This is a genomic window from Streptomyces griseicoloratus (assembly GCF_014534645.1).
GTDB lineage: Bacteria > Actinomycetota > Actinomycetes > Streptomycetales > Streptomycetaceae > Streptomyces > Streptomyces griseicoloratus.
Genome location: NZ_JACVQF010000180.1, coordinates 1 through 54,707, shown reverse-complemented (window position 1 = coordinate 54,707; position 54,707 = coordinate 1). Strand labels below are relative to the sequence as shown.

At 71.4% G+C, this 54,707-nt stretch carries 52 protein-coding genes and 2 pseudogenes; 23 read left to right on the top strand and 31 right to left on the bottom strand.

The genetic code is table 11. From position 1 onward, the window contains the following. On the top strand, window positions 1-469 hold a 469-nt coding region (locus H0H10_RS09790; protein WP_188180469.1), incomplete at its 5' end, for a DUF1152 domain-containing protein. A gap of 646 nt (window positions 470-1,115) precedes the next feature. On the opposite strand, the gene H0H10_RS09785 is transcribed toward H0H10_RS09790, so the two are convergent. The 3 genes from H0H10_RS09785 to H0H10_RS09775 form a co-directional block, all read right to left on the bottom strand. Then, on the bottom strand, window positions 1,116-4,313 hold the full coding sequence (locus H0H10_RS09785) for an NACHT domain-containing protein (protein WP_373566828.1): 3,198 nt from the start codon (window positions 4,311-4,313) through the stop codon (window positions 1,116-1,118). A gap of 649 nt (window positions 4,314-4,962) precedes the next feature. After that, a complete protein-coding gene (locus H0H10_RS09780) occupies window positions 4,963-6,348 on the bottom strand; it encodes a DUF1254 domain-containing protein (RefSeq protein ID WP_309141769.1) in 1,386 nt (461 codons plus the stop codon). Window positions 6,349-6,640: 292 nt separating this feature from the next. Next, window positions 6,641-7,282 (bottom strand): hypothetical protein, encoded by a 642-nt coding sequence (locus H0H10_RS09775; RefSeq protein WP_188180467.1) that lies wholly within the window; start codon window positions 7,280-7,282, stop codon window positions 6,641-6,643. Window positions 7,283-8,144: 862 nt separating this feature from the next. Here H0H10_RS09775 and H0H10_RS09770 point away from each other — a divergent pair. The 4 genes from H0H10_RS09770 (at window position 8,145) to H0H10_RS09755 (ending at window position 10,836) form a co-directional block, all read left to right on the top strand. Continuing rightward, entirely contained in the window at window positions 8,145-8,348 is a 204-nt protein-coding gene (locus H0H10_RS09770; protein ID WP_028799214.1) for a cold-shock protein, read from the top strand. A 180-nt stretch (window positions 8,349-8,528) separates the two neighbouring features. Next, complete coding sequence (locus H0H10_RS09765) at window positions 8,529-10,019, top strand: DEAD/DEAH box helicase (protein ID WP_188180466.1); 1,491 nt, start codon at window positions 8,529-8,531, stop codon at window positions 10,017-10,019. A gap of 129 nt (window positions 10,020-10,148) precedes the next feature. Then, window positions 10,149-10,454, top strand: coding sequence for a CBS domain-containing protein (locus H0H10_RS09760; protein ID WP_188180473.1), 306 nt, complete (start codon window positions 10,149-10,151; stop codon window positions 10,452-10,454). 61 nt (window positions 10,455-10,515) lie between these two features. Further along, window positions 10,516-10,836, top strand: a complete 321-nt coding sequence (locus H0H10_RS09755; protein ID WP_188180465.1) for an SCO5918 family protein — start codon at window positions 10,516-10,518, stop codon at window positions 10,834-10,836. 123 nt (window positions 10,837-10,959) lie between these two features. Here the strand turns inward: H0H10_RS09755 and H0H10_RS41200 are convergent. Beyond that, window positions 10,960-11,190, bottom strand: a pseudogene (locus H0H10_RS41200) (hypothetical protein); the annotation flags it as partial. A gap of 560 nt (window positions 11,191-11,750) precedes the next feature. On the opposite strand from H0H10_RS41200, the gene H0H10_RS09750 reads away from it, so the two are divergent. After that, window positions 11,751-12,101 carry a MerR family transcriptional regulator gene (locus H0H10_RS09750; RefSeq protein WP_153547088.1) on the top strand — a complete coding sequence of 117 codons (351 nt, stop codon included), beginning with the start codon at window positions 11,751-11,753 and terminating at the stop codon, window positions 12,099-12,101. A gap of 327 nt (window positions 12,102-12,428) precedes the next feature. Here the strand turns inward: H0H10_RS09750 and H0H10_RS39775 are convergent. The 6 genes and pseudogenes from H0H10_RS39775 to H0H10_RS09730 all read right to left on the bottom strand — a co-directional run. After that, window positions 12,429-12,678: pseudogene (locus tag H0H10_RS39775) on the bottom strand (tyrosine-type recombinase/integrase); the annotation flags it as partial. Window positions 12,679-13,144: 466 nt separating this feature from the next. Continuing rightward, window positions 13,145-13,906 (bottom strand): SMI1/KNR4 family protein, encoded by a 762-nt coding sequence (locus H0H10_RS09745; protein ID WP_188180464.1) that lies wholly within the window; start codon window positions 13,904-13,906, stop codon window positions 13,145-13,147. 266 nt (window positions 13,907-14,172) lie between these two features. After that, window positions 14,173-14,322: a hypothetical protein gene (locus H0H10_RS09740; protein ID WP_188180463.1), complete on the bottom strand. Its 150-nt coding sequence runs from the start codon at window positions 14,320-14,322 to the stop codon at window positions 14,173-14,175. Window positions 14,323-14,483: 161 nt separating this feature from the next. Further along, a complete protein-coding gene (locus H0H10_RS39770; protein ID WP_223179636.1) occupies window positions 14,484-14,804 on the bottom strand; it encodes a VapC50 family PIN domain-containing toxin in 321 nt (106 codons plus the stop codon). Between the two features lies 1 nt (window position 14,805). Then, window positions 14,806-15,066, bottom strand: a complete 261-nt coding sequence (locus H0H10_RS39765) for a hypothetical protein (RefSeq protein WP_223179635.1) — start codon at window positions 15,064-15,066, stop codon at window positions 14,806-14,808. 1 nt (window position 15,067) lies between these two features. Beyond that, on the bottom strand, window positions 15,068-15,532 hold the full coding sequence (locus tag H0H10_RS09730; protein ID WP_188180472.1) for a helix-turn-helix domain-containing protein: 465 nt from the start codon (window positions 15,530-15,532) through the stop codon (window positions 15,068-15,070). A 342-nt stretch (window positions 15,533-15,874) separates the two neighbouring features. Between H0H10_RS09730 and H0H10_RS09725 the strand changes: the two genes are divergently transcribed. After that, window positions 15,875-16,165, top strand: coding sequence for a hypothetical protein (locus tag H0H10_RS09725; RefSeq protein WP_188180462.1), 291 nt, complete (start codon window positions 15,875-15,877; stop codon window positions 16,163-16,165). Window positions 16,166-16,484: 319 nt separating this feature from the next. On the opposite strand, the gene H0H10_RS09720 is transcribed toward H0H10_RS09725, so the two are convergent. Then, a complete protein-coding gene (locus H0H10_RS09720) occupies window positions 16,485-17,021 on the bottom strand; it encodes a hypothetical protein (protein WP_188180461.1) in 537 nt (178 codons plus the stop codon). A gap of 163 nt (window positions 17,022-17,184) precedes the next feature. Then, a complete protein-coding gene (locus tag H0H10_RS09715) occupies window positions 17,185-17,661 on the bottom strand; it encodes a hypothetical protein (protein WP_188180460.1) in 477 nt (158 codons plus the stop codon). A gap of 103 nt (window positions 17,662-17,764) precedes the next feature. Between H0H10_RS09715 and H0H10_RS09710 the strand changes: the two genes are divergently transcribed. From H0H10_RS09710 to H0H10_RS09700, 3 genes are read left to right on the top strand one after another with little or no spacing between them, the layout of a single operon-like run. Next, window positions 17,765-17,986 carry a hypothetical protein gene (locus H0H10_RS09710; RefSeq protein ID WP_188180459.1) on the top strand — a complete coding sequence of 74 codons (222 nt, stop codon included), beginning with the start codon at window positions 17,765-17,767 and terminating at the stop codon, window positions 17,984-17,986. Beyond that, window positions 17,983-18,720, top strand: a complete 738-nt coding sequence (locus H0H10_RS09705) for an RNA polymerase sigma factor (RefSeq protein WP_188180458.1) — start codon at window positions 17,983-17,985, stop codon at window positions 18,718-18,720. Before H0H10_RS09710 ends, H0H10_RS09705 begins: the two co-directional genes overlap by 4 nt. Further along, window positions 18,717-20,807 carry a M48 family metalloprotease gene (locus tag H0H10_RS09700; protein WP_188180457.1) on the top strand — a complete coding sequence of 697 codons (2,091 nt, stop codon included), beginning with the start codon at window positions 18,717-18,719 and terminating at the stop codon, window positions 20,805-20,807. Before H0H10_RS09705 ends, H0H10_RS09700 begins: the two co-directional genes overlap by 4 nt. A gap of 14 nt (window positions 20,808-20,821) precedes the next feature. On the opposite strand, the gene H0H10_RS09695 is transcribed toward H0H10_RS09700, so the two are convergent. Both H0H10_RS09695 and H0H10_RS09690 read right to left on the bottom strand, forming a co-directional pair. Beyond that, on the bottom strand, window positions 20,822-21,301 hold the full coding sequence (locus H0H10_RS09695) for a J domain-containing protein (protein ID WP_188180456.1): 480 nt from the start codon (window positions 21,299-21,301) through the stop codon (window positions 20,822-20,824). Next, window positions 21,298-22,035 carry a hypothetical protein gene (locus tag H0H10_RS09690; RefSeq protein WP_223179634.1) on the bottom strand — a complete coding sequence of 246 codons (738 nt, stop codon included), beginning with the start codon at window positions 22,033-22,035 and terminating at the stop codon, window positions 21,298-21,300. Before H0H10_RS09690 ends, H0H10_RS09695 begins: the two co-directional genes overlap by 4 nt. A 355-nt stretch (window positions 22,036-22,390) precedes the next feature. Between H0H10_RS09690 and H0H10_RS09685 the strand changes: the two genes are divergently transcribed. Continuing rightward, window positions 22,391-23,077: a hypothetical protein gene (locus tag H0H10_RS09685; protein ID WP_188180455.1), complete on the top strand. Its 687-nt coding sequence runs from the start codon at window positions 22,391-22,393 to the stop codon at window positions 23,075-23,077. A 47-nt stretch (window positions 23,078-23,124) separates the two neighbouring features. Here H0H10_RS09685 and H0H10_RS09680 read toward each other — a convergent pair whose 3' ends face one another. Beyond that, window positions 23,125-27,558: a CHAT domain-containing protein gene (locus H0H10_RS09680; RefSeq protein ID WP_188180454.1), complete on the bottom strand. Its 4,434-nt coding sequence runs from the start codon at window positions 27,556-27,558 to the stop codon at window positions 23,125-23,127. A gap of 68 nt (window positions 27,559-27,626) precedes the next feature. Between H0H10_RS09680 and H0H10_RS09675 the strand changes: the two genes are divergently transcribed. Together H0H10_RS09675 and H0H10_RS09670 are read left to right on the top strand one after the other, a co-directional pair. Then, window positions 27,627-28,013: a hypothetical protein gene (locus H0H10_RS09675; RefSeq protein WP_188180453.1), complete on the top strand. Its 387-nt coding sequence runs from the start codon at window positions 27,627-27,629 to the stop codon at window positions 28,011-28,013. A 5-nt stretch (window positions 28,014-28,018) separates the two neighbouring features. Then, window positions 28,019-28,840 carry a hypothetical protein gene (locus H0H10_RS09670; RefSeq protein WP_188180452.1) on the top strand — a complete coding sequence of 274 codons (822 nt, stop codon included), beginning with the start codon at window positions 28,019-28,021 and terminating at the stop codon, window positions 28,838-28,840. 18 nt (window positions 28,841-28,858) lie between these two features. Here the strand turns inward: H0H10_RS09670 and H0H10_RS09665 are convergent, their stop codons facing one another. Next, window positions 28,859-29,752, bottom strand: coding sequence for an NAD(P)-dependent oxidoreductase (locus H0H10_RS09665; protein WP_188180451.1), 894 nt, complete (start codon window positions 29,750-29,752; stop codon window positions 28,859-28,861). Window positions 29,753-29,876: 124 nt separating this feature from the next. After that, window positions 29,877-31,211: a phosphatase PAP2 family protein gene (locus H0H10_RS09660; RefSeq protein ID WP_188180450.1), complete on the bottom strand. Its 1,335-nt coding sequence runs from the start codon at window positions 31,209-31,211 to the stop codon at window positions 29,877-29,879. A gap of 299 nt (window positions 31,212-31,510) precedes the next feature. On the opposite strand from H0H10_RS09660, the gene H0H10_RS09655 reads away from it, so the two are divergent. Next, entirely contained in the window at window positions 31,511-32,368 is an 858-nt protein-coding gene (locus H0H10_RS09655; RefSeq protein ID WP_188180449.1) for an RICIN domain-containing protein, read from the top strand. Window positions 32,369-32,393: 25 nt separating this feature from the next. Here the strand turns inward: H0H10_RS09655 and H0H10_RS09650 are convergent, their stop codons facing one another. The 3 genes from H0H10_RS09650 to H0H10_RS09640 form a co-directional block, all read right to left on the bottom strand. Continuing rightward, window positions 32,394-32,984: a DM13 domain-containing protein gene (locus tag H0H10_RS09650; protein ID WP_188180448.1), complete on the bottom strand. Its 591-nt coding sequence runs from the start codon at window positions 32,982-32,984 to the stop codon at window positions 32,394-32,396. An 88-nt stretch (window positions 32,985-33,072) separates the two neighbouring features. After that, on the bottom strand, window positions 33,073-34,209 hold the full coding sequence (locus H0H10_RS09645) for a sensor histidine kinase (protein WP_188180447.1): 1,137 nt from the start codon (window positions 34,207-34,209) through the stop codon (window positions 33,073-33,075). Beyond that, on the bottom strand, window positions 34,202-34,957 hold the full coding sequence (locus tag H0H10_RS09640; RefSeq protein WP_188180446.1) for a response regulator transcription factor: 756 nt from the start codon (window positions 34,955-34,957) through the stop codon (window positions 34,202-34,204). Before H0H10_RS09640 ends, H0H10_RS09645 begins: the two co-directional genes overlap by 8 nt. A 132-nt stretch (window positions 34,958-35,089) precedes the next feature. Between H0H10_RS09640 and H0H10_RS09635 the strand changes: the two genes are divergently transcribed. Next, window positions 35,090-35,527, top strand: coding sequence for a hypothetical protein (locus H0H10_RS09635; protein ID WP_188180445.1), 438 nt, complete (start codon window positions 35,090-35,092; stop codon window positions 35,525-35,527). Beyond that, the gene (locus tag H0H10_RS09630) at window positions 35,524-37,938 is read left to right on the top strand and encodes an ATP-binding protein (RefSeq protein WP_188180444.1); all 2,415 of its coding nucleotides are present in this window, start codon (window positions 35,524-35,526) and stop codon (window positions 37,936-37,938) included. Before H0H10_RS09635 ends, H0H10_RS09630 begins: the two co-directional genes overlap by 4 nt. A gap of 180 nt (window positions 37,939-38,118) precedes the next feature. Here H0H10_RS09630 and H0H10_RS09625 read toward each other — a convergent pair whose 3' ends face one another. From H0H10_RS09625 to H0H10_RS09600, 6 genes are all read right to left on the bottom strand, one after another. Next, complete coding sequence (locus tag H0H10_RS09625; RefSeq protein WP_188180443.1) at window positions 38,119-38,523, bottom strand: hypothetical protein; 405 nt, start codon at window positions 38,521-38,523, stop codon at window positions 38,119-38,121. Between the two features lie 152 nt (window positions 38,524-38,675). Further along, a complete protein-coding gene (locus tag H0H10_RS09620) occupies window positions 38,676-38,879 on the bottom strand; it encodes a cold-shock protein (RefSeq protein WP_067029156.1) in 204 nt (67 codons plus the stop codon). Window positions 38,880-39,136: 257 nt separating this feature from the next. Further along, entirely contained in the window at window positions 39,137-39,499 is a 363-nt protein-coding gene (locus H0H10_RS09615; RefSeq protein ID WP_188180442.1) for a MerR family transcriptional regulator, read from the bottom strand. A gap of 138 nt (window positions 39,500-39,637) precedes the next feature. Next, window positions 39,638-40,141: a hypothetical protein gene (locus tag H0H10_RS09610; RefSeq protein WP_188180441.1), complete on the bottom strand. Its 504-nt coding sequence runs from the start codon at window positions 40,139-40,141 to the stop codon at window positions 39,638-39,640. A gap of 150 nt (window positions 40,142-40,291) precedes the next feature. Further along, a complete protein-coding gene (locus H0H10_RS09605; RefSeq protein ID WP_188180440.1) occupies window positions 40,292-41,314 on the bottom strand; it encodes a hemolysin family protein in 1,023 nt (340 codons plus the stop codon). Next, window positions 41,311-42,651, bottom strand: a complete 1,341-nt coding sequence (locus H0H10_RS09600; protein WP_188180439.1) for a hemolysin family protein — start codon at window positions 42,649-42,651, stop codon at window positions 41,311-41,313. The genes H0H10_RS09605 and H0H10_RS09600 overlap by 4 nt, the downstream gene beginning before the upstream one ends. Before the next feature lie 278 nt (window positions 42,652-42,929). On the opposite strand from H0H10_RS09600, the gene H0H10_RS09595 reads away from it, so the two are divergent. Further along, window positions 42,930-43,385, top strand: coding sequence for a tellurite resistance TerB family protein (locus H0H10_RS09595; RefSeq protein ID WP_188180438.1), 456 nt, complete (start codon window positions 42,930-42,932; stop codon window positions 43,383-43,385). Window positions 43,386-43,465: 80 nt separating this feature from the next. Continuing rightward, window positions 43,466-43,708: a twin-arginine translocase TatA/TatE family subunit gene (locus H0H10_RS09590; RefSeq protein ID WP_188180437.1), complete on the top strand. Its 243-nt coding sequence runs from the start codon at window positions 43,466-43,468 to the stop codon at window positions 43,706-43,708. Window positions 43,709-43,718: 10 nt separating this feature from the next. Here H0H10_RS09590 and H0H10_RS09585 read toward each other — a convergent pair whose 3' ends face one another. Next, window positions 43,719-45,356 carry a penicillin-binding transpeptidase domain-containing protein gene (locus H0H10_RS09585; protein WP_188180436.1) on the bottom strand — a complete coding sequence of 546 codons (1,638 nt, stop codon included), beginning with the start codon at window positions 45,354-45,356 and terminating at the stop codon, window positions 43,719-43,721. A gap of 76 nt (window positions 45,357-45,432) precedes the next feature. Then, on the bottom strand, window positions 45,433-46,422 hold the full coding sequence (locus H0H10_RS09580) for a CE1 family esterase (protein ID WP_188180435.1): 990 nt from the start codon (window positions 46,420-46,422) through the stop codon (window positions 45,433-45,435). A 115-nt stretch (window positions 46,423-46,537) separates the two neighbouring features. Here H0H10_RS09580 and H0H10_RS09575 point away from each other — a divergent pair, with 115 nt between their 5' ends. The 3 genes from H0H10_RS09575 (at window position 46,538) to H0H10_RS09565 (ending at window position 48,905) form a co-directional block, all read left to right on the top strand. Then, on the top strand, window positions 46,538-47,476 hold the full coding sequence (locus H0H10_RS09575; RefSeq protein WP_373566827.1) for a LysR family transcriptional regulator: 939 nt from the start codon (window positions 46,538-46,540) through the stop codon (window positions 47,474-47,476). A gap of 151 nt (window positions 47,477-47,627) precedes the next feature. Continuing rightward, on the top strand, window positions 47,628-48,500 hold the full coding sequence (locus H0H10_RS09570; RefSeq protein WP_188180433.1) for a serine hydrolase: 873 nt from the start codon (window positions 47,628-47,630) through the stop codon (window positions 48,498-48,500). Between the two features lie 36 nt (window positions 48,501-48,536). After that, on the top strand, window positions 48,537-48,905 hold the full coding sequence (locus tag H0H10_RS09565) for a hypothetical protein (RefSeq protein ID WP_188180432.1): 369 nt from the start codon (window positions 48,537-48,539) through the stop codon (window positions 48,903-48,905). A gap of 31 nt (window positions 48,906-48,936) precedes the next feature. Here H0H10_RS09565 and H0H10_RS09560 read toward each other — a convergent pair whose 3' ends face one another. Next, on the bottom strand, window positions 48,937-50,550 hold the full coding sequence (locus H0H10_RS09560; RefSeq protein WP_188180431.1) for a right-handed parallel beta-helix repeat-containing protein: 1,614 nt from the start codon (window positions 50,548-50,550) through the stop codon (window positions 48,937-48,939). A gap of 200 nt (window positions 50,551-50,750) precedes the next feature. Here H0H10_RS09560 and H0H10_RS09555 point away from each other — a divergent pair, with 200 nt between their 5' ends. Beyond that, complete coding sequence (locus H0H10_RS09555; RefSeq protein ID WP_188180430.1) at window positions 50,751-51,122, top strand: DUF6479 family protein; 372 nt, start codon at window positions 50,751-50,753, stop codon at window positions 51,120-51,122. Beyond that, window positions 51,119-51,649 (top strand): hypothetical protein, encoded by a 531-nt coding sequence (locus H0H10_RS09550; RefSeq protein ID WP_309141766.1) that lies wholly within the window; start codon window positions 51,119-51,121, stop codon window positions 51,647-51,649. Before H0H10_RS09555 ends, H0H10_RS09550 begins: the two co-directional genes overlap by 4 nt. Before the next feature lie 23 nt (window positions 51,650-51,672). On the opposite strand, the gene H0H10_RS09545 is transcribed toward H0H10_RS09550, so the two are convergent. Further along, on the bottom strand, window positions 51,673-53,343 hold the full coding sequence (locus H0H10_RS09545; RefSeq protein ID WP_188180429.1) for a glycoside hydrolase family 13 protein: 1,671 nt from the start codon (window positions 53,341-53,343) through the stop codon (window positions 51,673-51,675). Between the two features lie 141 nt (window positions 53,344-53,484). Then, window positions 53,485-54,444 carry a nucleoside hydrolase gene (locus tag H0H10_RS09540; protein WP_188180428.1) on the bottom strand — a complete coding sequence of 320 codons (960 nt, stop codon included), beginning with the start codon at window positions 54,442-54,444 and terminating at the stop codon, window positions 53,485-53,487. Window positions 54,445-54,707: the final 263 nt, after the last annotated feature.

Sequence of the window (54,707 nt, the reverse complement as noted above, 5' to 3'; positions counted from 1 at the left end):
CATGCTCGCCGCAACAGCCCGAGGAGCCCGCGGCATCTGCGAGGTGCGCGACGCCGGCCTTCCAGTACCCCTCACCGATGAAGGACCCACGGTCCACGAAGTCGACCTGGACGACGCAGTCAGCCGCAACAGCCTGGCCCGCGCCATCATGACGACCGCCACCCTGGAGGAGGCCGAGGCGTACAGCCGCGAGATCTGTGGCTTCTCGGAGATCGACTACGAGCGCAACAAGGCAGCATGGCTCACTGAGCGGCCACCTACGAAGCTCGACCCCGACGACGTCCTGTCCCGGCTCGACCAGTTCCAGAGCGAGGCCCGAACCCGCGGAGTCACCCACACGACGTTCCGCCACATCACCGAGGCCCTGAACCTCAGCGGTTCTCACAGGGACGCCCTGCGCCAACTGCTCATCAGCAGCCGCCCGGAGCAGTACGCAACTCCCTTGTGGCGCATCCCATCCGACGACTGAGTTACAACCTTCTTCACGGGTTCAAGCACCCGTCGTCGCTTCGCTCCTCCGGGCGGGCGCGGGCGGCCGGCGGCGCCCGCGCTCATGTCTCCGCCCCGCTCGGCGCCGCCGGCCGCCCGCTTCCGCCCAAGAGGCAGGCCATACCGGCATGAGGTCAGAACACGTCGTGGCTGGGGCGGTCGGCTCCGCAACTTTAGCCAGCCACTTTGGCGCGAGCCTCGAAGATCATGGCCCCAACGTCGTGCTTAACCGGGCAGGTCCACAGACTGCCCGACGCGCCGGAAGCTTACGGGGCCATGATCACTCGCGCCAAAGCAGCTCCCGGCCAAAGTCGCTCCGCCGACCGTACAGTTATCAAGCCGAGGTCGCCATTGCCGAATCTGCACGGGCGAAATCGCTAAAGGTTCGCACGTTCCACAAGATGGCCACAGCCTGATCTTCGATGACGTAGATAGCCGTCTTTTCAGAGTCATACGTAGGCACAATGGTCTGAGACCGACGGAGTGCCCGACCGGCGCAAGTAAGGCTTTTCTGGATGTAGGAGCCGGGTGATTGCGATCTGCTTCGTCTCAAGAGGAACCATAGGAAACGCCGCAGATCTACCCGGTTACGGCTCACCGCTCCAGAGTCCCGGATCAGTATCACCTCAACGGCGCACTATGACCCTCCAATTCTTCCTCCCCCCTGCGGATGGGGCCCGCACTCCTTCAGGCAATTTGAGGCTTACCGTAAGGTTAGTGTGCTCATTCAGACGAGAGAAATCCGGGGCGGTAAGAAACTCTCCTTCGCAGTAAACATATAGCGACTTTAGGGGCTTTACTTCACAGAGAGCTTCCCAATCATCAGGGGAGGATTCGAGAAGGTACAACTCTTCCAAGTTGGGGAGTTCGTTCAATTCTACAACAGTTCCCCGGACACACGGCACGTTCAACATCACCGATTTAATCGTTGCCATTTGTCCGATTCCCGTGAGGTTACACGATCTCTCGGGCATTGCACCTACGGAAAGGTTAGTAAGTTGCGGCACCTTGCCACCGATAGCGTCCGCGAAAACATTTTCGCTTGGGTTGACGACATGTAGATCTGCGAGGTGCGGCAAATCGGGTAGCTGCCCCATCGAGAATTCGTCGTCTTCATCGAAATGCAAGGTCAACGACGACAACCTTGGCAGCCTACTGAGCGGTTGCAGCGACGAGGGCCCGCCTACAGCGAAAAGTAGAACAAGCCCTTCTAGAGACTCATGGCTCACTAGATTTTCTACGTCAGACAGACTCACACCGCCTCTGAAAACCAAGCTTTTGATGGGTGCGGCATGGCGCAGCCAGTTAAAGTCTTCAACAAGCATTTCGCATTCAACCGTGCCCAGCTCGGGGAACCGGGACAGCGTCTCCAGCAAATCACGGTTTGCGATGCGCAGCCTCTTTGCTGCGATAGGAGACTTACTCATTACTTTTTCTGCGTAGTCATTGAGATCGAACTGTGTCCAGGCGCGGGTGAGTTCACGATAGACCGAAGTCCTGTGATCGGCTCCGTACCCCGCAAGGATGTCGAGGGCGGAATCACCACCAATCAGGCTGGCCGTCCGGACCGTAGCTGATGCCTTGAGGGCAGTGAGGCGTCGAGATGTTCGCGGCAACAAGTTCAACGCAGCTTCTCCGACCGCCGCGATCTCCTTGGCCTCAGATACCCGGCTTGGAGGTATCAAAGATTCGACCTTTAGTCTGACTTCTTCGTAGACTGCGGGATCGACTTCCTCAGCGCTCTCCAAGCAAGCCGCTGCAAGCAAATGGAGGCGCGCGAGATTGTGAGGCTCGGCATCCCCCCGCTTAATCAACAAATCCAGGATCTCTCCGCGCTCTTGAGGTCTCGCATGCCCAACAGCCATAATGACCACTTCATGCCACTGGTCTTTATGGGCATTTTCAACCATGGACCGGATATCATTGATCGCAATCACATTGGCTGCGGCGAGATATTCTTGGAAGGTGCGGTGTATGAAATCGACCCTGCCGTCGACCGGTTGTCGAAGCAACCCACTTCGCACCATAAGGTATTTGAATACCTGGTGTGCAGAAGCAGTGACGCGCGGCATGGATGTCAATGCATGGCCGATTTGTGTTACAGCCTGGTCATCTCGCGCATCTGTTAGGTTGTTTCTAATTAGCCAGTGAGCAAAGTGTCCGAGAATCCTTTGCTTTTGATGCAATGATAGCTCGGGGGCGTCATCATGAGAAATTCGCCTCTCGACGTCCCGACGAACAAGCAACATCTCAAGCGCGGCTGTATATAGCTCCATCCGGCCACGGGGTAGCTGCATTCGCCTGTCACGACTCAAGGTGCACAGGAGAGCGCAGAGAAGAGGGTTAGAAGCTAGTTTTCGGAGTGGCGCTTGAGATCGGATTGCTTGGGTCAGTTCTTCTTCGTAACGCTCAAGATCCTCCAAATCTGCGTCTTCAGAGTTGGACGGTAGAGATTCACGGACTGCCGCGTGCCAGTGCTGAATAAAATACTCGATGTCGGACGGGCTCATAGGGAGCATGTCCAAGGAGGTGAAGCCTTCTCGAATCAGCCAGGCTTCTTCGGCGGCTGCCGGCCGTGAAGTAACAATATATCTTACCTCCGGATACGAGTTAACTAGTTCCTGCAGCCATTCCTTGGCCTCACCCCTACGGTTTTCTGGTAGTTCATCTACGCCATCAATCAGAACCAGCGCCTGGCCGCTTGCCAACACTCGATTAACCCAACGAGGTGGCATCTCTCCCGAGAGGTGCTTTCCTAGCTCAGAGAGGAAATCGTGCGCTGCCGGCAGTTGAGTGGCAGCAAACCGTCGCAACGGAAGGAAAAAGGGAACAAATCCGTTGATGCCTCCGAGTTCGTCCTCAAGCGATCGACGTGCAGCATTGACTGCAATCCAATGCAGAAGTGTCGTCTTACCTGATCCCGCCTCGCCCCGTAGAAGGATGCGCTTGAAGCTGGCTAGCGCCTGTTCTGATCGGATCCCACCCGCTGCGTCATAAGAAGGAGAGGCCTTGCCTCGTAGCTGGCGGAGCAACTGCGGATCTTCGTGCCGCATGAGTTCCGACACTGTTAAGTTAGTGGCCGCCTCTTTCCTCGGTCGTACCTCTGCCAACGCGAGACTTATGTATGCCGCACTGAGGGGGTAGGATCTCTGCTCAGGATCGGAAAGAGTGACTCCAAAGAGTTCCAACTGGTCGAGCTTGCGGACGGCTACAGAGGCGTATCTTTCCTCAAATCGAACTTCATCTTCGGAAGCATCGTCTACCACGGATCGCTTGATCGCATTTATCTGTTTGGCCAATTCAGTCGTGCGTTGCAACTGTTCCAGGTTGGCCCGAGCGAGAAATGAGGGCCAAGTGGTGATGAAGTTGAGTAGTTGCGCGGATATCTCATGTACCAGCCGGTGATAGAACTGTTCACCGGAGTCGCTAAGCTGTGCTGTCGTAACTGATTCAGCATTTGCCAGAGTTACCTTTTGCGCGTAGGTCGCCGCATTGAAATCATTCTCGAACGGATCTACTTGCACTTTCGAGAAAGAAGACTCTGTGGCCGCAGCGGCAGCTATGGCCTCCTCGTGGGGGAGGTCACGGAATTCAGTTTCCAATAGAGGCGCTAGCACACGTACGACATGTGCAGAGAAAGCCTTTATGTCCTTTTCGTGCACTTGGTTCGCCTGGAAGAACCGGTTTTTGAAGCGGCCTGTAGAGGGGTTTGCGACAGTTGAAGCGCCTGGCTTAGCAGAAAGGATAGAGCGAACTCCTGCAGCTGCTACAGAACGAAGCGCACCTGCCGCTAGCTTTAGCGCGAAAGGTTCCCACCCAGACAACTGTCTCTCCCCCTAGCTGGACTGCCTGTTGGCCAAGCGTAGCCATGTCGCTGGGGGCCTGCGTTGGCTTCCGGCTAAGAAGTCTGGCCAGGGCCTGGTCCCTCGTCCCGACACTCTCCGAGCGCCGAGATCCGTGATCGGGCTCCGGTCGGGACTAGGGATCGCGAAACCTGATCGATGCAATCGCTCGCGAGCCCAACTACCGGCTGTACACCCCGGGTGCTCCAGCCACCGCCACCGTGCGGCCGGCAACAGGTACATCCACAGCGCCGACAGCAGCGCTAGATCAAGGATCCCCCTGCACGCGGCCACTATGCGCTGCAGCTCTGCTGTGCTTGCCCTGTAGGGCCAAGACCGGAGACGAAGCGCCGTGCCAGACTCGTGCCAGGTCGTGCGGGGAACCACGGGGAATGGCGGGAAGCATCTGCCGACCGGTCCAGCTCCGCTAGCAGATCCGCCGCTGGTCAGCCCTCAGATCACCCGTCAAAGACCCGAGCTTCCCAAGCTGAGAGCGCGAGTTCGATTCTCGTCACCCGCTCCAGTGCGAAGGCCCAGGTCAGAGACCTGGGCCTTCTTCGTCGTCCACGTCCCATCGCTCGTGTCCGGCGGCGGGCGCGCGGTTGTGCCGGTCCCCGGGACGGGGTGGAGGCTATGGGGTCCTGGTGAGGGCGGGCGGCATCCAGGTGCCGTTGATCACGCTCTGCTGTGGCCAGTACATGCGCAGGATGACGTTGAACTGGCCGGAAGGGGCGGGGAGCCAGTTGGCCTTCTTGTCCGGGGCGGGGGCGTCGTGTTGGAGGTACAGGTCCACCGAGCCGTCGGGGTTGGCGGTGGGCTTGGCGGTGTGTCCCACCGCATAGCGGTCGATCGGGTTCGGTACGAGGAAGCCGTCGGGGTTGTACATCGTCACGGACCAGAAGGCGTTCGTGGGCGGGGTTTTGCCGGCTGGGAAGTGGAGGGTGTATTTGTCGTCGCCGGTGAGCTTGCGGCCGGTGCTGTCGGTGAAGTTGATCGGGTAGACGGCGTCCTGGGGGAGGTTGGCGCCGAGTCCTTGCCAGTTGGTGGCGGCGCGCAGGGTGTAGTTCGTGCCGTAGGTGCCGAGGTCGGTGGCGACTCGCCAGCCGTTGACGTCCTTGCCGAGGTGCGCGACGGCTGCCTGGATCTGCTTCTGGCCCTGGGGCACGGACTGCCGCAGGGCGTTGGCGGTGTCGGCGGGGACGGAATCGAGGTCGAACGCCTTGCCGGGGTGGATGCCCAGCCGGGCGAGTTTGGCGACCATGGGCGCGTCGGCGGCGTCCGGAGGGTTGTCCGCCATCGCGTCGGCCAGGCGTGAGTAGAACGTCTGCGCGTCCATCTGCTGCACGAGGTTCTTGGGCGGGGTGCCGGGGACGTTCTCGTCGACGTGGCCCTGCGGCGGCTTGTAGGACTTGTCGCCGTAGGCGCTCAGCGGGCGGACGTCGTACTTGCTCACGAGGGAGCGCACCGCGGGCAGGTCCGAGGGGCCGTTGAGCTGGGTGCGGCCGAGGATCCCCGCGGTGTCGGTGGGGGACTTGATCTGCTTCACTCCGGACGGCAGGCTGCCGTGCCAGTTCGGTCCGGTGATGGCGTAGTCGCCCGCCTGTGTGCCGGTCGTGCGCTTGCCCACTGAGTCGATCACGTTGGTCCAGGCGCTGAGGATCGGCATCAGGTAGTACCGGCCCGCGGTGTCCGGCACGTGCAGCACGACCGGCTCCTTCGACAGGTCGAGCCAGGCGGGCGTGTACAGCGTGTCCACGTTGGGGGAGACCACGGACTTCGCATCGGGGCCCGGGACGTCGGCCGCCTTCGCGAACTGGTTGATCGGCGCCCGCATGCTTTGGGCGTCCGGCGCGGTGACGTTGGTCGACGACTGCTCGGTGGCCTTCATCAGCACCAGCGGGTAGCCGTAGACATACGCCTGCGCCGCGTCGTCGGTGAGGTCGCCCCGAGCGGGCGCCGCTCCCGCGGAGGCGGGCGTGAACATGGCCAGCACGAGCGTGGCCGCGGCGGCGAGCACTGCGCCGGATGTCGCTCCGTGGCGTGCGGTCCGGCGTGCGGGGTCTCTCCCGCCGGACCGATGGCGCTCGGGAGCGTTCATGGGGGCGAATGCGCGACGCTCGGCTACGAAGGGCATGGTGCTGTCTCCAGGTGTCTGTCCGTGCGGGACGGCGCCACCGGCGTTCGTCCGGTGGGCGGGCACGAGGACGGACGCCGCCGGCCGTGTGGAGCCGGTGACGGTTCGCTGCTTCGGGGGTGACCCGGCCGGCGCCGCGGACTGTGCGCCTCCTGCCGGGCGAGGCGCCGGGGCGTCAGCCTGCGACGATCCGGGAACGCTGAGGGCGGGCGGGACGCATGGCCGTCTCGTCGAACGCCGGCAGCGGCCTGATGAAGGGATCGAGGATCTGGCGGGCTTCCTGCGGGGTGATGACGTCCGCGGGGTCGAGCTTGATGATCTCGGCTCGATCGGGGTCGACCTCCCAGACGTCCTCGCCGACGAGCCGGCAGCGGTCGTCGTAGGGCCAGACCATCTCCTCGGAGGCCTTGTAGATGTACATCGCGTCGTGGTCGTCGACGTCGATTCCGGCAGCCGCCAGAACGTGGCCCGGCTTGAACTGGTAGCCGGTCATCTTTGAGGCGATCATGTGGTCACTGACGGCGACTTCCTCGTCGTCGGTGTACATCACGCACTCGCCCGTCTCGGACCAGGTCCGGTACAGGTTCTTGATCGCGTCCTGCCCCTCCAGACGGGTGCTGATGCCGAGGGCGTGGAAATGGTAGACGGGATCCTCCACCATCATGCCGGGCGCGAAAATCTCCTCGTAGCGCCCGGCGATCTCCAGGTAACGATGGCGGTAGTACGCCTGGAGCATGAACCGGTGCCGCGGATTTTCCGTGATCTCCAGCAGCTCCACGACCGCGCGGTTGGTGTTTGCGATGTCCAGTTTCGCCATGTTTTCGGCCTTCTCCGTGTTCGCCCGTCCCGCGCGACTTCCCGGGGTGCCTACGGGCTGCTCGGTGATGCCGCCGTGGGACCAGGGGCCTCCTGCGTCCGGCTGCGCACGGCAGAAAGCCGGACGGGGCCGTGGCGCGAGAATTGCCGCCCTCCGGCCCCGGCCGGCGTCGAACACGGGCCAGAAGCCTGCGCGCTTACGCGGCAGCGCCCCTTCCGAAGCACACCGCGGCCCGGAGGCCCATGGTGCTCGACGCGGAACACTCTTACATGGTCGGTGTGCCCCCAGGTCATGGCAACTCGAGTGGCGGGCCGGTGACCTGGAGCTTTGGCGTGAGGAGAAGCTTGCGGTCATCCCGGGCACAGGACGGACGGCTGCGGCTCGACGAGGGCTGGAGCGAGGGCGCGGGCCGGACGACACGTCCGTGCCTGCCTCGCCGACGCCGCGAACACGCGCCTCGCCTCGTCCTCGCACGTCACTCCCGGGAGATGTGACCTTTATTGCGGTAGGGGGGTCTCGGGCGCGTTCGCCGTTGTGCCATCCGCTGACGACGGTGGCAGCGGCACATGTCCCGTCGAGCGAGGTCACAGGACTGCGGGCGGAAGTGCACGGCAGGGAGGCCGCGCCCGCGGAGAGCAATATCTGTTCCCGTGAAACAAGAAATAGGTGCGGGGTACGGCGAGTATTCCTCGACCGCCCGGCGGAACGGAATTATCGACCGTGCAAGGCCGATCGCACCGTGCTACTGTCGCCATCAGTTGCAGGTGTGGTTGCCAGAAGGTTTTTCCGACGGCCGATCATCACGGCGACACGGAATGCGCACAAGGCGTATTCCTGACACCGCCCCCGAAGGAGAAACAACGTGGCTACTGGCACCGTGAAGTGGTTCAACGCGGAAAAGGGCTTCGGCTTCATCGAGCAGGACGGCGGCGGCGCCGACGTCTTCGCCCACTACTCGAACATCGCCACCCAGGGCTTCCGCGAGCTGCTGGAAGGCCAGAAGGTGTCGTTCGACATCGCACAGGGCCAGAAGGGCCCGACGGCCGAGAACATCGTTCCCGCCTGACGCACCGGCACTGACGCATATTTCGCAGCTGGGGCCCGCACCTTGGGGTGCGGGCCCCAGCCGGCTTCACTCCCAGGGTGATTTTCCCCGGCATTTTTCGGCCCGTTCTCGCGATTCTCTGCGCCGCTCATTCTGCTGCGGAAATTCCTTGATACGTGCCCGCATCGAGGAAGGTTCCGCATGAACCGCACACGTACCACTCGCACACGCGCCAAACGCACGTACGACCGCTTCGGAGGAAGCGCCGCCGCGGGCCGCTCAGGCGTTCCGCGCCACTCCGCCGGTCACGGAAACCGACAGCCCGTGGGGGGCGAGTTCGCGCCGCCGAAGACGGTCACGCCGGCGTTGCCCGCTGTCGAGGCATTCGCCGATCTCGCCATGCCGGCGCCGTTGCTGACCACGCTCGGCCACGAAGGCGTGACCGTACCGTTCCCGATCCAGGCGGCCACCCTGCCGAACTCCCTGGCCGGCCGCGACGTGCTCGGCCGCGGTCGCACCGGGTCGGGCAAGACCCTCGCCTTCGGCCTGGCGGTCCTCGCCCGCACGGCAGGCCGGCGCGCCGAGCCGCGCCGGCCACTGGCGCTGATCCTCGTCCCCACCCGTGAGCTGGCCCAGCAGGTCACCGACGCGCTCGCTCCCTACGCCCGCTCCGTGAGCCTGCGGCTCGCCACTGTCGTCGGTGGAGTGTCCATCGGCAGGCAGGCCGGTGCGCTGCGTACCGGCGCGGAGGTGGTCGTCGCGACGCCCGGTCGGCTCAAGGACCTCATCGACCGGGGCGACTGCCGGCTCGTCGACGTCGGCATCACGGTGCTCGACGAGGCCGACCAGATGACAGACATGGGCTTCATGCCCCAGGTCACCGCCCTGCTCGACCAGGTGCGGCCCGAGGGCCAGCGGATGTTGTTCTCGGCCACCCTGGACCGCAACGTCGACCTGCTGGTCCGCCGCTACCTGACCGACCCAGTGGTTCACTCCGTCGACCCGTCGGCCGGTGCCGTCACCACGATGGAGCACCACGTACTCCACGTGCACGACGCGGACAAGCACCGCACGACCACCGAGATCGCGGCCCGTGACGGCCGGGTCATCATGTTCCTGGACACCAAGCACGCCGTGGACCGGCTGACGAAGCACCTGCTGAACAGCGGTGTCCGCGCCGCGGCCCTGCACGGTGGCCGGTCCCAGCCGCAGCGCACCCGGACCCTGGCGCAGTTCAAGGACGGGCACGTCACCGTCCTGGTGGCCACCAACGTCGCGGCCCGCGGCATCCACGTCGACAGCGTCGACCTGGTCGTCAACGTGGATCCGCCCAGCGACCACAAGGACTATCTCCACCGTGGCGGCCGTACGGCCCGCGCCGGGGAGTCCGGCAGCGTCGTCACCCTGGTGACTCCCGCCCAGCGCCGCGGCATGACCCGGCTGATGGCTTCGGCCGGCATCACCCCGCACATCACCCCGGTCCGCTCGGGCGAGGCGGAGCTGAGCCGCATCACAGGCGCCCAGGCGCCCTCCGGGGTCCCTGTGATCATCACCGCGCCCGTCGTGGAACGCACCCGCCGCGCCTCTGCACCGTCCCGGGACCGCAGGAACCGCACCGGCCAGGGCCGACCCGTCGGCGCGGGGGCGCGCCGACGGGCACAGTGCCTGCCCGGGACGGACTCGGCTGCTTAGGCCGGCACAGTCCCCGGCGTCCCTCGGCCTCCCGAAAGCCGCCGCGGTCTCCGGGGCCGCAAGGGCCGCCAAGCCGACCATCCCCTACCGAAGGAGACACCCGTGACGCCAGCGCGGACGCAGTACCGTATGCCGGACCCCGCTCCCGTGACCGCGGTCGAGGAGATCGAAGGGCACGGCCCTCGGGTATGTGACGACATGACCGTCGAGGTGGCTCTGGCCGTCATGGCGGGTGCCCGGGTCGAGTACCTGACCGTGTGCGACGGGGACGACGAGAGCACAGGCTTGGTCACCCGGGTCCGGCTCGCCGTTGTCCGGAACAGTTCCGCGTACACGGACCGGATCCGTCTGCGGGACGTCCGCGACGGACCACTGCCCTCGCCCGGCGTCGGCGAGTACGGCCGGGTTCCGGGCGTACTCGCCCTCTCGCGCTGATCCGTCCCGCCCCGGGCGGCCCGTTCTCCTTCTCCCCACGACTTCTCTCCTGTGAGGCATCATGCGCTGTGTCATCGCCCGGTACCCGTTCGACCTGACCAGGAACGGGGTGCTGGCCTCCATGAAGGGCGTCAGGCCCGAGCTCGTCACGGGTGCGTCCGTGACCATCGGCCGCCGCCGCTACCCGGTCAAGCAGGTGGGCCAGGTCATCACACGACAGGACCCCCGTGACTTCACCGCCGGTGAAGTCGTGCGGGCCATGACGCGTCTCGGCTTCACCTGCCACGACCGCCCCGAGGGCGCGCCCGTGGCCGTGGGTGGACCGACTGCCGTCCAAACCGCGTCCGCACTGCTCGGCGGCACCGGTCCCATGGCCGTGTGAGGACGGGCGGGCGACCTCAGAATCCCGGTGGGGGCCCTGCCGACGCGCGTCGGCAGGGCCCCCACCGCTGTGTCTCCGTCCGCTCGGAAACCGCCGGCCGGGCAACCGGGCGGAGAAAGCGTCTCACCGGTCGAAGTGGATGAGATCTCCTACGGTCCATGCGCTGACGTCCTTGATCGCAACTCGGTACATGCCGCCCGTCTCCGGGATCCCGAGGCTGCCCTGCAGGATCCGGGCGAGATGAAAGTGCAGATGCGTGGGCCCCTCGCCGCGACCGGGCCGGTTCCCTCGCGGAGCGCGGGCGAAGACGTCCGAGAACGGGCCCAGACGGTCCGAGTCCTTCAGGACCTCCGCGCCTTCGCCAACCGCTGAGGGCCGATCGCCGCAGGGTTCTTCCTCCTCCAGAAGAGTGAAATCTCCTCTTGCTGGAGTAGATTTTCGTTACTGGCATGGGTACGCTTCTTCTCGTAGACACCGGTCGAACGAGACCCGCCAGACACGAACTGGCGGGTGGCTGAATAGAAGTACGCAGGTCAGTGTGGCTCTCAAGCCTCGAAGCCAGAGTGTTCCCAGAACGGTGACGGGGCTGAGAGCCGCACTGGGCGGCTCACACGTCGAGGAGCTGCCAACAGCAGTACAGGTTTACTCAGTGGCTGGATCGAGAGGAACGGAGGAGCAGACGCCATCAGGATCGCCCGGCCCGAGAGCCACTCGGCCCGGGTACCGCAAGACCCCGGATTGGATGGTGGTCCCCGGTCACGCAGCTGCGATCCCCCGCTCCGCCCTGCCGGGCCGGGTAGCGGAAAACAGAAGGTCGGCACAGCAGTAGGGCCGACAGATGGTGTTCAATTTCCTTCGGGGCCCTGGTGCCGTACGGCGCCAGGGCCCCTCGACGCGTTACACAGCGAGGTGACATGACATCGGACAACCCTCTGAATGATCGACTGGACGACGACGACTACCCCGCGTACACGATGGGCCGGGCCGCCGAGATGCTCGGCACCACCCCGGCCTTCCTCCGAGCCATCGGTGAGGCTCGTCTGATCACTCCGCTCCGCTCGGAGGGAGGACATCGCCGGTACTCCCGCTACCAGCTGCGGATCGCCGCGCGCGCCCGCGAGCTCGTCGACAAGGGGACCCCGATCGAGGCCGCGTGCCGCATCGTCATCCTCGAGGACCAGCTTGAGGAAGCGCAGCGCATCAACGCCGAGTACCGCCGCGCGGCCAGCCAATCGGCGGGCAGTTCCGGCTCCGGCTCCGCCTGAACACGCGGGCGCGTGCCGTATCCGGAACGCCGTCCTGTGGCCGAAGGAGAGCACGGCCCGGAAAGTGTCGCCGGTCCGCTGCTGCCGAATCGACGCCGCCCTCACCCCGGGTGGCGCCCCCGCCGGAAGGGCTGTGCACTGGCCGGGGGTGGCCAGACCGGTCGACGGAGACAGCGGCGCCGAGCGCGTAGCCCGTTCACGCGAGCGCTTCGGCCGGCGGCCTTCCGCCGTGCCCACCCACAGCGGGCCCACAAGAGCGGACAACCAGGGCCGCCAGCGGTACCAACAGGCCCGTGCAACGGCGCAGGTGTACCGCATCCCGCCGAAGTGCTGATAGATCAGCGCCGCCTTCTCGGAGGACTGGCCGGCGCGCACCATCGTGTCCCGGAGAGTGGCGCCCGAGCGGGTCGACAGCGTGACCAGTGTGGCGGAGGTCGTAGAAGCGGAAGCCGTCCGGGCTCTTCTCGGCGAACCAGTCGAGGTGTCACCTCACCTCCTTCCGGAGGAAGGCCGGGTGGATGACGACGCGAGCACCCGCATCGGGCCGTAGGCCCACGTACGGCGCCGGCGCGCGCCGCCTCTGCGGCGCGCTGCGTGCATGCGGTAGGAAACCCTCTGCGGCTGAGGCCGGTCGGCTCCACGACTTTACTGGCCGCTCTCTGTCCGTTCGTGTGCTCGATTTGCACCATCTGATCTGCGACGGCAGAGGCACCCCCGTTCAAGGCCCTCACCACTGCGGCCAACGTCAACGACGTCACGCAGACTCTGGCCCTGGCCCTGGCCGACGGCATCCCACCTGTTGTGGGAAAGCCGGGCCCTCCGCGCAGGCGCCGCATCTGCCGGTGATCTCCCGCAAGGGCGCCCGCAACATCAAGGGGCTGGGCAAGCTCCGCTATGTCGTCGAGCAGACCTTCTCGCTCCTGCACCACTTCAAACGCCTCGCCGTACGCTGGGAGCGCCGTCTCGATCTACACGACACTCCGGTCTCACTCGCCTGCGGTCTCATCTGCTGGAGACGTCTCAAGAAGGTCCGCAGCAGCAGATCAGAAGGGCGGCAGTTCGGAGCTGAGCGACTCGGTGTATCCGAGGGACCACCGTCCACCAACGATCTCGCAGATCGCATCCAAATCGGCGCGTGTCCGGCCCCGGACGTGAAGCCAGCTGTGGACGCCCACGCCGTCTTGGCGCAGCAGCCTGCCGGGGGCAGAGAACCAACGCACGGGAAACTCTTCCGGACCGGTCCACATCGGGTAGTCCGGCAGTTGTATCCGCTGAAAGTGTTCAGGCACCGCATCAAGCAGGTCTGCCGACAGCTCACACGCGTTGTACAGCCGTCCCCCGCCGGCGAACAGCGCCTCGCTCAGTACGAGCTCGACGCAGGCCAGGGATACCGGGTCCATGAACGGCACCCAGCCGTGCTGCGCCTGAACGAGCACCGGAGGATCGTCTTGGTCAAGGTCGGTAAGGCGTACGCCCCAGAAGGCGCAACCCTGGTTCTCGCTGCGGAATACGAGGACACCGCCGCACTCGTCATGCATGAACATCTCGTTAGGCGGCAGCAGGGGGTCCTGGTTGGCAACCAGGTCGAGCCGGGCTCCGGCGAGCGTATAGAACTCGTGCAGCGCAGTCGGCAGCGAGCAGCCGAGAATCGCCTCCGCCCGTGACAGTTCCACTCCGGGCGTTCCGTCGCCCTCGGTCAACGGATCACCCCAAGCACCAGCAAAGCTGCGGATGAACGCCCAGGCCCGCTCCCGATCGGAAATCCCGCCGCCCAGAGCCTCGGCCGCGTCGAAGCTGCCACTCATGCCACGCAAGGTACCGAAAGCCCGAGCCGTACCACCAAGAGACCATCGGGCCACCCAGGGAAAGCCACGCTTCAGGACCGGTCGGCAGCTCACCGGAGCGGCCAGCATGGAACCGACGATTGCCATCCCTCGATGACGGCTTCCAAGATCTTGTTACGAGCCCTTAGTCCAATTCGGGGGCGGCGTTGCCCCTGTGTGCCCTAAGTGCAGGCCAACGACCCCGGAGGCCCTGCCAAGTCAGCCGGCCGGGCCTCCGCTTGCGCGGCTCACCGAACGATCGACAGGTGGGACCGGTCGGCCATGCCGACGCGATGTCGCCCCTCTCCCGCCTGCGTGGTGACGACCAAGTCGAAGACAAGGTCACTGAGGTCGGCCGACTGGAGATGCAACTCGCGGGTCATGTCCGTGAGATGCATGCCTTCTCTCCGCAGGGCCGTAAGGGCCCAGGTCAAGTCCTGCGAGTCGCTCAAGCGAAAGGATCGCCACCCTCATGGCCTCGTCAATCGCGCCTGTAGCTGAAGGGATTGTTCCTTGGGGCCGCCAGCGTCTCCGCAGGAGGGCATTCCGAGACGATCGGTTAGTAGGCGCTGGGCGAGCTCACAGCTCCCGGTCCATGCCTCAGGGCGGCCACAGACTCAGTCAGTCCCGACCTCTCCAGCTGGCCCAGCACGTCATCGAACGTCTGCGGCGGGCGCCGTCGGGAGGTCGCGATCTCTTGCACCCAGGCGTACACGACACGATCGTCCAGCCCTATGAGATCCATCATGAACTCGTCAGCGGACTTGCGTTCAATGCCCCAGTTGGCGAGATAGTCGGGCGGGAAGTCCTTACGATTGTTCGTAACGATCACTTGGGCGCCCGCCTGGATGGCTGCGGCCAGCACATGCCTGTCATCCATGTCAGGCAGCTTGAGCCCCTCGATGAGGGGGCTCAAAGCCCGTGACCAAACAGTCACGCACCGCCAGGTTCATCAGGGACCTCCGGCGCGCCAGGGTTTCGGGAGCGATGTTGTAGTCCCGTGCGACGTTCCGATCCACCTCATCCAGGATCGCCTCTGTCCATCTAGCGCGGACGAAGCCTCTCTGGCTGACATGGATCAGCAGGTCCCGCAGCGTGTTGGGGTATAACACGCATGCGTCATAGATCACGACAAATGCCATGTCAGAGCAGTCCCAGCTCCTGATCCAGTTCCATCAGTTCGTCGGCTGCCCCCTTGCGCTTCGCGTCGTCCTCACGCAGGTACTGACGCAGATCAGCGAAGCGAATACGGCGGTGACGACCCACGAGCCTGAAGGGGATCTCGCCAGACTCGAGGAGACCGATCAAGTATGGGCGGGACACGTTCAGCATGTCGGCAGCCTGCTGGGTTGTGAGCTCAGCGTCGACCGGCATGATCTGAACGCCTTGGCCATTGGCCAGGGCTGCCAGCATCGAGGCGAACATCTCCGCCACAGGCCGCGGCAGAACAAGCGCTTCGTCGCCGCCTCCGGTCTCCAGGTGTACCTGGATGTCTTCATCACCCTGAGAAGTGCGTGAGAGGTAGTCGTTGATCCGCCGCAGCGCTCGCTGCGCATCACCTGCGTCGACTACGCCTGGTTCGAGCTTCTTGCCTGTTGCAGTCCCCATGACGTCCTCCACTGTTGTATTCGAATTATTCGCAACCAACGAAGCAAGCGCAACCTGACTGCGGTAACGATCCCCGAACGGAGGAACCGTCTGTGCTGGTGGGCGGGCCGGCACAGACCATCGAAGCTGCCTCAAACCGCGATCGGCCGCACTCTCCCGCGACTCAAGCGGACACCCACTGAAGCTCATCGCCCACGTAGCGGCGGTCCCCGGTGGCGAGTCCGTACAGCTAGCTCCTAGCGCAGGGAGCCACTGCGTGGGGCCCAGCGCCGAGAGGCCCTCAGCGAGTACTGGCAGGCGCAGGAGGTTCGCAGTCAGGTCGAGTAGGCGATCGTCGATCTCTTGAACACGGAAGCCGAAGACCCCCTTGAAGAGGGAGGCTGGCTCGATCTCACCTTCATTCGTCGCGAGCTCCGAAGCCGCGGCTACCGCGTCGGGGAGGACGAAGTGGAGGAGGCCCTCGACTTCTTGGATTGGAACCGGATCGGCGTGGTGCAGCGGTCCGATCGCGGCTATCGCTGTACGGCCGGTGTGCACGCCGCCGGCATGCGCATCCGGGCGCTCGGACACCAATGGTCCGCGGCGGCGCATCACCGGGAGGTGCGACCAAGCGATCAGGAGAGCCAGCCGTAAGCCTGACTGTGCTTCCGTATGCCGGCCGCCATCCCTAGCGGCACCGCGGAGACAAGTCCTCGGAGAGCCCCACGCGGGGCCACTGGTTCCAGCGAGCGGTCCGCCTGCCCACCGAACAACTCGAGGTCCAACTGGTCTTTTCCGCAGGCCTCAACCCCGTCACCTGGGCCACCGAAACCCCCATGACCGCGGAGGCCCCTCCAGTGGGCACCCCGCCCGTCCGCAGCGACGAGGCCGGGCTACGGCAATGTACGCCGCGCCCATCATCACCGCCTGCCGTCGCCGGAGAAACCGCTTTGAGCGTCCCGACGCTACCGGACTATGGTCCCTCCTTCTCCAAGACGTATGTGCTGCGCGAGTCCGGGTCGCCGGAGAAGAAGTAGAGCCTCAGCGCTTCCTTGTCGTCGCGCTGCAGCTCGAACGTCCATGTGTAGCTCTTGGGGGCCTGGGGGCGGCCCGCCGACGGGGCGACCGGCTCGTCCGGCTCCGGCGCACGAGCCGCCGCCTCGGTGCGTGAGGTGAGAGTGAGCTGGACGTGCTGTCCGTCGTTCCATCCGGCCCGCTGGTCGGTCAGCTTCCAGGTTCCGCGGCCCGACAGGCGCCACCTGTCGTCGAAGTCCCACTCCTGTCCGTCCAGGAGGCGGATGTCGGCCTTCCCGTCAGGCCGGAAGACGACGTTCGTCCGGTCGTAGCCGATCCATGACCCCAGTATTTCCTCCCGCTTCGCGTCGTGCAGTGCGGGTACGTCGTCGTGCAGGTGCGGACCGCATCCCGCGAGCGCGAGGGCGAGGGTGAGCAGGCAAACGCCGAACGCCGCACGCCGCCGTCTGACAAGGCCGGATGAGTATGGCGACACGGCTTTCCCTCCTCGAGAAGACACAGCGCCAAGGGGTCATGGGCCATGGGCCTTGGGGCCATTGGTTCAGCCGCTTGGCTACTACGGCCGTCATGCCGGCGCGGGATTTGAACACGTTCAACTCGTGGGCCGGCGGCCGTACCCCTACCGGGGGCCTGCTGGCTCAGGGAGCGGTGCCGTCCTCGCCGATGCGCAGGTCTTCTCTCATGCGTGCCCGCAGCAGGGCGAGGGCGTCGTCGTAACGTCGGCGCCCTTCCAGGTACGCGGGCTCAGAGGCCGAGACGCCCTCCATCACGCGGTCACGGAGGTCACGCAGGCGGCGGAAGGCGTCCTCCGAGGCCTCCACGACACGGCTGGGCGCGCTGATGGTCATCTGGTACCTCAGGCCGATGCACGGCCCGAACGCCTCGCGGGCCGTGGTCCGGCGCGTCGAGAGGTCCATGTCCGGGTCCCGGGCCACGTTGCCGCAGGCGTGACGGGCCTCGGACAGGCCGGCCAGGTACTCCCCGTACAGGGCGCGACGCGCCTGCGTTTCGCGGTCGAGGCGCTCTCGTCTCCACCGTTGGCGGTCCAGAAGCATGGCGGATCCCGTGGCGATCGCCGCGCCGACCATGGTGCTGATCAAGGTGATCCATTGCATGCAGCAATCGTGAGGCACGCAATTCCCGTCGTGGGTAAACCCCTTGGGCACCGGTGGCTGTATCAGGGTGTCACTGCTGTGAGCCCGAGGAGGGACGCTGGAGATGGTCGACCCTGTGGTGTTGGTCGTGGTGCTGGTGGGGGCCCGGCTCGTGTATGCGCTGGCGGCGTTGTGGATGCGGCCGGCACGAGAGCGCGCGTGGGCGCATGCGCTGGCCACGGTGGTGCGGGCGGCCGGGCCCGGCGGCGTGGTCGAGGTGACGCGTGCCGACGGCGACATGGTGACCGCGCGTTCGTCGGCGGGCGACGGGGCGGAGCGGCGGTGAGCGCGGAAGCGGCCGTGCGGTCGCGTGACTTCGAGACGTTCTTCTCCGGAGCGTACCCGCGCCTCCTGGCGCAGGCGATCATGGTGTGCGGCAGTCGCGAGGACGCCGAGGACGCGGTCCAGGAGGCGTTCGTCGAGGCCTACCGGGCCTGGGACCGCATCGCCGGGTACGAACTGCCCGAGGCGTGGGTGTACCGGGTCGCGGTGCAGCGGCTGTGGAAGACGCACCGCAGGCGCAGAACGGGCCAGGACCGGCTGCCCGACGTGCCGGTGCCGGTCCAGGCCGGCCCGGAGCAGACCGCCGAGGCACGCGAGGTGCTGCGGCTGCTCGCGGCCTTGCCGCCACGGCAGCGGGCCACCATGGTGTTGTTCTGCCTGCACGGCTGGTCCCAGAAAGAGGTCGCCAAGGCGCTGCGGATGACGCGTGGCGGTGTCGCCGCGAACGTGTCCAAGGCGCGCCAGACGCTGAGGGAGGCGCTGGACATGGCCGCGGACGAGACGTCCGGTCGTGACCCGTTCATGGGCGGAGCGGAACCGGCCGGTGCGGGCCGGACCGACGCGAGCCGGATCGACGCGAGCCGGATCGACGTGGGCCGGCTCGGCCTCGGTGCCGATCCCGTCGTCACCGCCCTGCGCCACGCCGAGGCATGGCTCCGGGCGGCCGTCGTGGCGGACCCGGCGGCGCTCGACCGGGCGCGGGCCGCCGTGGCCCGCCGGCTGGAGGAGAGACGGTGACCGCTGTCCTGGGGTGGTTACGCGGGCTGTTCGCCGTGGGACTGCTCGCCGGGTTCTACGTCGTGGCGTTCGCTCTGCTCGCCGCCGACACGGCACTGGTCGTGGCGATGCTGTGGCTGATGGTCGAAGCACCGACGCGGGCGGGCAACTGGTCGCTCGTGATCGGCGGCAGCATCCCGGCGGCCTTCGCGCTCCTCTACGGCATCGTCACGGTGAGCCGCGCCGAGCAGCATCCGCCCGGCGCGGTTCTCGTCCACCGCGACGAGGCGCCCGGCCTGTGGCGGCTGGTCGAGGACCTGGCCCGGGGGATGCGCACCCGGCCGCCGAGCCGGATCTACCTGACGCCGGAGGCCAACGCGTCGGTGTCGGAGGAGGCGCGGCTGCTCGGCTTCGCCGTCGGGGAACGGACCATGCACCTGGGCGTGCCCCTGCTGCTGTGGCTGAAGCCCATGGAGCTGCGGGCCGTGCTCTGCCACGAGCTCGGCCACTACGCGGGCCGGCACACCCGGTTCGGCGCGATCACCCACCGGGGGGCGGCGTCGCTGCGCTCCACCCTGTTCCGGCTCAGGATGACCGCACGGTCGGACCAGGCCGTGCCCGGATACGCCTGGCTGTTCCAGGCGGTGATCGGCTGCTACGCGTGGCTGTACCTGCGCCTGTCGCTCGCGGTGCGCCGGCACCAGGAACTGGAGGCCGACGCGGAGGCGGTCGCCGCGGTCGGTCCGGCGGTGACCGGCGAGGCACTGCGCGCCGTCCACGCGCTCGGCATCACCTGGGCCGGGTTCGTGGGCCGGTACCTCCGGCCGGTGCAGCGTCTCGGGTTCGTGCCCGAGGACATCTTCGAGGCGTTCGCCGCCATGGTGGACGACCCGCTCGTCCGGGAGCGGATGGCCGAGCTGCGCGAGCACCCGGTGGAGGCCGGCCGGTCCCCGCTGGACTCCCACCCGCCGCTGGCCCGGCGGCTGGCCCTGATCGAGGCCCGGCGCGCCGGGGAACCCGGCGTCGCCGCCGAGGAGGGCCCGCTGCTCCCCGACCGGACGCCGGCGGCGCGGGTGCAGCGCAGGCTGCTCGCCGAGGCCGGGAGCCCGGCGACCGCGCTGCCCCGGGCCACGTGGGCCGATCTGGCCGCCGAGGCGTTCGCGATCGAGCTCGCGAGCCTCCTGCTGGAGGCGGCACGCGGCACCGGCGTGACCGCGCGGCCCACGCTCGGCACCGTCCTCGGCCTGCTGGAACGGGGGGAGCAGGCGGAGCTGGTGCGCCGGCTCACCGATGCGCCCGAGCCCGAGGAGCAGCTCGCCGAAGCCCTGTACGCGGTGACCGGGCAGGCGCTGGCCGGCGCCGGCCGGGCGCGCTGGGTGCTCAGCTGGACCCGGGGCTACCTGCTGGACTGCCCGCAGGACCCGGGCGGACGCCTGGAGGATCTCGTCGCGGATGCCGTGCGCGACCGCGCGGGAGTGGCCGCGCTGCGTGCCGAACTGGCGCGGCTCGGCCTGGACGTCGAGGCGCCGGTCGTGCTGGCCCTGCGTACGGTGGCGGCACCGGCCGGACGGACGACGGCCGCACGGGCCACCGGGCGCGCGCCGGACCTGGTCGTCGAGGAGCTCCGGCGGCAGCGGAAGGTCGCCAAGGTGACCATGGGCGCGCTGGTCGCGACGGCGGTGGTGTGGGGCATCGCCCTGGTGGGGTCGGACTCCTCTCAGCCCTATCCGCCGTCCTACGGGCTGGTGCTTCCCACGCCGACCTTCCCCCGGTACCCACCGGACCCGCAGTACCCGCAGGGCACGCAGTACCCGCCGGAACCGCGTTTCACCGATCCGCTGCCGGTACCCGGCTTCACCGCGCCACTGCCCACTCCGGGCCTCACCCGGCTGATCCCGCTCCCGACACCCGTCATCCCCGTCCACCTCGTCCACGACGTGGCGCCCGGTGACACGCTCTCCGGCATCGCCTGCCGGTACGGCACCACCGTCGAGGAGCTGCAGGAGCTCAACGGCATGGGAGCGGGAACCCGTCTCGTGGCAGGGCAGAAGCTGCTGGTACCGGCGCCCTGGCAGGGCTCCGGGGGCCGTGGAGCGGGCTGCGGATGACCGGGAAGGACGGGTCAGCGGCGCCGGCGCCGGCGGCGCTTCGGGCGCGGCTCGTCGGCGGGCACCCACCAGGCGAACCGGTCGGCCCGCCGCCACGAACAGCCCGGGTCGTGTGCCGGGAACGGAACGGCGTACATCCCGTGGTCGCGGGCGTGGCCCGAGCGGGTGTCCGTGCGCGGACCGGCGCCGGGCGTCCACGCGAAGGGGTCGGCCGGCGCCGGCTGCGGCTCGCCGGGCGGCCTGTGCGCGCCGGGCTGCGACGGCGGTGACGGCGGTGACGCCGTCCGGCGGCGGCGGTCGTACGCGCCGCGTCCCACCGGGTCGGCCAGCGTCTCGTAGGCCCGGTGCAGGGCCCGGAAGTCGTCCGCGTCGCCGCCCCGGTCGGGGTGGAGGGCGAACGCCTGACGGCGGAACGCACGCACGATCTCGGCCCTGGTGGCATCGGCCGGTACGCCGAGCACCGCGTAGAAGTCGGGTTCGTCCGCCGGGATCACCGCGCCGCCACCTCGGCCTGACGGCAGATCAGCCGCCACGATGCGCGGTGCGCGGGCCCGGACAGTCCCGTGCCGTGCCCCGACACGAACGTCACCCACCGGCGCCCGGCCAGGTAGCACCAGACGTCCAGTTCGTCGTCGTCGCCGAAGTAGAAGTGGTCCCCGCGGTCGAACACGTCACCGTTGACGAACGGCCACTGCAGCCGGGACTGCGCCTCCGCGGGCAGGTTGCCGAGGAATCCGCGCAGGCGCGCCGGAAGCGGCAGCTCCTCGGCGTCCCGCTCCGGCAGGTCGCCGGGCGGCAGCGCGGCACGGCCGGGCGAGAACCGCCTCGGCTTCTGCACGACCACCGCATGCCGTAACGAGGACGGCACGAACGGCACGACCGTGAGCAACTGGGCGGGCCCGCCACGGTCGTTGACGGTCGGCTTGGTCACGGCGAGACCCCGCTCGCCGAAGACCACCGCGTAGGGGCGCTCGCTGTCCGTACGGTGGCAGTACGCCCACCACTCGACGACCGGGCCGACCCTGGCGACGATCCGGTCGCGGACCCCTTCACCGAGCAGGCGCCACCAGTGGTCCCGGCCGGGCAGGTCGACGAACCCGAGCGTCGCCGCGTCGTGAACGGGGGCCTGTGCGCCCGCGGCCGGGCGCGGTACGGGCAGCGGGCCGGACCGGCGATCAACCGCCCCGGCCCGGCCGGGCTTCGGCCTGGGCACGGGCTGCGACGTCATACGGGGCCTCCCGGAGCGGTTCCGCCGACACCGGCCCCCATTGTCGCGGCACCACGTCCGCCGAGGAAGAGCGGAGAACTCCCGTCGGGTCGATCGATCACCGGCTCGGGGATCGCCCGCGTATGGCAGACTCGCGGGCCGACAGCACGCAGTTTCGGGGGAGACACGCATGTACCCAGGTCAGCAGCCAGGCGGGCAAAATCCCTACCCTCAGCAGGGACCGTACGCGCCGCAAGGACCGTACCCGCCGCAGGCACCGCACCCTCAGCAGCCGTACCAGCCCCACCAGCCGTACCAGCCCCACCCGCAGCAGTACCAGCAGCCGGTGCCGCCGCAGCAGGTCGGTGATGCGCGCATGGTGGTCGATCCCGGCCTCACCATGGATCAGCGTGCGCTGGTCATCAAGATCCAGTCGAGCAGCAAGATGCTCGCCGTCGGCTTCGTGCTGGGCATCCCGCTCACCTCCGGCGGACTCCACCACGGCATCACCGAGCAGCCCTCCGGTTTCCTCGCCGCCCTCGCGGGCCTCGCCCTGCTGGCCGTCGGCGTCACCGGGTTCCTGAAGTCGGCCGCCCTGCGCCGCCAGTTGCGGCAGATCACGCCGGACGCCTGGCGTTCCCCGGCCGTGCATCTGCCGAGCGCGCGCAAGGCCGCCACGCTGGCCGCCTACGTCAACGGCCTGCTCGTCGTGCTGTCCCTGGGCGCCGCCGGCTGGCTGCTCGTCAAGGGCGTCGGATGGGGCGCCTACGGCAACTCCGCCGGCTTCGGCGCCCTGCTCCTCGGCGCCGCCCTCCCGGCCGCCCTCGGCCTGGCGGCGGCGAGCACCGTCCCGCAGCTGCTCCGGGGGATCCCGGCCGGCGCCAAGGTGGGCCGCGCCCTGTACTCCGTGATCATGGCGGTGGGTGCACTGATCCTGGGCAACGGCATCAAGGACGCCGAGCCCATGGCCCTCGCCGTCGGTGGCACGGTCACCGTGATCTGCCTGGGAGCCATGACCCTGCTGGGGCGGGCCGCCAAGCGGATGCGCGGCGAGACGCGCTGACCGAGCGCCCGGCCGCGCCCGGGTTCGTGGTGCGGGCGGGGCGCCCGCTACGCCCCCGCGTGGACGTACGCCGCCCAGATGTGCGGGCGGTCGGGGATGCGGCGGCGCAGCTGGCGGACCGTGTCGTGCAGGGCGTGGGCGCTGCCGGCGGCGTCGGCGGCCGTCGCACGGCGGTAGAAGTCGCGGGTCATGTGGTCTGCATGGGTGCTGTCGATCGTCCACAGGGTGCCGACGGCGGTGGGGAAGCCGGCCAGCAGGAACGAGCTGGTGATGTGGATGGCCTCGTCCGTGAGCCGTTCGGCGGTGCGCGCGGTGCCGCAGGCCGCGAGGAAGGCGAGCTGCGCCGAGCGCGGGCGGGCCCGGCAGATCTCCAGGACCGACACCTGCTCGCCGCTGGGCAGGTGCAGCAGGGCACCGGACGGCTCCGTCGGGTCGGTGGCCGCGTGGCAGCCGAAGTGGGCCCACGAGGCGACGTGCAGCGCGGCGAGCACGGCCTCCCGGGTGGCCGCCTGGCCGACCAACGGCTCCTGCGCACCGAGGAGTTCGGCGGCATGGGCGGCGGCCGCCGCGACGCCCGGGAGGTCGTCCTCGGGCGCGGCGACCAGCAGGGCGCCGCCGTGGCCGGGCGCGCCGCCATGGCCGGCCACGGAGCGCTGCCGGGCGCGGGCACGGGCGTACGCCAGGGTCTGCAGGCCCGGCACGTACGACGACACCACGGTGTCGAGGGCGGCGCCGCAGCGGCCGAGCGCGCAGTCGGGCGCCGTGCACTGGGCCGCGTGCAGCGGCAGGCTGCTGAAGGCCCCGGTGGGGACCCACCAGACGCGCGGCCACTCGCCGCCGCGGGGGACGGGGTCCGCCGCCCCGGCCGGCTCCAGCACCGGGCGCACGATCTTGTGCCACGTCCACGCCAGCGTCTCGCGGACCGTGTGGCCGGCGGCGACGAGCTGGAGCGGGGACGGCCTCGACGTGCCCTGCGCATTGATGGCGTCGACCGCGTCACGCAGCCGCCGCGCCGTGTCGGCGACCTCGTCGGCCCCGGCGTCCAGGGGCAGCGCGCTGATCGACCGGTGCGTGACGACGAGGGCGTGGCAGAAGCGCCGGCCGTGATTGAGGACCACGACAGGGCCGTCGGCCGCGAGGGCGCGCAGATCCTCAGCGGCGAGGGGGCGCAGGAAGCCTTCGAAGCCGGGCCGCGTGCGGATGCGCCGCACGAGTGCGTCGAGTTCGTTGGACGCGCGCAGACCGGCGAGCCGGGCCCACTCGGCGTCCCCGGCGGCGGACGTCTCGGGCCGCGCTTCGAGCTGTTCGGTCAGCCGCTCGAACTCGGCCGCCAGCGCGGGGTGCGCCGCGCGCAGGTCGCCGGTGTCGGCGCGGGCCTCGATCCGCCGGGCCAGCAGCAGACCGCGGCCGCGCTCCAGCAGTACGGCGGCACGGTCGACGTCGGGGCCTTCGACCGTGCGCTCCAGCGCGCCGAGTTCGGACACCATCTCTTCCAGGGCGCCGGGTTCCGGCGGGCCCTGCCCCGCCGCGGCCGCGCGCAGCGCCTGTCCCAGGGCCGCCAGCCGGGCGGGCAGCCGGGCGGCGAGCTCGCGGCCGATGAGGTGGGCGAGGACCAGCTCGACGATCGACCGGATGTCCCCCTCGAACGTCGACAGCCCGTGCTCGGCGGACGCCTGGTCGCTGCCTCGGTCGGTGATGCCCGCCATGGCCTCGACGCCCGCTTCGAGATGGTCCAGGGCCAGGTCGACCCGGGGCCGCTCCCGGCCCAGCGCACCGGCCGCGGCGCCGATCTCGCCGTGCGCCCGCGCCCACACCGGGACGGCGGGGTCCCGCCACGCACCGGGGTCCGCGACGCCGGTGAGGCGCGCCTGGAGGGACGCGAGGACGGAGGCGAGGAAGCCCTCTTGGGCGTCGGGCGTACCCGGGGGAGGCGGGGCGCCCGGGGCGGTGGTGGCCTCCGGGAGACGACCCCGGCCGATGAGGTCGAGGAACGTGCGCATCATGGCGCCCACGTCGACCGAGGACCCGCCCGGCATCTCCTCCGACAGGACGCGGCTCAGCTCCTCCGCCTCGGCCAGCAGGCCCCCGGCCCGCTCCGGGTCGGTGGCGCGGAGCGCGAGGGCACGCTGCGCGAGCGCCCGGGCGAGCGTCATCACGACCATGGGCCGCATCGGGTGCCCGGCCGCGCACCGGGCGAGGGTCGCCCGGCACTGGTCGACCACCGCGTCGCCGAGGTCGGGGCGGGGGCCGCCGCCCGGTCCCACGGTCTCCACGAGGTCGACGTAGGCGTCGCCCATCAGGTCGTACCAGGGGAGGCCGTCCCCCGGGGGCGCGGCGCGTGCGAGATCCCGCATCCTGCGGGCGATCCGCCGGGCGCGCTCCAGCTGGGCCGGTTCGTGGCCGAAGAGGTAGTTCTGCAGGGCGACGTGGAGTTCCGTACGGGCCGACAGGATGGCGTTCTCCGTCTCGGACAGCGCCGGATCGCCGGGCCGGGGTTCCCCCTCGGCCGCCGGCACGCCGGGTGCGCCCGCCGCCGAGGCGAGCAGGGCCGCCGCCTCGCGCGCGCTCTCCGCGTCGAAGTTGACGGTCGACAGGACGGTGAGCGCGCCGGCGAGCATCCGGTGGATGTCGGCCGGCAGGTCGTCGGCGTGGGAGCGGGCGTAGCGCAGCAGCTCGACGATCTCCGTGAGCGAGGCGAGGTCGGCGCGATCGGCGGAGCGGGCGGACAGGGCGCCGCCGAGCACGGCGGCGAGGTAGGGACGCACGGTGGTGTCGTCCTCGTCCAGGCCGTCGAAGAGCTCCCGGACGGTCTCGATGTCGGCGTCGAGGGTTTCGGGGCCGTCGAGGCGGACGTCGTCCAGGCGGGTCAGCCGCTCCACCATCGCGCGCATCTCCTCGTCGTCCGGACCGCCCGCGCCCTCCCCGCCCCCCGCGGTGACCGCCATGACGGCGACGGGCAGCGCGGCCTCGAACAGGCCCCGCCGCAGCAGGTCCGGCGCCAGGAAGCCGTCCGGGGCGGCGGCCGCCGCCTCCTCGGTCAGTTCGCGGGACTCGGCCGCGAACAGGTCCGCGCGGGCGGGTGCGGTACCGCGCAGGGCCTGCGCCCGCAGCCCGGTGAGCGCGGCCAGTACGGCAACGTAGGCGTGGCGGTGCGGACGGTCGGCGGGGAGGGCGGCGAGGGCGGTGCGGTAGCGGGCGATCCGCTCGTCGGCGGAGTCGTCGGGATCGAACCCGGCGGACAGGCCGATGACTTCGACGTCGATGTCGGCCGGGTCGCCGTCGCGCGCGGAGTGCTCCCGGATCCGTTCGGCGAAGCGCCGGAACAGCGGCTGGAGCCGTTCCAGGTCGGCCGGGTCGTCGCTCTCGCTCAGTTCCTCCAGCTCCCGGTAGACGGCGAGCGTGTCGCGGAGCTCGTCGTCCAACGCCCCGACGGAGTCGAGAAGTTCCATCGCTTCCAGGGCCGCGGCCTCGTCGTCGCGCTCCCTCGCGAAGGCCGCGAGCGCCTGCCCGAGCGCGGCGGTGACCTGGGGGCGTGCGGGATGACCGGCGGGAGTGCCGGCCAGGGCCGCGCGCAGGCGTCGTACGGCGCAGGCGATGCGGCCCGCGTCGTGCTCGGCGATGCCCGCATCGGCGATGACCGCGCCGACGTGCAGGTCGCGCGCGCCGGGCCAGGCGAGGGGCTGGGCGTCCAGCAGCCGCAGGAGGCGCAGCCCCTCGGCGGTCTCCGGGGTGAGCGCGCCCTGTGGTGCGGCCGCGGCCAGCCGCTCGACGAGGGGGAGCCGGGGCGTGCCGAGCAGCCGTGCGGCGTCCACGACCGTGCGCAGGGCGGCCGCGGCGACGGTGCGCGCCGCGTCGGGATCGAACAGGTCCGGTCCGGCGGTCGCCAGGCGCGTGCACACCGCCCTCCCGTACCGGGCGGCGGCGGCCAGCGCGTCCGGGTCGGCCGCCATCCGGAAGCGGGCCAGGTGGAGTTCGTGGGCGTGGACGGCCAGCTCCACGAATCCCACGTGGTCGTCGGGCCGGACGTACTCGAAGGAGGTGTCCGACCAGGCGAGCGCGGCGTCGAGCGCGGCCGCCCTCTCCTGCTGCGGCCCGCCGGCCACGGCGTCGGCGTACGCCGAGCTCATCAGGTGGGCGAACCGTGCCTCGTGGGACGGATCGGCGGGGTCGAATCCCTCCTTGAGGACGTCGGGCAGGCGGGCCTCCTCGGGCACCCGCGGGCACAGGAAGCCGAACGTGCCGAACACGACCATCAGGTTCTGCGCCGCGTCGGGATCCTCGGTGCCCTGGTGACGGAACCAGAAGGTCCAGAAGACGGCGGCGACCGAGTCCAGGTCGACCTGCCCGTCGGGCGAGGGCGCGGCCTCCCGCAGCAGGGCCAGCGCGTCGGCCACCGCGTTCTCGTCGCGCAGGGCCGCGGGATCGCGGGCGTTCTGAGCCGTGACGAGGCGTGCGACCACTCGTTCCCGAAGCTCGGACATTGCTCTCTACATTAGTCTGACTGCCTGTCAGGAATCAGGGGTTCCAGGGGACTTCCAGGGAGGCCGCCGTGGGGGACGGGGCGAAGGCGCGCAGGGTGTACGAGGACGCCGTGGAATACCTGTGCCGCAACATCGAGGAGCTGCGCCCGCTGATCGCTCCGGCAGTCTGGGAGTCGGCCTTCCCGGTCGTACGGGACGCGGACCCGGCGGGCGCCGAGTGGCGGGACGCCGTACGCGCCCTGCACGACGCGGTCGAATCGGCCGGCGTCCCGAACGGGCTCGGCCTGCCCGCCACCATGGGCGTGGGCGACTGGCCGGGCGGGCCCACGCCGCAGTCGGCCGGCTGGGTCTGCCCCACGCGCCGCTGTGCCCGGGTCGAACTGCGGGACGGTGCCTCGGCGCCGACCCCGGTCTGCGCCCTGGGCGGCGGTCCGATGCGCCTCGTGGACGGCTGACGGCCGTGGGCCTGCTCATCGAGCTGCAGAAGCGGATACCCGACGGGTGGTTCCTGCGCCGCCTCCTGCCCGCCGCGCTGTTCGTCGTGGTCGCGGTCGTCGGCGGCGGGGAGCTGGGCCACACACACTGGAACGACGTCGCCCTCGCCCGCCAGAAGATCGCCGACGCGCTGCGCACGGGAGGCGGGCTCACCGCGGACGCCGTCGCCTCGCTCGTGCTGTTCGCGGTGCCGGTCGTGGCGGCGGCGTTCGCGGTGCCGTACGCAGCGGCCGCGATCGGGGCGCTGGCCTCCGGGGCCTGGCCCTGGTGGCTGCTGCCGGTGGGCCGGCGGGTGAAGGCCTGGCGGAACCGGCGCTGGGTGGAGCCGGACGTGCTGGCCCGGGAGTCCGTACGGGCACGTGCCGCGGGCCACGCGCTGCGCGCCGACCGGCTCGACGCGCGGGCGGCCCGCGCCAGGGCTGCCGGGCGGCCGGAGTCACCGACCTGGTCGGGCGACCGGTTCCGCCTCACCGAGGCGAACGTCAGGAGGGAGACGGGCGGCGACGTCGTCAGCGGCTGGACCGCGCTCCTGCTGGGGGCCGCCGATCCGCCCCGCGCCGCCCTGGCCGAGGCCCGCGACGCCTACGACGCGGCCTGCGAGGCCCTCGCCTGGAGCGCGGCGTTCACGGTGCTCGGCGTCTGGTGGTGGCCCGCGGCCCCCGTCGGCGTCCTCCTCGGCCTGGCCTCCTGGCGCTCACTGCGCCACGCGGTGCAGGCGCTGTGCCGTACGACGGAGGCGGCGTTCGTCCTGCGCGAGACGGAGCAGCCGCCGCCCGCCCAGCCCTGAGACCGTGCCCCGGCCGGATCACGCCCGGTGGGACTCCGGCTTCCTGAGCACTTCGGTCAGGGCCGAGATGCTGTGCTCGCCGTGGCCCTCCTGGGCCGCCCGCCGCAGCAGGTCGTACAGCGGGGCCTGCCAGGAGATGTCGACGTTCGCCTCCCCGGCCAGGTCCGCGTCGTGGGCTTCTCCCGCGAGGAAGAGGTTCACCGAGGAGGCGGCCACGGTGTAGTCGCCGCTGTCGATCTCCTTCGCGTAGACCGGCAGCAGCGTCTTGATCATGTCCAGCCACTTGCCGGCGAACCGCACCATGCTGCTCGCCCGCAGCCCGCGCGCCTGGACGGCCGCGGCCCCCTGGAAGAAGCCGACGAGCGCGGGCAGCAGCGTGGCGCCCACGGCCATCTCGTACAGGGCGGCGAGGTCGGCTTCGTCCCCGAGGTGGACGGGGTCACCGCCCAGCGCCTTCAGCGTCGCCTCGTAGTCGTCGAAGACCGTCCTGTCGCCGCCGTAGTACAGCAGCGTGTCCGGCGCGCCCACGGCTGCCGGCACGTTCTTGACCGCTCCGGCCAGGAACCGGGCGGCGCAGCCGGTCACCCAGGCGGCCATGGCGCGGGCGCCGGCGGGCGAACCGCTGTTGAGGGTGACGACGGCACGACCGGACGACTGCGCCGCGGCCGGCTCCAGGACGGAGCGGGTGTCCTCGAAGGTGGTCAGGCATGTGACGATCAGTGGGGCGGCCTCGGCCGCGGCCACCACCGTCTCCGCCCGGACCGCTCCCTTGGCCACGAGCGGCGCGGCCCTGCCCGGCGTGCGGTTCCACACCGTGGTCGGGTGTCCGACGTCGATGAACGCCTCGGCCAGTGCCCGGCCCATCGAGCCCAGCCCGATGACGGTGACGGGTGTGCGGTTGTCCCCGGTCATGTTCCGCTCAGTCCACGGTCTGTCGTCGACCATCCAGGAGCCCCATGCCGGGCGGGCACACGCACACCCTCAAGTACGTAGAATTTTGTGGGGTACTGACATTTTTGTTGGTGAGAGGCGTGGATCACGCGGGTTCGGGCTGTGGTTCCGGACGATGGGCCGGTGTCGCGGGCTTCGGCTGCCACAGTCTGGTGGTCCGTATGTAGCCGTGGACCACCGAGGCCGTCGCCAGAATGAGGAGTGGTCCGAAGAGCCAGGGATTCCGGGCCATCTCCACCGGCAGATATCGTGCGGACAGCAGGAGCGCGGTGAAGACCGCCGTGCCGTGGGCGACCAGGAGGATTCCGGCCCGGTCCCAGCCGCGGTCGAACGAGCGCAGTGCCGCCTCGATCGTGACGGTGAACACCACGCCGGCAAGGAGATCAATGCCGTAGTGGTAGCCGAATCCCAGGGTCGCGGCGAGCGTCGCAATCAGCCAAAACGTTCCTGCGAATTTCAGGATTCTCGGGCCCTTGCGGGAATGGATGAAGATGGCGGTGGCCCACGCCGTGTGCAGGCTGGGCATGCAGTTCCGGGGTGTGACGTCGTCGTACGGCATCGAGTGCGGGACGCCGACCGGCGGTGGCGTGTGGGGCCACAGGTTGGCCAGGGCCAAGTGCTCACCGCCCGTGCCGAAGGCGCCGCCGCCGTAGGCGAAGACCGGTCCGATCACCGGGTAGATCATGTAGATGCCCGGCCCGAGGAGGCCGATCACCAGAAACGTGCGTACCAGGTGGTGGCGCGGGAAACTCCGCTCTGCCGCCACGTTGCGCAGCTGGTACAGCGCGGCCACGACCGCGGCCACCGCGAGCTGGGCGTAGACCCAGTCGAGCACATGGGCGCCGGCCGGACCCGTGGCCTCGACCATCCGGCCCACCAGCCACGACGGACTGCCGAGCGCGTGATCGGCGGTCGCCACGTACGGGTCGAGGACCTCCGGGCGGGTCTTCGAGGTGATCAGCAGCCAGGCGTCGCCCGTCTTGCGCCCGGCCACCAGCAGCAGGCCCAGCCCGACGCCCTTCAGCAGCAGGACGCGTTCCGGGCCGGTGCGGCGCGTGACCGCGAATACCGCGCAGCCCAGGATCACCCACAGCGCGCCGTTGCCGAAGGAGTGGCCGTCGGTCACCCCGGCGCCGGCCGCCCACCGCACCAGCGCGAAGGCGAGGTCGATGCCGATCGCGGCACCGGCCGCGATGAACCGTTGCCGCCAGGTGAGCACCACCATCGTCAACGCCATGCTGGCGTACAACAGCGGCCCCGACCGGGGGGCGAATATCACCTCTCGCGCCTGGTTGGTGATCGGCCCAGGGAGGCCGTAGCGACGTGCGGCGATCTCCAGCGCGATGAGGAATGCGAGGGTCACCACACCCGCCACGGCCCAGAGTCTGCCGCTTATTCGCGAAAACACCCGCGATGACATATGTCTCAATCTTTGGTCGATTTGCCAGATTCAGTTGAACAGTCCCTGATCACGCTTAATGGCATGATTTTCAGTGAAGGACGACGGGGTTATTTTCTCCCTCGCGAAGAGCGGCCTGTCGGCAGGGGAAGACGGAGGGACCGCGGTCCGGGTTCCGGGGACGTCGGGGTGGTCGCGGCCGGGGCGGGCGGTGCGGATCTGACGTAAGTCTTACGGCGCGTCAGAAGGGCTGCCGTGAAGGCGGTTCGGCGGTGTGGACTCCTGAGCGACCGAGTCGTCGATCCCGCGATGGAGTGATCATGAGACGGAGCCGTTCCCTGGTGGCCGCGGCCGCGGGCCTGGCCGCGGCCCTGCTGAGCGTCCCCACCGCCGCCCATGCCGCGGTGCCTGACGTCCCCGAGGCGCTGCGGATCTCCAACGGCCCCTACGCGGGCTTCCAGCAATGTGGTGCGCCGACCCTGCCCACGTTCAGCACCACCAACGGCTTCGCGCCGCTGTTCGCCGCCTCGGTCAGGGGCCTGGACCCCCAGCCCGGGCTGGGCGCGACGATGGAGCTCGTGCGCGTGGGCGAGCAGACCATCCGCACCTTCGAGCTCACCACGGGGGCCGGCCACGAGTGGCTGATCCAGATTCCCGCCGACACCTTCACCCCGGGTGACCACCAGTGGCGGATCCGCGCCGAGAACGCCGACGGCGCGTCCGCCTGGTCGCCCTGGTGCACGTTCACCGTGACGGGCCCGGCGGCCACGCCGGCGGAGTTCACCTACAGCCCCGACGGCGGCAGGCACTGCCTGGACGTCGCCGGCGCGAGCAAGGAGGACGCCGCGAGGGTGCAACTGTGGGACTGCAACGGCTCACTGGGCCAGACCTGGAAGATCACACCCGAGGGCACACTGGTCAACCCGAACTCGGGCAAGTGCCTGGACGTGGCCGACGCGGGCACCGCCAACGGCACCGGCGTCCAGATCCACACCTGCAACGGCACCGGCGCGCAGCAGTGGCGCTACGACCAGCCCACTCCCGCTGCCTTCACCAACCCCCGGTCCGGCAAGTGCCTGGACGTGCCCTACGGGAATTTCGCCAACGGAGTCCGGCTCCAGATCCACGAGTGCAACGGCACCGGCGCCCAGGTCTGGAAGCAGCTCACGCCCGCCTGAGGCGGGCGCGTCGGGGCGGCTGCCGTCAGGCGCGGGCCAGTTCGGCGGCGCCGAAGGACACGTCGAAGCGGTCGCACCAGATGCTCACGCTGGTGAAGCCGGAGGGATCGACGCCGGCGGGCACGGTGTAGTTCTGGCTGCCCTTGTTGCCCTTGAGCTTCCCAAGGCTGACGTGGTCGCCGTCGTCGAAGACGTGCCAGCCCGCCTGCCCCTCCTTCACCGGCGCGTCGGTCAGCCACACGTGCAGGTCCGGGCCGTTGCTGGTGTCGAGGTTCTCCAGCCGAACGACGTGGGAGCCGTCGGTCAGCCGGACGAGCTTCACCGTGCCCGAGGTGGCGTGCTCGTGACTGATCAGTTCACCGCTCGCCAGCGTCGCCGGTCCGGCCGGGGACGGTGCGGGGGATGCGTCGGACGGCGCTCCGGACGGCGTTCCGGACGGCGCTCCCGCGGGTGCCTCAGAGGCGGCCGTGGCTCCGGGCAGTGCCTCCTGCACCGTCTCGTCCTGCCACAGCTTCCACGGCCGGAACCAGTACAGCCCGAAGCCGCCCCCGGCCACCGCCAGCGCCAGCACGCCGACCACCCACGGCCTGACCAGCGCGTTCCGTATCCGTCCCATACCGCCCGCCTCCTGAAAGTCCTTCGCGTCGCTCTCATTCAACGGGCTGAGCGGCCGTCCGGGGGCCGGGTGGCGGATGACGAAATCCTTACGCCTGCGCGGGGAGCGGGTCGGGCTGCGCGGACGCGGGCAGCGTCACCTCGAAGCGGCAGCCTCCGGGGACGTTGCGTACGGTGGCCCGGCCCCGGTGCGCCTCCACGATCCCCCGGACGATGGCGAGGCCCAGGCCCGCGCCCGCCGGGGGCGTCCGGGCGTGGCTGCCGCGCCAGCCGGTGTCGAAGACACGCGGCAGGTCGTCCTCGGGGATGCCTCCGCAGCCGTCGGTGACCGACAGCACCATGCCCTCGGGTGACCGCACCGCGGCGACCGCGACCGTGCCGCCGGCCGGGGTCCGGCGGACGGCGTTGACCAGCAGGTTGTCCAGCACCCGGCTCATCTCCTTGCCGTCCACCTCCACCGGCACCGGCTCGACGCGGTCCCCCGCCAGCCGCACCCCGTGCTCCCGGGCCAGCGGCTCGGCCCCCGCCAGGGCGTCGCCGACCAGGTCGTACAGGGAGACCCGGGCGGGGGCCAGCGGGAGCGTGCCGGCGTGGATGCGGGAGAGTTCGAAGAGGTCGCCGACCATGCCGTCGAGGCGTTCGACCTCGGTGCGGATCTGCTTCAGGTAGCGGACGGGGTCGGCGGCGACGCCGTCCTCCAGCGCCTCCGACATGGCGCGCAGACCGGCCAGCGGGGTGCGCAGGTCGTGCGAGATCCAGGCGACGAGTTCGCGCCGGGAAGCCTCCGACGCGCGTTCCCGCTCACGGGATTCGGCGAGTCTGGCGCTGGTGGCCGCCAGCTCGCGGCTCAGTTCGTCCAGTTCGGCGGTGACCGGACCGTCGGGAGCGGTGAAGTCGCCGCCGTCGCCGAAGGAGCGTGCGGCCACGGTGAGTTCGCGGCTGCGGGCGACGACCCAGCGGCCCAGCAGCAGCGCGGTGGCCAGGGAGACCACCGCCGCCATGGCGACGACGGTCGTGACGACGGTCAGGTCGTGCGGCGACAGGAACATCGCCCGGGCCACGGCGAGCGTGCCCGCGAGCATCGCGACGACCCCGACCGCCGCGACCACGGCGAGCGAGGCCGTGAGCGAGCGGCGCCGGATCAGACGCAGTACGCCCGCCCCGGCCAGGCCGGTGGCGGCGGCACCGGCGAAGGCGTACAGGGCGATGAGGAGGGCGTCAGGCACGGCCGGCCTCCTCCTGCGCGGTCTGCCCGGTGGGGTCGAAGCGGTAGCCCACGCCCCACACGGTCTGGATCAGGCGGGGCCGGGCCGGGTCGTCCTCGACCTTGGCGCGCAGGCGGCGGACATGGACCGTGACGGTGGACAGGTCGCCGAAGTCCCACCCCCACACCTCGCGCATCAGGTCCTCGCGGCTGTAGGCCCGCCCGGGGTGCCGCAGGAAGAAGGAGAGCAGGTCGAACTCGCGGAGGGTGAGCGGCAGTTCGGTGCCGTTCTTGGTGGCCCGGCGGGCCGCCGGGTCGGCGGTCAGGCCGGCCGCCCCCAGCCGGTGCCCCGTGCCGGCGGGCCTGCTGCGGCGCAGCACCGACTCCACGCGCAGCACCAGCTCGCGGGGGCTGAACGGCTTGGTCACGTAGTCGTCGGCGCCGACCTCCAGGCCGAGGATGCGGTCCTCCTCGTCGCCGCGGGCGGTGAGCATGATGACCGGCACGGGGCCGTGAGCGCGGATCCGCCGGCACACCTCCAGGCCGTCCATGCCGGGCAGCATGAGGTCGAGCACGACCAGGTCCGGTCGGTGCTCGGCGGCGCGGGTGAGGGCCGCCGGGCCGTCGCCGGCACGGTCGACGAGATAACCGGCGCGGTCGAGGTATCCGGCGACGACCTCGGCGACGGTCGGATCGTCGTCGACGACCAGGATGCGGGGGGAACCGTCGGCGGCCTGTGCGCCCAGGGGCTCGTACGACTGCTGCTGCATGTCCCCAGCCTGGCACCACACCGCCCCGGCCCGCCGACGGCGGTCCGACGGCTCGCTGCGGCGCCTTCGTGGCCCTCTTCAACGTCCGTGCGGTCGGCCATACTTGGAGCCCCCGCCGATGAAAGGATCACCATGCTCCTGGAAGCGCTCAGCGCGTTGGCCGCCGCCGCGGGCGGCGCACTGGTCCAGGCGATGGCCACGGACGCGTGGCAGGACTGCCGCGAGCGGGCGGCCCGGCTGCTGGGCCGCGGCGACCCGCAGGAGGAGGCCCGGCAGGAGGCCCGCCTGGAGCGCGCCCGTGAGGAGCTGACGGCGGCCGGGGACGACGACACGGAACAGGCCGCGGCCCGCCAGGAGGCGGCCTGGCGGACGCGGTTCGAGGATCTGCTGGAGGACGCCCCGGAGCGGGCGGAGCAGCTCCGCGAACTGGTCGCCTTCGTGCAGGACCGGCTGCCGGCCGGAGGCGTGGCCGCCGCGCAGGTCACCGTGCACGCGACCGCGTCCGGTCAGGCGCAGCAGGCGGTGCAGGGCCAGGGCGAGCAGCACAACACGTTCCAGGCGCCGCGGTGACGGCCGGTCCGGGCCGGCCGCCGGCCGACGCACCGGGCGCCCCACCGGCCGAGGTGCCCGGCACCTCCGTGACCGTCGGCATGGACGCGAGCGCGAGCGGGCAGGCGCAGCAGGCGGTGATCGGGCAGGGCGTCCAGCACAACCACTTCTACGGCGCCCCCGCCGCCGAGAGGCCGGGCATCGAGCTGAACACGCTGGTGCCGCCCCCGTCGGTCCTGGTCGGCCACGCCGGGCTGCTCGCGGATCTGGCCGCCGCCTGCGAGGCGGCCCTGGCCGGGCGGCGCTCCCCCGCCGTCGCGCTGCTGCACGGCACCGGAGGCGTCGGCAAGTCCGCGCTGGCCCGCGCCCTCGCGGACCGGCTGGCGGGGACGTTCCCCGACGCCCGGTTCGAGGTGGACCTGTTCGGGTTCACCCCCGGCGGCACGCCCCGCGAGCCGGGTGAGGTCCTGGCGGAACTGCTGCGGCTGGCCGGCTTCGACGGCTCCGACATCCCCGTCGGCACGGCGGGCAAGGCGCAACTGTGGCGGGCCTGGCTGGCGGACCGAAGGGTCCTGCTGCTGCTCGACAACGCCCGCGAGGCCGAACAGGTCGCTCCCCTGCTGCCGGGCCCGGCGAGCGCCGGCCGCTGTCTGGTGCTGGTCACGAGCCGGCACCGGCTCACCGGGCTGGACGCGGTGGTCCGCGAGGAGGTCTCCCTGCTGCCGCCGGACGAGGCGGTCGAGCTGCTGCTGCGGATCGCGGGCCGTTCCGGGGCTGAAGGGGCCGGCGGGGCGGACGAGCGGGAGGTGCTGCACGAACTCGCCCGGCTGTGCGGCCGGCTGCCGCTGGCGCTGCGCCCCGTCGGCGCCCTGCTGGCCGACATGGACCCGGCCGGCCTGCTCGCGGTCATGCGGTCCGCGACCCGGCCCCTGGAGCAGCTCGACGACGCCGACCGGGAGGCGGCCGCCGCCTTCACGGTCTCGTACGACGCGCTGAGCGCGGACCTCCAGGCCATGCTGCGCACCTGCGTCTGGCACCCGGGACCGAACTTCGACGCCGCCTCGATAGCGGCGCTGGCCGGGATGCCCGCGGAACTCGCCACCGTACGCCTGGTCCGGTTGCTGCAGCGCAGCATGCTGACCTCGCTGCCGCAGCGCCGGTACGTCTTCCACGACCTGTTCGTGGCCTACGCGCGCCGGCTCGTCGCCGTCCAGGACTCCCGCGAGGCCGTCGAGCAGGGCCGGCACAGCCTCTACCGGCACCTGGACGGCGTCACCGGTACGGCGCACGCCCTGCTGCACGGGGCGGCGGCCCCGGACTCCAACACCGGCCCGTTCGACAACCCCGACCACGCGCTGGTATGGAGCCACGCCGCCTTCGAGGAACTGTGCGGCGCGGCCCGGGCGGCGCTGGGCGAGGGCTGGGAGACCGGCGGGAGTCTGGCCCGGCGGACAGCCCGGCTGCTGTACGTGGACGGCCGCGAGGAGCGGGCCGCCGCGCTGTACGCGGACATCCTGGCGGCCGCCGAACGGGCCGGGGACGAAGCGGGGCAGGGCAGGGCCCGTACGGCCCTAGCCGACATCGCGCGGGACCGGCGCCGCTACGACGAGGCGGTCGCCGGGTTCGAGGAGGCCGCGCTGCTGCTTCGCCGGGCCGGGGACCCGGCCGGGGAGGCCGACGCGCTGCGGGGGCTGGGTGAGGTCGCCCGTGCGCGCGGCGACTACGCGCTGGCCACGGAACACTTCGGGCAGGCCCTGCGGTGCGCACGTGCGGCGGACGACCCGGCGGGGCAGGGCTATGCGCTGACCGGGCTGGCCCATGTCGCGCGCGCCCGCGGCGAACACGACCGGGCACGCGAGGGGTTCCGGGAGGCGGTGGAGCTCCAGCGGCGGGCCGACGACGGCATCGGCCTCGCCTACGCGCTGCGCGGGCTCGGTCACGTCACCCGGGCCGCGGGTGAACTCGACGAGGCGACCCGGTACTTCCGGGAGGCGGTCACCCTGCATCGGCGTGCCGGGAACCGCTTCGGGCAGGCGTTCGCGCTGAACGCGCTCGGCGCCATCGCGTGCGAGCAGGGGCGTACCGGGGACGCCGCCGCGTACTTCGGGGACGCTCTGGTCCTGCACCGGGCCGTCAACACCCCCGCCGGGGAGGCGGAGGCCCTGGCCGGTCTGGGCCGGGTCGCTCTCGCCGAGGGGGACCAGGAGCGGGCCGCGGCCGGGCTGCGTGAGGCGCTGGCCGTGCTCGTCCGGATCGGCGACCAACCCCGCCAGGCGGCGGTGCACGGTGAACTGGCGGCCCTGGAGACCGGCGCCGGTCGCCTCGCCGCGGCCCGCGAGCACTACACGGCCGCACACCGCCTGCAGATCGCGCTCGGGCTGACCGGCGCGGCGGCCGTGACCGAACAGGCCCTGCGGGAACTGCCCGCCTGACCTCTCACGACAGGGCCCCGGCGGTGCCCATTCCCGGAATTCAGGAGTGCCGTTCACCACGACGAGCGAGCCGGCCGTTTCCCGCGGCACACCGCTTCATTAAATCCTGTACTACGAGAAACACCTCGGAGTATTCGACGAAGAACATCTGGGGCGTGACGACGGGCCCGCGGGACGGCGTCACGCCCCGGCCCGTCGTGCGGCCCGTGTCACCGAGGCGATCGCGGTGGAAGCCACGGCCGTCGCGGCCAGGCTCCCCAGCATGACCAGCGTGACGCCGACGCCGAAGAGGCCGCTGGCGTCGTCCGACCAGTCGTAGGCGGAGGCGACGGTCAGGCCGAGCGTGATGCCGAGCACGGCATCCGCGACAGGGCGCCGGGACGCCGCCCAGTACACCGGTGCCAGCAGGGTCAGGACGAGCCCGATCACCTGCCACGTCTCGTAGGGGCCGGTCGTCGAGCCGTCGGGATGCACGTCCCGCTGCTGGTCCCAGCCCAGCCAGGCGGCCCACGCGGCCACCGTCACGGCGGCCAGCGCGAGAACCGTCACCAGTCGGCCGGCGGGTTCGCGTATGTCTTGGCGCATGCCCCGAGCCTCCCGGCCCGTCCCGTGACCGGCCAGAGCGCGGGTACTCAGCTCCATCCGAGTACCCGCACACAGACGAACGGCCGTGGCCGCACAACGGACGAGGGGCCCGCACCTTCCGGTGCGGGCCCCTCGTCAGCGGTTCGCGCGTGTCACGCGGGAACGATGTTCTCCGCCTGCGGGCCCTTCTGGCCCTGCGTGACGTCGAAGCTCACCCGCTGGCCTTCCTGCAGCTCGCGGAAGCCCTGGGTGGCGATGTTCGAGTAGTGGGCGAAGACGTCGGCGCCGCCGCCGTCCTGCGCGATGAAACCGAAGCCCTTTTCGGCGTTGAACCACTTCACGGTACCGGTGGCCATGTCATTTACTCCTAGGCAGTGCTGAGGGCCCGCACCTCGCGGGCCCGCTCATCGCTGCGATGATCACCTGCCCGGAACAACCGGTAACACAAATGGCAACCACAACTGCAACTGCCGTCGACACTAGCACGGAATACTTCGGCGGCACGACAGAAAAAATCCCCGCGAAAATCACTGAGGATTCGGGAATGCACAGACCCTTTTCCCGCGTCCCGCGCATATCTGTTTCGGCGGCATGAGATTTTCTCGCGCCGCCCTCACGGCTCCTGCCGGGGACCGGTCCGCCCGGCCTCCCGCAGCTCCTCGTTGGCGCGCAGGGCCGCCGCCAGCTCGTCCTCCAGCCGGACGATGCGGCAGGCGGCCCCGATCGGTGTCCCCTGGTCGACCAGGTCGCGGGCGCGGGCGGCGCGGCGCAGTTGCCGGCGCGAGTACCTGCGGTGACCGCCTTCCGACCGCGTCGGGCTGATCAGCCCCGCCTCACCGAGGGCGCGCAGGAAGCCGGGCGTGGCACCGATCAGTTCGGCCGCCCTGCCCATGGTGTACGCCGGGTAGTGGTCGTCGTCGAGACGGTCGGCGGCCCGCGTCCGGCCTTCGGCGTCGGGCCCGCTCTCCGAGGGCATGCATACCTTCCCGCGAACCGCATGGGACACGGTCCGCCGCGGGGAATCCGGTTCCCCCGTACCTGAACTCTAGTCGCGACCGTCGGACATCTGCCCCGGCGATCACAGATTCGTCGTCCCGGGCGTGGGCGGCGCGGATCATCCGGCGTCCGCCCACTTCCGCAGCAGCGCCAGCCGCTCCTCGCGGCCCGGCGCGCCGGCCTCGCCCTGGTCACGGCGCCGGGCGAGCAGGTCCTCGACGCCGACGCGGCCGTCGGCGAGCCGGGCGAGGACGGTGCGGGACAGCTCGTACTCCTCCGGCGGGTAGATCCCGCCGGGGACGGCCGCGAGCGCGACCGCCTCGACCGTGCCGCCGGCGGTCTCCAGCCGCACGGTGAAGGCCGGCGGCAGCTCTCCGTCGCCGGTCACGAACGCGGTGAGCGAGTCGAACGCCATGGACGCCAGACGCCGCACACCGGCCCGCACGGCCACGTCCCGTACGTCGATCCCGTGGATCTCGTCCCAGCCCCAGGCCCCTGCACGGTCGAGCCCGACGGTCTCGGCGCCGTCCTCGGTCAGCCGCACCCCGGGGGCCGTACCGGTGGGCTCGGCGCCCACGTACACGCAGTCCTCGGTGATCCAGAACAGGCCGACCATGGCCATGGGTGCCTCCCGCAACAGTGCCCGGCCGGACGGCGGGGGCACCGGTGCCGGTGGCCCCGCCGTCCGGGTGTCGCCGGGGAAGACGGCGCCGGCGACGGAGCGGTTTCCCCCGGCGGGTGGCCTGCCGGCCGGTCGCCTACCGGCGGCCGGTCATGTCCCCACCGGTGCGGGTCCCACCAGCTCCGTCAGGACGTCCTCCATCGTCACGAAGCCCAGGACCGCGCCCGTCTCCCCGGTGACGGCGGCCAGGTGGCTGCCCGAGGCGCGCAGGGCGGTGAGGGTGTCGTCGAGGGGGGTGTCGATGCGGACCCGCGTGACCGGGTGCAGGGCGGTGCGGCGGAAGGGGCGGTCGCGGTCGGTGACGCCCAGGGTGTCCTTGATGTGCAGGTAGCCCAGCAGGGCACCGCCGGGGCCGGTGACCGGGAGGCGGGAGTAGCCCGCCTCGGCGGCCAGGCGTTCCAGCTGGGCCGGGGTGACCGTGTGGGGTGCCGTGCGCATCTGCTGGACGGGGACGAGGATCTCGCCGACCGGGCGGGTGCCCAGCTCCAGGGCGTCGCGCAGGCGTTCGCCGTCGGCCGGGGTGAGCAGTCCGGCCTCGCTGGCGTCGACGACCATGCGGGCCAGCTGGTCGTCGGTGAAGACGGCCTCGACCTCGTTCTTCGGCTCCACCCGCAGCAGCTTGAGCAGGGTGTTGGCGAAGGCGTTGATGCCGAAGACGACCGGCCTGAGCGCCCGGGTGAGGGCGACCAGCGGCGGGCCCAGCAGCAGCGCGGTGGCGGCCGGGGCGGCCAGCGCGATGTTCTTCGGGATCATCTCGCCGATCAGCATGTGCAGATACGTGGCGAGGGACAGCGCGATGGCGAACGCGATGGGGTGCACCAGCGCGTGCGGGACGTGGGCGGCCTCGAAGACCGGCTCCATCAGGTGCGCGATGGCCGGTTCCGCGACCGCGCCGAGCACCAGCGAGGAGACGGTGATGCCCAGCTGGGCGGTCGCCATCATCGCCGACAGGTGCTCCAGGCCCCACAGGGTCATCCGGGCCCGCTTGTCGCCCTGCTTCGCGCGCGGCTCGATCTGGCTGCGGCGCACGGAGATCAGGGCGAACTCGCCGCCCACGAAGAACGCGTTGGTCAGCAGCGTCAGGGCGCCGATGAGGAGCTGCAGCGCGGTCATCGGGCCACCTCCGGCTGCGCCGACGGGACGGCGGCCGCCGCGGGCGCGGTGATGCGCAGCCGGTCGGCGCGGTGGTGGTCGACGTCGAGGACGTCCAGGCGCCAGCCGGCCACGTCGACGACGTCGCCCTTGGCGGGGATGCGTGCCAGGTGCGTGGCGATCAGGCCGGCCAGGGTCTCGTACGGCCCGTCGGGCGCGGTCAGACCGATCTCCGCGAGCCGGTCGATGCGGAGCGAGCCGTCCGCCTCCCAGGCCGGGCGGCCGTCCGCCGCGGCGGGCGCGGGCAGCAGGTCCGGTGTCTCGACGGGGTCGTGCTCGTCGCGCACCTCGCCGACGACCTCCTCGACGATGTCCTCGACGGTCGCCACGCCCGCCGTGCCGCCGTACTCGTCGATGACGACGGCCATCGTGCGGGTGGCGCGCAGCCGCTCCAGGAGCCGGTCGGCGGGCAGGCTGTCGGGCACCAGGAGCGGTGCGGTGGCCAGGTCGGTGACCGGGGTGACCGCGCGCCGCTCCGGCTCCAGGGCGAGGACGTCGCGGATGTGGACGGTGCCGACGACCTCGTCCAGGCTGTCCCGGTAGACCGGGAAGCGGGACAGGCCGGTGGCGTGGGTGAGGTTGGCGGCGTCCGCGGCGGTGGCGTGGGCCTCCAGGGCCTTGACGTCCACGCGCGGCGTCATGACGTTCTCCGCGGTCAGCTCGCTCAGGTGCAGGGTGCGGACGAAGAGTTCGGCCGAGTCGGCCTCCAGGGCGCCCTCGGCGGCCGAGTGCTGGGCGAGGGCGACCAGTTCCTCGGGGCTGCGGGCGGAGGCCAGTTCCTCGGCGGGCTCCAGGCCGAAGCGGCGCACGGAGCGGTTGGCGGTGTCGTTCAGGTGCCGGATGAAGGGGCCGAACGCGGCCGTGAAGCCGCGCTGCGGGCCGGCCACCACCTTGGCGACGGCCAGCGGGCGGGAGATCGCCCAGTTCTTGGGCACCAGCTCGCCGACGACCATCAGCACGACGGTGGAGACGGCCACGCCGAGCACGGTCGCCACCGTGGAGGCGGCGCCGCCCAGGCCGATCGCCTTCAGCGGGCCGCGCAGCAGCGCGGCGAGGGACGGCTCGGCGAGCATGCCGATGACCAGGGAGGTCACGGTGATGCCGAGCTGGGCGCCGGAGAGCTGGAGGGTCAGGCCGCGTACGGCCTTCAGGGCGCCGTCGGCGCCGCGCTCGCCGGATTCGGCGGCACGCTCCAGGTCACCGCGCTCGACGGTGGTCAGGGAGAACTCGGCCGCGACGAACACCGCGCAGGCCAGGGTGAGGAGGAGGGCCAGCAGGAGCAGCAGGACCTCGGTCACCGTGCCACCCCGCTTCCCTCACGCACGGACAGCGCGGGCTGCGGGCCGGCCGTGGCACGGCCGGTACTGGGAGGCTCCATTACGGAACGGGACTCCTTAACGGGGTCGGGGGCCGGTGCGGCGACGCCTGCGGCCCGGGGTTTGCCCTACTCATGGTAAAGGAGAAGCAAAGACTTTCGCTTCTACTCAGTTGTAGAGAACGGCGGGACGCCCCCGGTTGTTCCCACACCCTGATAACTTCTACATGACTGTAGAGATTACGACCGTACGGAGTTCTCATGGCCCTGTGGGACCGCCTCAAGGAGTCCGCGTCGCAGATGCAGACCCAGCTCGTGGCGAAGAAGAACGACCTCAAGAGCGGCGCCTTCCGCGACGCGAGCATGGCGATGTGCGCGCTGGTCGCCGCCGCCGACGGCCGGGTCGACCCCGCCGAGCGGCAGCGCGTGGCCCAGCTCATCGCGGCCAACGACGTGCTGCAGAACTTCCCCGCCGACGACCTGCGCCGCCGCTTCGAGGACAACCTGGACAAGCTGACCGCCGACTTCGCCTTCGGCAAGGTCGGCGTCCTCCAGGAGATCGCCAAGGCGAAGAAGAAGCCCGCCGAGGCCCGGGCGGTCGTCCAGATCGGCATCGTCATCGGCGGCGCCGACGGCGACTTCGACAAGGACGAGCAGGCCGTCGTCCGCGAGGCCTGCTTCGCCCTCGGCCTGCCGCCGCACGAGTTCGACCTCTGATCGACCTCCGTCCCACTCCGACATAGATTCGGTCCGGGCCCGTGCCGCGGGCCCGGACCGCATGCCACCAGGGGAGCGCCGTGTTCGGACTGAGCGAACTCGCGATCATTCTCATCGTCGTCATTGCCGTCCTCGCCGCCAGGAAGCTCCCGGAGCTGACCCGCTCGGCGGGCAAGTCGGCCCGGATCCTCAAGGCCGAGGCCCGGGCGCTGAAGGACGAGCCGACGCCCGGGGACCCGCAGGGGACCCCGCGCGTGATCCAGGGCGAGGCGGTGCGCCGCGAGGACACCGCCCCCGGCACCCCGGGAACCCCGAAGGGCTGAGGGCCGGTCGTCAGGCCGGGTCGTCGGGGACGGCCGACAGCAGGCTGTGGACGACGGGCCCGGCCGAGCCGCCGCCGGTGACGCCCTCCTCGACGACGACGGCGACGGCGACGTTGCCCCGGTGGGCGACGAGCCAGCCGTTGTTGTCCTGGTCCTCGGAGACCTCGGCGGTGCCGGTCTTGGCGCCGACCTCGCCGGGCAGGTCGGCCAGGACGTGCGCGGTGCCGTCGGTGACGGTGGCCCGCATCAGCTCGCGCAGCTGCGTGACGACCTTCTCGGGGAGCGGCTTGGTGCTGGTCGTGTCCTCGTTCCCGGCGGTGACCGACGGCTGGTGGAACCGCCCCGAGACCGCGGTGGCCGTCACCGACGCCATGATCAGCGGGTTGGCCTGGACGCGGCCCTGCCCGATCATCGAGGCGGCCTTCTCCGTCTCGTCCTTGGGCACCGGCACCGAACCGTCGTACGTCGGGATGCCGATGTGCCACTCCTGGCCCACCCCGAAGTAGGTGCGGGCGACCTCCCCCAGTTCCCCGTCGTCGAGCTTGCCGCGCAGGCTGATGAACGCGGTGTTGCAGGACTCGGTGAAGTCCTTGCGGAAGGTGGCGCCGGGGTGTTCGGAGGTCTCGACGTTGTGCCACTCCTTCCCGACCGTCAGGTACTTGGGGCAGTCCACCACGTCGTCGGGCGCCACGGCGTCCTTGAGCAGCAGGGCGCTGCTGGTGACGATCTTCCAGGTGGAGCCGGGCGCGTAGGTGCCGGAGGCGGCGCGGTTGAAGCCGGAGGACGGGGAGTTGGCGAGGGCCAGGACCTCGCCGTTGTCGACGCGCAGGGCGACGAGGGCGGCGTTCTTGCCGCCGGCCTCGCCGAGGGCCTTCTCGGCGGCCGCCTGCCAGGTGGCGTCCAGGGTGGTGCGGACCGGCTCGTCGTCCGTCGCCGGATCGGGTTCGCGGCCGAAGGTGGCCTCGGTGCGCACGACCTCGCCGGTGGTCCGGTCGACCAGCTCGACCGCGCCGCGCGGACCGCCGCCGGCGCTCGTGCCGAGCCGGTCCAGCAGGGGGGCCAGCGACGGGTAGGCGGCGCCGGTGAGGCTCGTCCCGGCGCGGTCGGTGACCTGGGGCGGTTCGCTCTCCTCGCGCCGCAGGTGGAACTTCTCGGTGTCGCTCAGGCGCGGGTGGACCAAGGACAGCCGCCAGTCCACCTTCCAGGTGCCGTCGTCCTGTTCGCGCAGCGGCAGCTGTGACTCGTACGTCCACGTGCCCAGGCCCTTGACCGGCATCCGGGCGGTGAACGGGACGCCGAGCGTGCCGTCCTCGGCCTCCTCGGCCTTGTCGTCCTCAGCCGCCGTCAGCTTCGGGCGCTCGATCTCCAGCCCGGCGGTGAAGTTCCGCAGCACGTCCTGTGCGGCGTCGGGCCTGGTGGTGCGGCCGGCCGCGCTCGGCAGGCGTCCGGCGGACCAGTCGGCGAGGAAGGCGCGCGCCTGCTTCATCGCGGCGGGGTCGGGGCCGTCCTCGCCGCGGGCGAAGGGGCCGAGTCCGGCGGCGTAGGAGCCGCCCGCGGCGATCGCGAGCACGACCGCCACGGCGGTGACGGCCCGCACTCCGGTGCGGGGCCTGCGGCGGCCTGGGGTGATGTACGGGCTGTCGGGCATCGCGGATTCCTTTGTCTGTCGGTGTCCGGTGGGGTGGGACGGCGTTCGCGTCGGTGTCCGGTGGGCGGGGGCGGCCCTAGGCGGCGGCGAAGAAGTCGAGGACCGCGTCGGTCGCGTCCAGGGCCGTGCTGGTGCGGCCGAAGCCCTCGGGCGGGGTCATGGCCGAGCCCGGCCAGGTGTGGCCCGCGTCGTGGACGACGACGAGCTTGACGGTGGCCGCCGGGTCCGACGGGTCCTTCAGGCGCCACACCGTGCGGTCGCGGCCGCGTTCGGCCTTCGTGACCGGGGCTCCCGCGCCGCCGGCGGCGGCGAACGCCTCCGCGCTGGCCCGGGCCGACAGCGTCGGCAGGACCGGCTCGCCGGGACCGGGCGGCGGGGACGGCCACCCGCCGAGGGGGCGTACGGGGTCGTCGGCGCCGTAGACGACCAGGACGGGGACCGCTCCGGTGGGCCTGACCCGGGCCGGGCCCGCGGGCAGCTGGCCGGAGACCGACGCCGCCCCCGCCACCAGGCCGGGGCGCTCGGCCGCCACGCGCAGGGCCATCGAGCCGCCGTTGGAGAACCCGGTGACGTACACCCGCTCCGGGTCGGCGCCCTCGGTGCGCACCAGGTGCGCGATCAGCGCCTCGGTGAACCGCACGTCGAGGCCGGGGTCGGGCCGCTGCTCGGTGGCCCGGGTGCCGGCGCCCCAGCCCTCGCCCAGGCCCTCGGGGAAGGCGACCAGCATGCCGCGCGCACCGGCCGCCCGCTCCAGCCGGCTCTGCTCGCGCAGGTGGGCCGCGTTCGCGCCCCGGCCGTGGAAGGCGATGACCAGCGGCTTGGGGCGGCCGGTGGCGGTGGCGGGGGCGGGCCGGTGCAGCAGGTACTCCCGGGTGCGGCCGTCCACGCGCAGGCGCTCACGGGTGCCCGGCGTCGCGGTGGTACCGGCGTACGGACTGCTCGCCGAGGGCGACGCGGCCGGCCGGTCGGCCTCGGGGCCGCAGCCCGCGAGGGGCAGGGCGAGCGCGAGGGCGAGAGCGGCGGGCCACCCGCGCGAGCGGACGGAGGGATCACGGGAGGAACGCATGTCCCGAGGAGAGCAACGCCACCGGGCCCATGTCCAAGATTCATATGGATGTCGGATCAATCAATGCCCGATATGATTACTGGTCGTGGACCTGGTGCGGCACCTGGAGTGCTTCGTGGCTGTTGCAGAAGAGTCACACTTCGGGCGTGCCGCGGCCCGTCTCGGCATGGCCCAGCCGCCGCTGTCGCAGCGCATCGCACGGCTCGAACGTGAGCTGGGCGTCCGGCTCTTCGAGCGCACCAGCCGGCAGGTCACGATCACCGAGGCCGGGACGCTGCTGCTGGCGGAGGCCCGCGAACTCCTCGCCCGCTCCGAGTCCTTCCTGGCCACCGCGCGCCGCATCCGGGACGGCGAGACCGGGCTGCTGCGGGCCGCGCTGTCCCCGGACATCTCCGGCGAGACCGTCGCCGCCCTCCTCGCCGCCTTCCGGCGTCACCACGCCGGACTGGAACTGGAGCTGCACGAGCTGTCCACCGCGCAGCAGCTCGCCGGGTTCGCCTCCCACGACCTGGACGTCGGGCTCATCCACCACCCCTGCGACGTCGCCGGCCTGGAGCTGGGCCCGGTCCTCCGCCGCGACCTCGGCGTACTGCTGCCGCGCGACACCGCCCAGGCCGGGCTCGCCGAGGTCCCGCTCGCGTCCCTCACCGGGTACGACCTGATCCTCTTCCCCCGCGACAGCGCCCCCGCGGTCTACGACGACCTGCTCACCGCCTGCGCCCGGGGCGGCTACACCCCCGCCGCCGTACGGCACGGCCAGGGCGCCAGCTTCGTCCGCGGCCTGGTGCTGTCCGCCGGGGCGGTCGCGCTCGTCCCCCGCGACACCCAGCCCGCCGCCACCGGGGAGCGGGACCCGGACCTCGTCTGGCGCCCGCTGGCCGGCGCCCCGCTGGCCTGGCGGCACTCGGTGGCCTGGCCCAAGGGGCGGGGCGACGCCGCCGTCGGCGCCTTCGCGGACGCGGCCACACAGGCGCTGCGCACCACGGCCGGCGCACGCGCCGAGACCACCGCCCGGCCACTGCACCTACGCCCGGCATCGGAGTTCTGGCTGTGACCGACACACCGTCCCGCCCGTTCCCGCCCCGCACCGCCCCCGGGAACGCGGCCCGGCCCGGACGCCGCACACCCCCGCCCGCCCCCGTCCGGCGTACGTCCCGCACGACGGCCGTCGGCCGGGACGGCCGGCCGGCACGGGGGGTGCGGTCGTGAGCGACGTCGCGGGCCGGCTGCGTGCGGCCTTCACCGATGCCGGGGTGACCGGTTGGCTGCACGCCGTCGACATCGACTCCGGCGCGCAGGTGGACGCCGGGGCGGACCAGCCGGTCTGCACGGCCAGCGTGCACAAGCTGTGCGTCCTCGTCACGCTCCACGAGCAGGCGGCGGCCGGGCTGCTGGACCTCACCGAGCAGGTCGAGTGCCCGCCGGCCGGGCGCACCCCGGGTCCCACGGGACTCGCGGCCATGCTCGACCCGGTGCGGCTGTCACTGCGGGACGCCGCGTTCCTGATGATGTCCGTCAGCGACAACACGGCCGCCGACCTGCTGCTGCGCCGGGTCGGCCTGGACGCGGTCAACCGCACCACGGACCGGCTGGGCCTGACCCGCACACGGGCGGTGCACGGCTTCGGCGAGATGCTCGCCACCATGCGCGAGGACGCCGGGCCCGCCGGCGCCCAGGCCCTGACCGACCCGCACGTCATCACCCGGCTCCGGGCCCTGGACCCGGCGCGCACCAACCGCAGCACGCCCCGCGACATGACCCGGCTGCTCGGCACGATCTGGCGGGACGAGGCGTGCCCGCCCGAACAGGGCGCCGCCGTGCGCCGCATCCTGGGCCTCCAGGTCTGGCCGCACCGCCTGGCCTCCGGCTTCCCCTTCGACGACGTCCACGTGGCCGGCAAGACCGGCAGCCTGCCGACCCTGCGCAACGAGGTCGGCGTGGTCGAGTACCCCGACGGCGGCCGCTACGCCGTGGCCGTCTTCACCCGCACCGCCCACACCGCCGCCACCCTCCCCGCCGCCGACGCCGTCATCGGCACGGCGGCGCGCATCGCGGTGGACGCCCTGCGGGCGCCGTAGCGGGCGTAGGGTCACAACCGGCATCGAGGGGGCGGGATGAAGCGGGCGGCGATCGCCGTGTCGGGACTGGTGATCGCGGCCGGCGCGGTGACCGTGTGGGCGGCCGGCGGGGACGACGGGTCCCCCGGCACGGACGGGACGCGCACGGTCGGCGGCGGGGAGCAGCACGTCATCCCCTCCCCGGAGGCCGGGCAGCGGGAGCTGCTGCTGAGCGACCTGCGCGCACTGAACCCGGCGCTCGCCGGGGACGAGGACCGGGCCGTCGAGGACGCCCGGTGGCTCTGCGTCGACATCCGGCGGGGGCAGCCCGAGGACGCGCTGCTGGAGGAGGCATCCCAGCGGTTCCGCGTGACCTGGGAGCAGGCTCCGCGGGTCCTGGAGGCCGTCAGGGGCAGCTTCTGCTGACGCCGGTCCCCGGCGGCCGGTGGCGTGTGCGTCAGCCGTCGTTGTCCCGCCACCGTCCCCCGCTCGGGGCCGAGTCGAAGCGGGTGGCCGCCGAGGCGTTGCCGCCGAAGTCGTTGCCGGAGACCCGGCCGCCGGTCCAGTGGGCCTCGTGGGCGATCCACAGGGCGTGGGTCTGGGTCCGCGGGCGCCGGTCGTCCCAGACCCGGTTGCCGTGCACGTACGGGTGGGACACGTCCGCCGCCGCGGTGAGGCCGGCGCGCGGCGCCGGGGAGTCGGGGAGGCGGTAGGCGGAGCCCGGTCCGGGGGTGCCGTCGGACCAGGCCGTCGCGGCGCCGGGGCGCTCGGGGGCCAGCATCAGTTCGGTCTCGGTGTTGTCCACGACCAGCGCGGTGCCGGCCCCCACCGTCAGCCGCTTGCCGCGGTGCCCGCCCGGCAGCCAGCTCGCACCCTCGTCGGTCAGGGACAGCGGGCCGAAGCGCACGCCGTCGCCGCCGCCCTCGGCGGCCGGTGCGGCACGGCGGCCGTTGTCGCGGATGCGGTTGCCGAGGATCGCCGGCTCGTGCAGGGCGGCGTCGACGCGGATGCCGTCCAGGGCGTTGCCCCGGATCTCGTTGGACTCCAGGACGATGTCCGTGGTCGCCTCCTGGTCGCCGCCGGCCAGGTTGTGCTGCCAGTAGCCGTGCCGGCCGTTGTCGGTGATGCGGTTGCCGCGGAAGGCGTAGGGGCCGGGGGTGTTGCCGACCGCGATGCCGTCGCGCAGGTTGCCGTCGATGACACAGCCGGTGACGATGCCGCCGCGTCCGCCGACGCTCGTGGTGCCCTGCGAGGACACGTCGAACCCCGCCACGTGGTTGCCGAGCATCGTCGAGCCGGTGACGACCAGTCCGTCGGCACCCCAGTCGGAGATCCCGTAGCGGTTGTCCTCGGTGTGGCAGGCGGTGATGCGGATGCCGCGGGGCGGGGTCCAGTCCTCCTGCTGGAGTTCGAGGAAGATGCCGTTGGTGCCGTTCCCGGTCGCGACGCACGCGGTGACCGACAGCCGTTCGACCGGCCCCCAGCCGCCCACGCCGATCCCGATGCCGGCCCCGCCCATCTTCTCGCCGGGGTCCTGGCGTCCGCACCGGACGGCCAGCACGCCCTCGACGACGGTGTCCTGGAGGAAGTCGCAGCCGAATCCGGTGGCCGCCGTGTCGTGGATGTACAGGTCGGTGAAGCGGCCCCGCAGCACGTACTGCAGGCCGAGTCCCTTGGCCAGCACGTCGTACTCCGGGGTGCGCACCCCGGAGCCGTCGATCTCGAAGTGCGCGAAGGTGACGTCGGCGATGCAGTTGTCCCGGCCGGCGTCGTGCTGGGCGGTGGTGAACCAGGTCAGCGGCACCGGCTGCGTCGGGGCGCCGGGGTTGGCGAGCGCGAAGCAGGTGGCTCCCCGGCCGGCCCCGACCAGGGAGACGCCGCTGCGCCAGAGCACGGGCCGGTCCCGGATCACGTAGCGCCCGGCGGGCACCCGCACGGTGCGCGGCCGTCCGTCCGCGGCGGTGGCCTCGCCGAGGGCGTCCACCAGTTTCTGCAACGCCGGCCGGTCGTCGGTGGTGCCGTCCCCGACCAGTCCGTACTCATGGGCGTCGACTGTCAACGGCGCAGTCATACGGCGCTCCTTCCGCCCGGGCCCGCTCCGGCGGCCGGCTCGTCGCGGTGGCCGCCGCACCCTGCCGTGTACCAGTCATCCGCGTTCCCCAATCACCCGGAGACGACCCGGGGACGACCCGCCGGCTCACCCGTCGCCGGCCCGGCGATCATCCGGACATATCTGGCGCTTTATCTCATTCCGGGGTTCATAATCAGAACATGAGTACGGCAACGTATGAACTGCTGGCCGCATCCGACGCCGTCAACGTGACCGTGGCCTTCGTCCTCGGGCTGGTGGTCGCCGGCGCGCTGATCTGGGCCGTACGCGTCGGGATGCGGGTCATGGAACGCGAGTCTCCCCGCCCCCGTGCGGACGAACAGCCGAAGCTCCCCGACACCGGACCCGTGCACGAGGAGCGGGAGATGCGGGAGCCGGACGAGGTCCCGCGGGTGACGAACGGAGGCGCACGGCTCATGCCGTACGAACTCCACCCCGCGAGCACCCGGCGAGGAGAGGACCAGAAGCGACGGCGCTGGCTGCCGGGTTCCAGCGGCTCCTTCGGCGGCGGCGGACTGCCGCCCGGGGTGTGACCGGCCGCCCACGCCCGCGCGCCCGGACGCGCCGGGCCGCGGGCGCGGTGCTGACGGCGGCCGCGGTGGCGCTGGCCACCGCGCTGACCGGCTGCACCGGCGACGGCGAGGACGGCGGGACACCCTCGGACGCCGAGAGCGCGGCCAGCCGGGCCGCCTCGGCCGCCTCCTCGCTGGCCACCCGGGGACCCGACGCCCTGGCGTCGGCGACGGCGGAGGCCGGGCGGTGGCTGGAGGACATCCGGGAAGGCGCCGACGTCAAGGGCGACGTGCGGCTGGGCAGCCCGGGCATCGTCGCCGACGGGCGGACCACAATCGAGGTCACGGCCCGCAACACCGCGGGGTCGGCGAAGTCCTTCGCGGTGCAGGTGAACTTCACCGGCTCCGGCGGCAACCTGCTCGACACGGCCGTCGTCACCGTCCCCGACGTCCCCGCCGGGAAGTCCGGCCGGGCCACCGCCCGCAGCACCCACGACCTGTTGTCCGAGGACGTGCGCGCGGTGGTCGAGCGGGCCGTGCGGTACTGACGGCTCCCGTGGGCGCTACCGCGCTACCGCCCCAGCCACACCGTCGTGTCCGGCCCCATGCGGCCGTCCTCGAGGGGCGCGCTGCACAGCAGCACCTCCCCGGCGGGCAGGTCGACGGGCGTGTCCGACAGGTTGGCGGCACACCTCCAGCCGTCCGAGCGGTCGAACTGGAGCACCCCGGGCGGTACGTCGTCCGCCCAGGTCAGCGACTCGCCGTCGAGCAGCTTGCGGCGCAGCCGCAGGGCCGTGCGGTACAGCTCCAGCGTCGAGCCCTCCACCCCGTCCTGGGCCTGGACGGCGTACGCCGCGAATCCGGGCGGCTGCGGCAGCCAGCCCGCGCCCGCGCCGAAGCCGTACGACGGTCCGTCCGTCGTCCAGGGCAGCGGCACCCGGCAGCCGTCCCGGCCCTTGCGGACGTGCCCGGTCTGCTCCCAGATCGGGTCCTGGAGGACCTCGGTGGGCAGGTCGGCCACCTCGGGCAGGCCCAGTTCCTCGCCCTGGTAGACGTAGGCAGAGCCCGGCAGCGCCAGCATCAGCAGGGTCGCCGCGCGGGCCCGCCGCAGCCCGGCAGCGGCGTCCACGGCCGGGGCGGCGCCGCCGGACAGCAGCCAGGCATCGGTGTCGGCGCCCGGCGGCAGGACCAGGCGGGAGGCGTGCCGGACCACGTCGTGGTTGGACAGCACCCAGGTCGCCGAGGCACCCGCGGCGCGCGCGTCCGCCAGTGAGACGGTGATGATCCGCCGCAGTTCCTCCGCGTCCCAGCGGGCCTGGAGGTACTCGAAGTTGAACGCCTGGCCCAGTTCGTCCGGGCGGGCGTACAGCACGCGCCGGGCGCCCGGGACCCAGGCCTCGGCGACCGCCGTCCGGGGCGGGGTGTAGGCGTCGAGGATCTTGCGCCAGTCGCGGTAGACCTCGTGGACCTCGTCGCGGTCGTAGAACGGGTGGGTGCCGGGCGGGAACTCCGCCAGCGCCGCCTCGCTGCTCAGCTCGGGGGCTCCGAGGTCGCGCAGCGGCTCGGTCAGGTCCTTGACGAGGGCGTGCGCGACGTCGACGCGGAAGCCGTCGACGCCACGGTCCGACCAGAACCGGAGGGTGGTGCGGAAGTCGGCGCGGACCTGCTCGTTCTCCCAGTTGAGGTCGGGCTGTTCGGGGGCGAACAGGTGCAGGTACCACTGCCCGTCGGGCACCCGTTTCCACGCGCTGCCGCCGAAGACGGACTGCCAGTCGGTCGGCGGGAGTTCGCCGCGCTCCCCGCGTCCGTCGCGGAAGACGTAGCGGTCGCGGGCGGGGGAGCCGGGGCCCGCCTGCAGGGCCTCCTGGAACCACGCGTGGCGGTGCGAGGTGTGGTTGGGGACCAGGTCGACGACGACCTTCAGGCCCAGGCGGTGGGCCTCGGCGACCATCGCGTCGAAGTCCGCCAGGGTGCCCAGGCGCGGGTCGACGTCGCGGTGGTCGGCGACGTCGTAGCCGCCGTCGGCGAGTTCGGAGGGGTAGAACGGGCTGAGCCACAGGGCGTCGACGCCGAGGGCGGCCAGATGGGTGAGGCGCTGGGTGATGCCGCGCAGATCACCGAGCCCGTCGCCGTCGGCGTCGGCGAAGCTGCGGGGGTAGATCTGGTAGATGACGGCCTGCCGCCACCAGTTGGGGTCCTTGGACGACAGGTCGGGGGTACCGGCGGTGGTGCGTACGGTCACGCGGTCTCCTCTGCGATGCGTGCGGCTGCGTGAGTGCGGGCGACAGGGGAAATCTGTCCACATCGCCGGAAAAGTGAACACCCGGAACAGGTGACCGCACGCGCGTTCGACAGAGGTGGGGCCCGGTGGGCGCGCACCGGTCTAGCGTTCGACCGCCGCCAGGTACAGCTTCACGTACCGAGCCACGTCGACGTCGAGTGCCACGTCCACCAGCGGCTGTTCGCGGGTGCCCTCGTGGAGCTCCGACTCGCCGGGGCGGGCCCTGCGGTCCACGATCGTCTGACCCCGCGACGGACCCGGGGCGAGGGACACCTCCACGGGCAGCCGGTGCGTGATCAGGCCCTCCGGGTCGGCGACCGCGCAGACCGCGCCCGCGTCGCCGAGGCCGCCGCCGGGGTCCGTCTCGCCGGTGGCCGGGCCCCGGTGGGCGAGCAGCTCACCGGCGAGGCGGGTGCCCGGCTCGGCGCTCGCGCGCAGGCGGCGCACGTCCGGGCCCGGCACGATCACCCGCCGGAACACGTCCAGCCCGTACATCGTGATCGGCACGCCCGCGGTGAGCAGGATCGCGGCGGCCTCCGGATCGTGCCACACGTTGAACTCGGCGACCGGCGTGGCGTTCCCGACGGCCGCCGCGCCGCCCATGAACACGATCCGCTCGATGTTCCGGGTGACCTCGGGGTGGGTCCGCAGCAGCAGCGCGATGTTGGTGGCGGGCGCGGTCGGGATCAGGGTCACCGGGCGCGGGGAGGCCAGGATCTCGCGGCGCAGCAGCGTGACGGCGTCCACGTCGGCCGGGGTGCGGGCGGGCGCGGGCAGGCCGAGGTCGCCCATGCCGTCGTGGCCGTGCACGTGCCGGGCGGTGCGCACGGCCTCGATCAGCGGGCGCTCGGCGCCCCGGGCGACGGGGATCTCCGGCGCGCCGGCCTGCTCCAGCACGGTCAGGGTGTTGCGTACGACCCCGTCCACGTCGGTGTTCCCGGCCACGCAGGTGACCGCGCGCAGATCCAGGCCCGGGTGGCGGACCGCCAGCAGCAGGGCCAGGGCGTCGTCGATGCCGGTGTCGCAGTCGATGATCACGGGGATGGGCCGGTCGGTCTCCACGCGAGGACTCCTTCGGTGCCGCGGGGGCCATCTGCCCGTGACCCTACGCGGGTCCGGCCGACTTCCCCCAGCCCGGTGCGGCGGGTGATCCCGGCCCCACCCGAACCCGGTGCGGCGGATGGTCCCCGCCCCACCCGAGCCCGGTGCAGCGGGCGGTCCCGGACCCGCCCGGCGATCCGGCACGGCAACTCCTCACCGGCCGGCCCGGGCCACCGGGCGGCTGGGCCGCGCGGGTGGTGCCGTGGGGTGGTCGTGCGCGGTGC

Bases quoted from the DNA above. Each gene is read 5' to 3' on its own strand.
- H0H10_RS09615 (WP_188180442.1), bottom strand. From the start codon at position 39,499: ATGCCCTCGGAGAGCGGGCCCGACGCCGAAGGCCGGACGCGGGCCGCC.
- H0H10_RS09775 (WP_188180467.1), bottom strand. From the start codon at position 7,282: ATGGCGAAACTGGACATCGCAAACACCAACCGCGCGGTCGTGGAGCTG.
- H0H10_RS09660 (WP_188180450.1), bottom strand. From the start codon at position 31,211: ATGTCATCGCGGGTGTTTTCGCGAATAAGCGGCAGACTCTGGGCCGTG.
- H0H10_RS09625 (WP_188180443.1), bottom strand. From the start codon at position 38,523: ATGCGCCAAGACATACGCGAACCCGCCGGCCGACTGGTGACGGTTCTC.
- H0H10_RS09585 (WP_188180436.1), bottom strand. From the start codon at position 45,356: ATGCCCGACAGCCCGTACATCACCCCAGGCCGCCGCAGGCCCCGCACC.
- H0H10_RS09565 (WP_188180432.1), top strand. From the start codon at position 48,537: ATGAAGCGGGCGGCGATCGCCGTGTCGGGACTGGTGATCGCGGCCGGC.
- H0H10_RS09655 (WP_188180449.1), top strand. From the start codon at position 31,511: ATGAGACGGAGCCGTTCCCTGGTGGCCGCGGCCGCGGGCCTGGCCGCG.
- H0H10_RS09765 (WP_188180466.1), top strand. From the start codon at position 8,529: ATGAACCGCACACGTACCACTCGCACACGCGCCAAACGCACGTACGAC.
- H0H10_RS09690 (WP_223179634.1), bottom strand. From the start codon at position 22,035: ATGACGTCGCAGCCCGTGCCCAGGCCGAAGCCCGGCCGGGCCGGGGCG.
- H0H10_RS09710 (WP_188180459.1), top strand. From the start codon at position 17,765: ATGGTCGACCCTGTGGTGTTGGTCGTGGTGCTGGTGGGGGCCCGGCTC.
- H0H10_RS09620 (WP_067029156.1), bottom strand. From the start codon at position 38,879: ATGGCCACCGGTACCGTGAAGTGGTTCAACGCCGAAAAGGGCTTCGGT.
- H0H10_RS09555 (WP_188180430.1), top strand. From the start codon at position 50,751: ATGAGTACGGCAACGTATGAACTGCTGGCCGCATCCGACGCCGTCAAC.
- H0H10_RS39770 (WP_223179636.1), bottom strand. From the start codon at position 14,804: ATGGATGACAGGCATGTGCTGGCCGCAGCCATCCAGGCGGGCGCCCAA.
- H0H10_RS09605 (WP_188180440.1), bottom strand. From the start codon at position 41,314: ATGACCGCGCTGCAGCTCCTCATCGGCGCCCTGACGCTGCTGACCAAC.
- H0H10_RS09730 (WP_188180472.1), bottom strand. From the start codon at position 15,532: ATGGGGACTGCAACAGGCAAGAAGCTCGAACCAGGCGTAGTCGACGCA.
- H0H10_RS09640 (WP_188180446.1), bottom strand. From the start codon at position 34,957: ATGCAGCAGCAGTCGTACGAGCCCCTGGGCGCACAGGCCGCCGACGGT.
- H0H10_RS09680 (WP_188180454.1), bottom strand. From the start codon at position 27,558: ATGTCCGAGCTTCGGGAACGAGTGGTCGCACGCCTCGTCACGGCTCAG.
- H0H10_RS09755 (WP_188180465.1), top strand. From the start codon at position 10,516: ATGCGCTGTGTCATCGCCCGGTACCCGTTCGACCTGACCAGGAACGGG.
- H0H10_RS09760 (WP_188180473.1), top strand. From the start codon at position 10,149: ATGCCGGACCCCGCTCCCGTGACCGCGGTCGAGGAGATCGAAGGGCAC.
- H0H10_RS09580 (WP_188180435.1), bottom strand. From the start codon at position 46,422: ATGCGTTCCTCCCGTGATCCCTCCGTCCGCTCGCGCGGGTGGCCCGCC.
- H0H10_RS09595 (WP_188180438.1), top strand. From the start codon at position 42,930: ATGGCCCTGTGGGACCGCCTCAAGGAGTCCGCGTCGCAGATGCAGACC.
- H0H10_RS09685 (WP_188180455.1), top strand. From the start codon at position 22,391: ATGGTGGTCGATCCCGGCCTCACCATGGATCAGCGTGCGCTGGTCATC.
- H0H10_RS09610 (WP_188180441.1), bottom strand. From the start codon at position 40,141: ATGGCCATGGTCGGCCTGTTCTGGATCACCGAGGACTGCGTGTACGTG.
- H0H10_RS09665 (WP_188180451.1), bottom strand. From the start codon at position 29,752: ATGACCGGGGACAACCGCACACCCGTCACCGTCATCGGGCTGGGCTCG.
- H0H10_RS09635 (WP_188180445.1), top strand. From the start codon at position 35,090: ATGCTCCTGGAAGCGCTCAGCGCGTTGGCCGCCGCCGCGGGCGGCGCA.
- H0H10_RS09745 (WP_188180464.1), bottom strand. From the start codon at position 13,906: ATGAGTGGCAGCTTCGACGCGGCCGAGGCTCTGGGCGGCGGGATTTCC.
- H0H10_RS09750 (WP_153547088.1), top strand. From the start codon at position 11,751: ATGACATCGGACAACCCTCTGAATGATCGACTGGACGACGACGACTAC.
- H0H10_RS39765 (WP_223179635.1), bottom strand. From the start codon at position 15,066: ATGGCATTTGTCGTGATCTATGACGCATGCGTGTTATACCCCAACACG.
- H0H10_RS09650 (WP_188180448.1), bottom strand. From the start codon at position 32,984: ATGGGACGGATACGGAACGCGCTGGTCAGGCCGTGGGTGGTCGGCGTG.
- H0H10_RS09740 (WP_188180463.1), bottom strand. From the start codon at position 14,322: ATGCATCTCACGGACATGACCCGCGAGTTGCATCTCCAGTCGGCCGAC.
- H0H10_RS09560 (WP_188180431.1), bottom strand. From the start codon at position 50,550: ATGACTGCGCCGTTGACAGTCGACGCCCATGAGTACGGACTGGTCGGG.
- H0H10_RS09715 (WP_188180460.1), bottom strand. From the start codon at position 17,661: ATGCAATGGATCACCTTGATCAGCACCATGGTCGGCGCGGCGATCGCC.